Raw genomic sequence first — 54343 nt, 5'->3', positions numbered from 1 at the left:
GCGCATCGGCAAGCTGTTCCAGATGCACGCCAACAAGGAAATGCCGGTTGACGCCGCTACCGCTGGCCACATCTACGCAGCCATCGGCCTGAAGGACACCACCACGGGCGACACCCTGTGCGACTCCAACAACCAGATCGTCCTGGAATCCATGAGCTTCCCCGAGCCCGTGATCTCCGTGGCCATCGAGCCGAACACCAAGGGTGACCAGGAGAAGCTCTCCACGGCCATCCAGAAGCTCTCCGCTGAGGACCCCACCTTCCAGGTGTCCCTCAACGAAGACACCGGCCAGACCATCATCGCCGGCATGGGCGAGCTCCACCTGGACATCCTGGTGGACCGCATGCGCCGCGAATTCAAGGTCGAGGCCAACGTGGGCAAGCCGCAGGTTGCTTACCGCGAAACCATCAAGCGCGCAGTCGAGAAGCACGACTACACGCACAAGAAGCAGACCGGTGGTTCGGGCCAGTTCGCAAAGGTCCAGATTGCCATCGAGCCGCTGGACACCGCCGAGGGCGAGCTGTACGAGTTCGAGAACAAGGTCACCGGTGGCCGCGTTCCGCGCGAATACATCCCGTCTGTTGACGCGGGCATCCAGGACGCGCTGAACGACGGCGTCCTGGCCGGTTACCCGGTTGTCGGCATCAAGGCCACGCTGCTTGACGGCGCGTACCACGATGTTGACTCCTCGGAAATGGCGTTCAAGATCGCCGGCCGCATGGCTTTCAAGGAAGCCGCGCGCAAGGCGAACCCTGTCCTGCTTGAACCGCTGATGGATGTAGAGGTCCGCACCCCTGAGGAATACATGGGTGACGTTATCGGTGACCTCAACTCCCGCCGTGGCCAGATGCAGTCCATGGAAGATGCCGCCGGTGTCAAGGTTGTCCGTGCGCACGTGCCGCTGTCCGGCATGTTCGGTTACATCGGTGACCTGCGCTCCAAGACCCAGGGCCGCGCTGTGTACTCCATGACGTTCAACAGCTACGCCGAGGTCCCGAAGGCTGTTGCCGACGAGATCATCCAGAAGTCCCGCGGCGAGTAGTCCTTTCCGGACTTTCAAAGCGAACACCCCGGGTACGGCGGCCACCAAGGTCAACGAATCCGGTGCAGGAGGCCGGCCGGTCCAGGCCGGCCCCCTGCACGAACAGGCTCAGGGGACTAGTATTAGTTCCTGAATCTGCGATTTCACCAATCCAAAGCCCCCCAAGTAGACTTGCCTGAGTTCTACCGCGACAAGCGCGGCTGGAGGGCAAGCTATTTGTAAACGTTCTAGGAGGAACCTGTGGCAAAGGCAAAGTTCGAGCGGACTAAGCCGCACGTCAACATCGGCACCATTGGTCACGTTGACCACGGTAAGACGACGCTGACGGCCGCCATTTCCAAGGTGCTGTACGACAAGTACCCGGATCTCAACGAGAAGCGTGACTTCGCGTCGATCGACTCTGCACCCGAAGAGCGTCAGCGCGGTATTACCATCAACATCTCCCACGTGGAGTACCAGACCGAGAAGCGTCACTACGCACACGTTGACGCCCCCGGCCACGCTGACTACATCAAGAACATGATCACCGGTGCCGCTCAGATGGACGGCGCAATCCTCGTGGTTGCCGCTACCGACGGCCCGATGGCTCAGACCCGCGAGCACGTTCTGCTCGCCCGCCAGGTTGGTGTTCCCTACCTGCTGGTCGCGCTGAACAAGGCTGACATGGTCGATGACGAGGAACTCCTCGACCTCGTCGAAATGGAAGTTCGTGAGCTCCTGAGCTCGCAGGGCTTCGATGGCGACAACGCTCCGGTGGTCCGCGTTTCCGGCCTGAAGGCCCTGGAAGGCGACCCCGAGTGGGTCAAGTCCGTTGAGGACCTGATGGCTGCTGTCGACGAGTCCGTTCCGGACCCCGTACGTGACCGCGACAAGCCGTTCCTGATGCCGATCGAAGATGTCTTCACCATCACCGGTCGTGGCACCGTTGTTACGGGCCGCGCCGAGCGTGGAACCCTCGCCATCAACTCCGAGGTCGAGATCGTCGGCATCCGCCCGGTCCAGAAGACCACGGTTACCGGTATCGAGATGTTCCACAAGCAGCTCGACGAAGCATGGGCCGGCGAGAACTGTGGCCTGCTGCTCCGCGGTCTGAAGCGCGACGATGTCGAGCGTGGCCAGGTTGTCGTCAAGCCGGGTTCCATCACCCCGCACACCGACTTCGAGGCCAACGTCTACATCCTCTCCAAGGACGAAGGCGGACGTCACAACCCGTTCTACTCCAACTACCGCCCGCAGTTCTACTTCCGTACCACGGACGTAACCGGCGTTATCACCCTGCCCGAGGGCACGGAAATGGTTATGCCTGGCGACAACACTGAGATGACCGTTGCGCTCATCCAGCCCATCGCTATGGAAGAGGGCCTCGGCTTCGCAATCCGCGAAGGCGGCCGCACCGTTGGTTCGGGACGCGTTACCAAGATCATCAAGTAGTAACTTACTGATCTCTTAAGACGGCCCCGCTGCTTCACGCAGCGGGGCCGTTCTTTCGTTAAAGCGGCCCCTGATACTGTTGCAGCACTGAGAGGAGATCATCATGGGATGGCTTATTTTCCTGATCATCGCGGTTGTTGTGGTGGGCGGGGTTTTCTGGGTCAGAAGGAACTTCCGGCACGAGATCGACCGGGCCAAGCGGATCAACAGGGCTAACAAAAACCAGTAGCAGCGAGTCCGCCGAGTGCTTTGCCGGTAGCCCTTATAACTACTTTTCGGTACACCTAAACTCGCGGTATCCTCGTCTTAGTGACGCCGCAATGACGAGGACGTGTAATGGCTTTATCGACTATGACGGCGCGAACCGCCACCCCCGGGTTCTGGTCCCGCCTCCTGCTGCTGGGGCCTGCCTTCGTGGCAGCCATTGCATATGTGGACCCCGGAAACGTGGCAGCCAACCTGACAGCCGGTGCCAGCTTTGGGTACCTGCTGGTCTGGGTCCTCGTGGCCGCCAATGCGATGGCCGTCCTCATCCAGTACCAGTCCGCCAAGCTTGGGCTCGCTACCGGAATGAGCCTGCCGGAAATCCTGGGGCAGCGGCTGGGAACCCGCCGACGGCGAGCCTACTGGGTCCAGGCTGAGGTCGTTGCGGGGGCCACGGATCTGGCCGAGGTCATCGGTGGGGCCGTGGCGCTCAACCTGCTGTTCGGCCTGCCACTGCTTGCCGGCGGGGTCATCATTGGCCTGGCCTCCATGCTGCTGCTGGCCCTGCAGTCGCGGCGGAGCCAGAAGTCCTTCGAGTTTGCAATCCTCACCCTTCTTGGCGTGATCGCCGTGGGATTCGTCTCGGGCCTGTTCGTCGCTCCGCCGGACGCGGGCGGGGCCTTGGCCGGGCTGGTGCCCCGCTTCGAGGGCACCGATACAGTCCTGCTCGCCGCCAGCATGCTCGGGGCCACCGTCATGCCGCACGCAATCTACCTGCACTCAGCCCTTGCCCGCGACCGCCATGGCTTCTCGAAGGATCCTGCCACCAGGACGCAATTAATCCGGACCACCCGCGTGGACGTTGCCGGCGCCCTGGTGCTTGCCGGCGTCGTAAATATCGCCATGCTGCTCCTGGCCGCCACCAGCCTCCGGGGAGTGGAAGGCACTGACACCATTGCCGGTGCCCACGCGGCCGTCACGTCTGCACTCGGTCCGGTCATCGGCGTCGTCTTCGCTGTAGGCCTGCTGGCCTCGGGGCTCGCATCCACCTCCGTGGGGTGTTACGCAGGTGCCACCATCATGGGCGGCCTGCTGAAGATGAGGATTCCGCTGCTGGTCCGCCGGACCGTGACCCTGATCCCTGCGTTGCTGGTCCTGGGCGCGGGCATCGAACCCACGGTGGCTCTGGTCCTCAGCCAGGTCCTCCTGAGCTTCGGCATCCCGTTCGCGCTGATTCCGCTGATCCGGCTGACCGGAAGCCGCAAGGTGATGGGCATCCATGTCGATTCCAGGCCCCTCCGCATCGCCGGCTGGACCAGTGCAACCCTGATCGTGGGACTGAACTGCGTGCTGATCTTCCTGACCGTCACCGGACACGCCTGACCCGCAAGGCCGGCCGGGCTAGTCTCCCCGGCCGCCCCTTGCATGGGACAGCGCCTGGTACCAGTAAAAGGACCTTTTCGGCGTCCGCTGCAGCGTCTCAAAGTCCACGTGCACCAGGCCAAAACGCTGCGAATAGCCGGCGGCCCACTCAAAGTTGTCCATGAGCGTCCACACGAAATAGCCGCGCAGGTCCACGCCCTCCGCTATGCCGCCGGGGGCCGTGGCCTCCAGCGCCGCCCCCAGGTGTCCCGCCAGGTACTCCACCCGGTCGCTATCCTCGAGCGTCCCCGACACTCGGTCAGGTTCCGGGAAACTGGCGCCGCCCTCGGTGATGTACACCGGCGGCAGGGCCTGCCCGTACCGGTCCCGCATTTCCTGCAGCAGGATGCCCAGGTGTTCCGGCGCCACAGGCCAGCCGAAGCCCGTGCTGCCGTACTCCGGGTATCCCACCTCGTGGAAGGGCAGCTTGGCGAGCTCCTGGTGCATGTCCGCAGGCAGGGGTGTAATGCCAGGTCCCAAGGCCACCTTGACCGGGAAGTAGTAGTTGAGTCCGTAAAAATCCAGGGGCTGGTGGATGGTTTTGAGGTCCGCGTCGGAGATCCTGCCGATGGAACGCAGCCAGGGTTTCGCATACAACGGCAGCGACGGGTACCGGCCCAGCAGCACCGGGTCCGCGTAGATCCTGTTCATCAGCAGGTCGTAGAGGTGCGCCACCAGGCGGTCCCCGATCTTCCGGCTGGCGGGCCTGACGGGGGAGTGCAGGTTGGTCAGTCCGATGCCGCCTGCCACTCCCGCTGCCCGCAGGGCCTGTACCCCCAACCCATGCGCCAGGAGCTGGTGGTGGATGGCGGGAAGGGCATCGAAAAGAAGCCGGCGGCCGGGCGCATGCACGCCCAGCGCGTAGCCATTCAGGGTGACCGAGACCGGTTCGTTAAGCGTGACCCACTGGGCCACCCGGTCCCCGAACCGCTCACCGGCGGCCCTGGCATAGTCGCCGAACCGTTCGGCGGTGTCCCGGTTCAGCCAGCCGCCGCGGTGTTCCAGAGGCAAGGGGGTGTCCCAGTGGTAGAGCGTTGCCATGGGGGAGACGCCGGCTTCGAGCAGTTGGTCGATCAGGCGGTCGTAGAAGTCCAGGCCTTCGGCATTGAAGCCGCCCCGGCCGTCAGGTTGGATGCGCGGCCAGGACAGTGAGAACCGATAGGAATCGACGCCCAGTTCCTTCAACAGCGCCACGTCCTCGGGAAGCCTGTTGTAGTGGTCGCACGCAACTGCGGGGGAGTGCCCGTCCAGGATGGCCCCAGGCTTCTCCGCAAAGGCATCCCATCCGGACGGTCCGCGACCTCCGGCCTTGAGTGCGCCTTCAATTTGGAACGCCGCTGCCGCGACGCCAAGGATGAACGACGGCGGCACGCGCCCGGCCAGTTCCGTCACCGATTCGGTGCTTTCCAGGGTCATGCCCCTATCATCCAGCCGGTTCCTGCCCGCTGCAATGGTTCTGACCGGCGCCGATTCAGGGCCGATTCGCATCTGCCGCGTATTTCCGGCATACTAGATGAGTTGTTCAAGCGCTTCTTCGCGTCCCGATCCGGATAATGCCGGGTGCAGGGTCCAAGTGGAAGACCAAACATAACCCACCCCAATGGAATTTGCGGATTTGTATGCGTGTTCAGCGCGACACGCCCGACCGCGGGGGTCGGTTGCGCCGGCAGGTTGAGGAACCCGGATTTATCCGGATTCAGCTTGTGCGGCGGATGGTGGTTACGACCTCAAATGCTTCGGCAGCCATACAACGAGTAAGTGAACAGGGCAGCCCTAAACCGGGGAAGCACAGACTGAAAGAGAGTCAGGCGACATGGCGGGACAAAAAATCCGCATCCGGCTGAAGTCATACGACCACGAGGTCATTGACGTTTCAGCACGGAAGATCGTTGAGACGGTCACGCGCGCAGGCGCAACGGTAGTTGGCCCCGTGCCGCTGCCCACGGAGAAGAACGTGTACTGCGTTATCCGCTCTCCGCACAAGTACAAGGACAGCCGCGAGCACTTTGAAATGCGCACGCACAAGCGTCTTATCGACATCATCGATCCCACGCCGAAGGCTGTTGACTCGCTCATGCGTCTCGACCTGCCGGCTGACGTGAACATCGAAATCAAGCTGTAGGGAGGTGCTGAGAAACTATGACCGCAACCCGTAACGTAAAGGGCCTGCTGGGCACGAAGCTCGGCATGACCCAGGTCTGGGACGAGAACAACAAGCTCATCCCCGTCACTGTGGTCCAGGCAGACTCGAACGTCATCACCCAGCTGCGCAATGCAGAAGTTGATGGCTACGTCGCCGTTCAGATCGGCTACGGCCAGATCGATCCCCGCAAGGTCACCAAGCCGCTGGCTGGTCACTTTGAAAAGGCAGGCGTCACGCCTCGCCGCCACGTCGTCGAACTCCGTACCGCAGATGCTGCCGAGTACGAGCTGGGCCAGGAGCTCTCCGTAGAGCTCTTCGAGGCCGGCCAGAAGATCGACGTCGTCGGGACCACCAAGGGTAAGGGCTTCGCCGGTGTTATGAAGCGTCACGGCTTCCACGGCGTTGGAGCTTCCCACGGTGCCCACAAGAACCACCGTAAGCCCGGTTCAATCGGTGGCGCATCCACCCCGAGCCGCGTCTTCAAGGGCATGAGAATGGCCGGCCGCATGGGCGCCGTTCGTCACACCACGCTGAACCTCACCGTTCACGCGGTTGACGTCGAGAAGTCGCTGCTCCTGATCAAGGGTGCCGTTCCCGGTGCCCGCGGCCAGGTCGTCTTCGTACGTACCGCCGTGAAGGGAGCCTAGTTCAATGGCTAACACTGTCCAGGTTGACCTGCCTGCAGAGATCTTCGACGTTCAGACCAACGTGCCGCTGCTGCACCAGGTTGTCGTTGCCCAGCTCGCTGCTGCCCGCCAGGGAACCCACAAGACCAAGACCCGCGCTGAAGTTTCCGGTGCAGGACGCAAGCCGTTCAAGCAGAAGGGTACCGGCCGCGCCCGTCAGGGTTCCGTCCGTGCTCCGCACATGACCGGCGGTGGCATTGTCCACGGTCCCACCCCGCGTGACTACAGCCAGCGCACCCCCAAGAAGATGATTGCTGCTGCACTGCGCGGCGCACTGTCTGACCGGGCCCGCAATGGTCGCATCCACGTTGTCTCCGAGCTGGTTGCAGGAGACAAGCCGTCTTCCAAGACTGCCCTGGCAACGCTTCGCGGCGTTTCCGACCGCAAGAACCTGCTGGTCGTCATCGAGCGCGATAACGATGTTGCGGCACTGTCCGTGCGCAACCTCGCCGGCGTTCACGTTCTGTACGCAGACCAGCTGAACACCTACGACGTTCTCGTCTCTGATGACGTTGTCTTCACCAAGGCTGCCTACGACGCATTCGTTGCCGCTAAGGCAGCAAAGAACGAGGAGGATGCCAAGTGAGTGCAGCCACCATCAAGGATCCCCGCGACGTCGTGCTTGCACCCGTCGTGTCGGAAAAAAGCTACGGCCTGATCGACGAGGGCAAGTACACCTTCCTGGTGGACCCCCGTTCGAACAAGACCGAGATCAAGCTGGCGGTGGAGAAGATCTTCTCCGTCAAGGTCGAATCGATCAACACCATCAACCGTGCCGGTAAGCGCAAGCGCACCAAATTCGGATGGGGTACCCGCAAGAACACCAAGCGTGCGATTGTCACCCTCAAAGAAGGCACCATCGACATCTTCGGCGGTCCGCTCGCGTAGCGGAGACCACTTTAACGAGGAAATAAATTATGGGAATCCGTAAATACAAGCCGACTACCCCGGGCCGTCGTGGCTCGAGCGTAGCGGACTTTATCGAAATCACGCGGTCGACGCCGGAAAAGTCGTTGGTACGTCCGCTGCCCAAGAAGGGCGGCCGTAACAACACCGGTAAGATCACCACGCGTCACAAGGGTGGTGGACACAAGCGCCAGTACCGTCTGATCGACTTCCGTCGCCACGACAAGGACGGCGTGAACGCCCGCGTTGCCGAAATCGAGTACGATCCGAACCGCACGGCTCGCATCGCCCTCCTGCACTACGTTGATGGCACCAAGCGTTACATCATCGCTCCCAACAAGCTCTCCCAGGGTGACGTTGTTGAGGCAGGTGCCGGTGCTGACATCAAGCCCGGTAACAACCTGCCGCTGCTCAACATCCCGGTGGGTACCGTCATCCACGCAGTTGAACTGCGTCCGGGCGGCGGCGCCAAGATGGGCCGCTCCGCCGGTGCATCCATCCAGCTTGTTGCCAAGGAAGGCCGCTTCGCCCAGCTGCGTCTGCCCTCCGGTGAAATCCGCAACGTCGACGTGCGCTGCCGCGCAACCGTCGGCGAAGTTGGCAACGCCGAGCAGTCGAACATCAACTGGGGCAAGGCCGGCCGTATGCGGTGGAAGGGCGTCCGCCCGACCGTCCGTGGTGTCGCCATGAACCCGGTTGACCACCCGCACGGTGGTGGTGAAGGTAAGACTTCCGGTGGTCGTAACCCCGTGAACCCGAACGGTAAGCGTGAAGGCCGCACCCGCCGCCCCAACAAAGAGAGCGACAAGCTTATTGTGCGTCGCCGTCGTACTGGCAAGAACAAGCGATAGGAGCCTGGACACATGCCACGCAGCCTGAAAAAAGGTCCTTTCGTTGACCAGCACCTCTTTGTGAAGGTAGCCAGGGAAAACGAAAAGGGCACCAAGAACGTCATCAAGACCTGGTCCCGCCGTTCGATGATCATCCCCGACATGCTCGGACACACGATCGCCGTACACGACGGACGCAAGCACATCCCGGTGTTTGTCACTGAGTCGATGGTCGGGCACAAGCTCGGCGAATTCGCTCCCACGCGGACATTCCGCGGCCATGTCAAGGACGACCGTAAGGGCAAGCGCCGCTAGGCGCCTGCGTTTACGTCAAAGACGAGAGAAGGAAAGCAATGGAAGCCAAGGCAATTGCGCGCCACATCCGCGTAACGCCTATGAAGGCCCGGCGCGTCGTCAACCTTGTTCGTGGATTGCAAGCGAATGAGGCTCTGGCAATTCTGAAGTTTGCCCCGCAGGCAGCTTCGGAGCCGGTATTCAAGGTAGTTCAGTCGGCAGTCGCCAACGCCCGGGTCCTCGCGGACCGCGATGGTGTGGCGTTTGACGAAGGCGACCTCATCATCAGCGAAGCGTTTGTTGATGAAGGCCCGACCATGAAGCGGTTCCAGCCGCGTGCCCAGGGTCGTGCATTTCAGATCAAGAAGCGCACCAGCCACATCACCGTGGTAGTCGCTACCCCGGAGAAAGAGGAGGCTCGCTAAGTGGGACAGAAAGTAAACCCGCACGGGTTCCGACTCGGCATCACCACCGATCACGTATCGCACTGGTTCGCTGACAGCACCAAGGCCGGCCAGCGGTACAAGGACTTCGTTCGCGAAGACATCCGCATCCGCCAGCTCATGTCCACGGGCATGGAGCGCGCCGGTATCGCCAAGGTCGAAATCGAGCGCACCCGTGACCGCGTCCGCGTGGACATCCACACGGCCCGTCCCGGCATCGTCATCGGCCGCCGTGGAGCAGAAGCAGACCGCATCCGCGGCGAGCTCGAAAAGCTCACCGGCAAGCAGGTCCAGCTGAACATCCTCGAGGTCAAGAACCCCGAGATGGAAGCCCAGCTTGTGGCCCAGGGCGTTGCAGAGCAGCTGACTTCCCGCGTGGCTTTCCGCCGTGCGATGAAGAAGGCCATGCAGTCCGCACAGCGTGCAGGTGCCAAGGGCATCCGTATCGCCTGCTCGGGCCGCCTGGGTGGCGCTGAAATGTCCCGCTCGGAGTTCTACCGCGAAGGCCGTGTGCCCCTGCACACCCTCCGCGCGAACATCGACTACGGCTTCTACGAAGCCAAGACCACCTTCGGCCGCATCGGTGTGAAGGTCTGGATCTACAAGGGTGACGTCACCGCGAAGGAACTGGCTGCACAGGCTGCTGCCGCTCCGTCCCGCGGTGGACGTGGCGACCGTCCCGGCCGCCCGGGTGGCGCTGACCGCGGTGACCGCCGCCGTCGCAACGACCGCCCGGCCGCTGACGCAGCTCCTGCTGCCGAAGCACCGGCAGTTGAAGCAGCACCTGCTGCTGCAGAAGGAGGACAGGCTTAAATGCTTATCCCACGTCGAGTAAAGCACCGTAAGCAGCACCACCCGGGTCGTTCCGGCGCTGCTACGGGCGGCACCCAGGTCTCCTTCGGTGAGTACGGCATCCAGGCCCTGAGCCCGGCATACGTCACCAACCGTCAGATCGAGTCCGCTCGTATCGCCATGACCCGCCACATCAAGCGTGGCGGTAAGGTCTGGATCAACATCTACCCGGACCGTCCGCTGACCAAGAAGCCTGCCGAAACCCGCATGGGTTCCGGTAAGGGTTCGCCGGAATGGTGGGTCGCCAACGTCAAGCCGGGCCGGGTTCTGTTCGAACTCTCCGGTGTCAATGAAGAGGTAGCTCGCGAGGCCCTGCGCCTGGCAATCCACAAGCTGCCGTTGAAGGCACGCATTGTGCGTCGCGAGGGTGGTGAATAGAAATGGCAGTAGGATCCAAGGATCTGGCTCCCGCACAGCTGGACGGTTTCGACAACGAGCGTCTCGTTGAAGAACTCCGCAAGGCCAAGGAAGAGCTGTTCAACCTGCGTTTCCAGTCCGCCACCGGACAGCTGGAGAACCACGGTCGCCTGCGCGCGGTAAAGAAGGACATCGCACGCATCTACACCGTTCTCCGCGAACGCGAGCTGGGCATTCGTGCCGAGGTTGCCGCACCGGTTGTGGAAGCCAAGGAAGAGAAGAAGTCCAAGAAGGCTTCAACCAAGAAGGCCGACAAGGCTGAAAAGGCTGAGACCGAGGAGGACGCCAAGTGAGTGAAAAGGACCAGAACGTGACCGAAACTGCTACCGAAGCCAAGGCTGGGCAGCGCGGTTACCGCAAGACCCGTCGCGGCTACGTGGTCTCCGACAAGATGGAAAAGACCATCGTTGTCGAGGTTGAAGACCGCGTGAAGCACGCACTGTACGGCAAGGTCATCCGCCGCACCTCCAAGGTCAAGGCACACGACGAAGAGAACACCGCCGGCATCGGCGACCTCGTTGTCATCGCCGAGACCCGTCCGCTGTCCGCCACCAAGAACTGGCGGCTCGTGGAAATCCTCGAGAAGGCCAAGTAGCACCTGCTGCTTAGCTGAGGCCCCTGCTCCTTACGGAGTGGGGGCCTCCTCGTTTTAACACGAGCGTCAGGCCAGGCGCCTTTTCGCCTTAGCGGACGACGGCGTGACCTGGTTTGGCGCGGGAGTGGCACCCAGGGTGCGCCGAAAGGCTGTCCTGCGTGACGCCGTCGTACGCCCCGCCAACGCCCGCTCACTTTTGGCCGCTTTTCCTGCAACGCCCGCTCACTTTTTGGGCGCTTTTCCTGCAACGCCCGCTCACTCTCTTCAAGCAAGTGAGCGGGGGTTGTGTTGGGACGTGCCAAAGGTGAGCGGGGGTTGTGGTGGGACATGCCAAAGGTGAGCGGGGGTTGTGGTGGGACATGCCAAAGGTGAGCGGGGGCCGGCTTCGCGGGGGAGTGGCACCCCCGGGGGCGCCGAAAGGCTGCCCTGCGTGACGCCGTCGTACGTTGTTCCTGCTTGCGGCAGCAGGGACAGCGGTGATATGGGAACCGGCGGAAAACGTGCTAGGATATTGAGTTTGTATGGCGCCTTTCGCGCGCCATCATCAACCTCGTAAACAAGCGTGCCACAGCATAGTGCCCCTGTGCGCCCGGGATTCGTCCCGGACCGGGTGGGAGCAACTGCTTCTGGCACGGGCGTTTAGGCCTGGTCTGGCAAAATCCAGGCAGGTCAAGAGACACCCCGATCAACCGTTCCGCAAGGCTCATTCCGTAGCAAGATCACGGCCTGAGAACCGGCGCGACGCAAGGAGTAAATAGTGATTCAGCAGGAGTCGCGACTGAAGGTCGCCGACAACACGGGTGCTAAGGAAATCCTTACCATTCGCGTTCTCGGTGGATCCGGCCGTCGCTACGCAGGCATCGGTGACGTCATTGTCGCCACCGTCAAGGACGCAATCCCTGGCGGCAACGTAAAGAAGGGCGATGTGGTCAAGGCCGTCATCGTCCGTACCAAGAAGGAACGCCGCCGTGCGGATGGTTCCTACATCAAGTTTGACGAGAACGCAGCTGTGATCCTGAAGAACGACGGTGACCCCCGCGGTACCCGTATCTTCGGACCGGTTGGTCGTGAACTGCGTGACAAGAAGTTCATGAAGATCGTTTCTCTGGCTCCGGAGGTGCTCTAGTCCATGGCTGCAAAGATCAAGAAGGGTGACCTGGTTCAGGTCATCACTGGCGCCAAGGCTGAGCGCGGCGGCGACCGCGGCAAGCAGGGCAAGGTTCTGCGCGTATTCACCGACACCAACCGCGTGCTGGTTGAGGGCGTCAACCGCGTCACCAAGCACACCCGTGTTGGACAGTCGCAGCGCGGCACCAAGACCGGCGGCATCGAGGTTGTAGAGGCCCCGATCCACATTTCCAACGTGGCCCTGGTTGACCCGTCGACCAAGAAGCCGACCCGCGTGGGCTTCCGCCTCGACACTGTGGAGAAGAACGGTGTCAAGAAGACCGTCCGCATCCGCGTGTCCAAGAGCTCCGGGAAGGACATCTAATGACTGAGACTCTCGAGACTCCGGCAACGAAGATCGTTCCTCGTCTGAAGACCAAGTACGCCGAAACCATCAAGGGCCAGCTCCAGGATGAGTTCAAGTACCAGAACGTGAACCAGGTACCCCGCCTGGTGAAGGTTGTTGTGAACATGGGTGTTGGAGATGCCGCCAAGGACTCCAAGCTGATCGACGGCGCTGTCCGCGACCTCACCCAGATCACCGGCCAGAAGCCGCAGGTTACCAAGGCCCGCAAGTCGATCGCACAGTTCAAGCTGCGTGAAGGCATGCCCATCGGTGCACACGCAACCCTGCGTGGCGACCGCATGTGGGAATTCGTGGACCGCCTGGTCAGCCTGGCGCTGCCCCGTATCCGCGACTTCCGCGGCCTCAGCGGCAAGCAGTTCGATGGCAATGGCAACTACACCTTCGGTCTGACCGAGCAGGTTATGTTCCACGAAATCGACCAGGACAAGATCGACCGCGTCCGCGGTATGGACATCACGGTTGTGACCACCGCCAAGACCGACGACGAAGGCCGCGCGCTGCTCAAGGCGCTTGGTTTCCCGTTCAAAACCGAAGCTTAATTAACTACGTAAAAGGTCCGGCCGCTGCGCCCCGCAAGGGACGGAACGGCGGAAACCGTTACGAGGAAGGGCATGAGCCCACATGACAATGACAGATCCTGTCGCAGATATGCTTACGCGCCTGCGTAACGCAAACTCGGCATACCACGACTCCGTGTCTATGCCTTACAGCAAGCTCAAGGCACGCGTTGCCGACATCCTCAAGGCCGAAGGTTTCATCGCCGGCTGGAAGGAAGAGGACGCTGAGGTTGGCAAGAAGCTGACCCTCGAACTCAAGTTCGGTCCGAACCGCGAGCGTTCCATCGCCGGTGTTCGCCGCATCTCCAAGCCGGGTCTCCGCGTTTACGCGAAGTCCACCAACCTGCCTCACGTGCTGGGTGGCCTGGGTATCGCAATCCTGTCCACCTCTTCCGGCCTCCTGACTGACAAGCAGGCCGGCAAGAAGGGCGTGGGCGGCGAAGTCCTCGCGTACGTCTGGTAACGGGAAAGGAAGAGAATAATGTCACGTATTGGACGTCTCCCCATCACCGTTCCTGCCGGCGTTGAGGTCAAGGTTGACGGCTCTGTCGTCAGCGTCAAGGGTTCCAAGGGAGAGCTGACCCACACTGTGGCCAGCCCCATTGAGGTTGCCCTGGACGAGAACACCCTGACCGTCACCCGCCCGAACGACGAGCGCGCCTCCCGTTCACTCCACGGCCTGACCCGCACCCTGATCGCCAACATGATCCAGGGCGTCACCGCAGGCTACGAGAAGAAGCTTGAAATCGTCGGTACCGGTTACCGCGTTCAGGCCAAGGGATCTGACCTTGAGTTCGCTCTTGGCTACAGCCACCCGGTCAGCGTTTCGGCTCCGGCCGGCATCACCTTTGCAGTAGAGGGACCGACCAAGCTCTCTGTCTCAGGTATCAACAAGCAGCAGGTCGGCGAGGTTGCTGCCAACATTCGCAAGCTGCGGAAGCCGGACCCCTACAAGGGCAAGGGCATCCGTTACGCCGGCGAAGTCATCCGCCGCAAGGTCGGAAAGGCTGGTAAGTAACCATGGCCATCTCCATTAACAAGAAGCGTACGAACAAGAGCAAGGCTGCTGGTCGCAGCCGCCGCCAGCTTCGTATCCGCAAGCGCATTTCCGGTACGGCTGCCCGCCCCCGCCTGGTGGTCAACCGCTCCGCACGCCACGTATTTGTCCAGGTTGTCGATGACACCATTGGCCAGACCGTAGCAAGCGCGTCCACTCTGGAAGCTGACCTTCGTGCATTCGACGGTGACAAGACTGCCAAGGCCAAGCGCGTCGGCGAACTCGTTGCCGAACGTGCCAAGGCTGCCGGCGTCGAGGCTGTTGTCTTCGACCGTGGTGGTAACAAGTACCACGGCCGGATTGCCGCCGTCGCTGACGGTGCACGCGAAGGTGGGCTGTCACTGTGACCGAAGCAAACAAGGAAAAGGACACTGTGTCTGCAGATCAGAAGGCCCCCGAAGCCGCAGCTGCTGAGACCACTGCCCCCGCTGCCGACGACCGCCGTGGTGGCGCCCGTCGTGGCGAGCGTGGAGACCGTGGCCAGGGCCGCGGCGACCGCGGTGGCCGTGGTGGCCGCGACGGTGGCCGCGAAGCCGAAAAGAACCAGTTCGTAGAGCGCGTTGTCACCATCAACCGCGTTTCCAAGGTCGTCAAGGGTGGTCGTCGCTTCAGCTTCACCGCACTGGTCGTCGTTGGTGACGGTAACGGCATGGTCGGCGTGGGCTACGGCAAGGCCAAGGAAGTTCCCGCTGCTATCGCCAAGGGCGTTGAAGAGGCCAAGAAGTCCTTCTTCCGCGTTCCGCGCGTTGGCAACACCATCCCGCACCGCGTTCAGGGTGAAGCCGCCGCCGGCGTCGTCATGCTGCGTCCGGCTTCCGCCGGTACCGGTGTTATCGCCGGTGGTCCGGTCCGTGCAGTTCTGGAGTGCGTGGGCATCCACGACATCCTCTCCAAGTCGCTCGGTTCCTCCAACGCCATCAACATCGTTCACGCGACCGTTGATGCCCTGAAGCGCCTCGAAGAGCCGGCAGCAGTGGCAGCACGCCGCGGCCTGCCGCTGGACGAGGTAGCTCCCCAGGCACTGGTGAAGGCCCTTCTGGCTCCGAAGGCAGGTGTTTAGTCATGGCTAAGAACCTGGTCCCTTCCGACGCCCAGTTGGAAATCACTCAGATCAAGTCCGCCATTGGCGGCAAGCAGAACCAGCGCGACACCCTGCGGTCCCTCGGCCTGAAGCGGATCGGACACACCGTTGTCCGTACCGCCGACGCCGTGACCGTTGGAATGCTCAACACGGTTCCGCACCTGGTAAAGGTAGAGGAGGCGAAGTAAATGGCAGAGAACACTGCTGATAAGGCACAGGCTGCTGAGAAGCAGAACGCCCTGAAGGTTCACCACCTGCGTCCCGCCCCGGGTGCCAAGACCGCCAAGACCCGTGTTGGTCGTGGTGAGGCATCCAAGGGTAAGACCGCCGGCCGCGGTACCAAGGGTACGGCTGCCCGCTACCAGGTGAAGGCTGGCTTTGCCGGCGGCCAGCTGCCGCTGCACATGCGCCTGCCCAAGCTGCGTGGCTTCAAGAACCCGTTCCGGGTTGAGTTCCAGGTTGTAAACCTGGACAAGCTCAACGAGCTGTTCCCGGAAGGTGGCGCAGTCACCGTGGAGAACCTGGTCGAAAAGGGTGCCGTTCGCAAGAACCAGCCCGTCAAGGTGCTTGGCACCGGCGACATCAACGTCAAGGTTGACGTCACCGTCCACGCATTCTCGGCCAGCGCCGCTGAAAAGATCGCTGCAGCAGGCGGAAGCACCACCGCCCTGTAAGGGACGGCGCCAGCTGTTGAACTCCCGGTATCCGTGGGCTTTGGCCCCGGATGCCGGGAGTTTTTCATATCCGCCGGGCGAAATTTTCCGGCCATCCGGCGCATGCGCGCTGCCGCGGATTGTTCGCAGGGCGCATCCAACCGTTAGACTCGGTTGTCGGGATTTATCAAATTCCGCCACCCCACCCTTATTGACACCACAGGAGGACGCTTGCTTAGCGCATTTGGCCGGGCCTTTCGTACGCCTGATCTGCGACGCAAGTTGTTGTTCACGCTGGCAATCATCACTATCTTCCGCTTGGGTGCCTTCATCCCCTCGCCAGGTGTGAACTACCAGAATGTCCAGCAATGCTTGCAGAGCGGTAAGACCGCCGGCGGGTTGTACCAGCTCGTTAACCTCTTCAGCGGCGGCGCGTTGCTCCAGGTGTCCATCTTCGCCCTGGGCATCATGCCTTACATCACGGCGAGCATCATCGTGCAGCTGCTCCGGGTGGTCATTCCCCGGTTCCAGCAACTCTATGAAGAGGGCGCCTCGGGCCAGTCCAAGCTGACCCAGTACACCCGCTACCTCACCATCGCCCTTGGCCTGCTCAACGCCACCACCCTGGTGTCCCTGGCCCGCTCCGGGCAGTTGCTGCCCGGCTGCCAGCTGCCGGTGATCCCGGACTCCAGCATCATCACCACCATCCTGATCATCATCACGCTGACGGCCGGTACCGGCCTGATCATGTGGATGGGCGAGCTCGTCACGGAGAAGGGCGTGGGCAACGGCATGTCGCTGCTCATCTTCACCTCCATCGCTGCGCAGTTCCCCACCTCGCTGGGCGCCATCTGGACCTCCCAGGGTCCGGGGACCTTCTTCATCGTCCTCGCCGTGGGCCTGCTCACCGTTGCCCTGGTGGTCTTCGTGGAACAGTCGCAGCGCCGGATTCCCGTGCAGTACGCCAAACGCATGATCGGGCGCCGCACCGTGGGCGGCACCAGCACCTACATTCCCATCAAGGTGAACATGGCCGGCGTCATTCCGGTGATCTTCGCTTCCTCCATGCTCTACATTCCAGGGTTGATCGCACAGTTCAACCAGCCCCGGAACGGCGAGCCCATCCAGCCGTGGGTTGAGTGGATCAACAACAACCTGACCCGTGGCGACCACCCGATCTATATGGCGGTTTACTTCGTCCTGATCGTGTTCTTCACCTACTTCTACGTCGCGATTACCTTCAACCCTGAAGAAGTCTCCGACAACATGAAGAAGTACGGCGGCTTCATTCCAGGTATCCGCGCCGGCAGGCCGACCGCTGATTACCTGCAGTACGTGCTCTCACGGATCACCCTGCCCGGCGCCCTTTACCTGGGCTTCGTGGCACTGATTCCGCTGGTGGCACTGGTACTGATCAACGCAAACCAGAACTTCCCGTTCGGTGGCACCTCGATCCTGATCATGGTGGGCGTTGGTTTGGAGACCGTAAAGCAGATTGATGCGCAGCTACAACAACGTCACTACGAAGGGCTTTTGCGATGACGAGAATGCTGATTATTGGACCTCCCGGTTCCGGAAAAGGAACGCAGGCGGAGCGGATCTCAGAACGCCTCGGCGTTGTGGCCATCTCCACCGGTGACATCTTCCGGGCCAACGTGAAGGGTGAAACCCCGCTTGGCCTCGAGGCTAAGAAGTTCATGGACAACGGTGACTTTGTTCCGGACAGCGTGACCAACAAGATGGTCCGTGACCGCCTTGGCGAGTCCGACGTGAACAACGGATTCCTCCTGGACGGCTACCCGCGTACCACCGCGCAGGTGGATTACCTTGACGAGATCCTCGCCGACGGCGACGAGAAGCTCGACGTGGTCCTCCAGCTGACCGCCGACGACGAGGAACTGGTGCACCGCCTCCTGGGCCGGGCCAAGGAAACGGGCCGGAGCGACGACAACGAAGCCGTCATCCGCCACCGCCTGGACCTGTACCACGAGCAGACCGAAGCCGTGGTGTCGAAGTACGCCGAGCGCGGCATCCTCACTCAGGTCGACGGGATCGGTCCCATCGACGAAGTCACCAACCGCGTGATGCAGGCCATTAAGGCAGCACAGGCAGCCTGACCAAAGGCGGCCCCGGTTCTATCGAGGCTCCTCCCGGCATCCGGGAGGAGCCTCAGCCATTTGAAAGGAAACACCATGGCCTTCGGCCAGCCCCGCATCGAATTCAAGAACAACGCCCAGATGCGCACCATGCACGAGGCAGGCCTGGTCCTCAGCCGTGCACTGGACGCCGCCGTTGCCGCCGCGGTGCCGGGGGTCACCACCAAGCACCTTGATGACGTCTTCTCCGCTGTCCTCAATGAGGCAGGCGCGAAGTCAAACTTCCTGGGCTACCACGGTTTCCCGGCCACCATCTGCACCTCCGTGAATGAGGAAGTGGTGCACGGCATTCCCGGCAGCCGGGTCCTGCAGGACGGGGACATCATCTCCATTGACGGCGGGGCGATCGTCAACGGCTGGCACTCGGACTCCGCGCGCACGGTGATCGTGGGTACCGCGGACCCGGAGGACCAGCGGCTCTCCGACATCACGCACGCCGCAATGTGGCGCGGCATCGCCGCGCTGGCCACTGGCTCGCACGTGGGCGATATCGGCGCGGCGATCGATGACTTCGTTTCGTCCGTGCCCGGCAAGCCGCTGGGCATCCTGGAGGATTACGTGGGCCACGGCATCGGTTCCGAGATGCACATGGCTCCGGATGTCTTGAACTACCGCACCAACCACCGCGGCCCCAAGATCAAGCCGGGCCTTTGCCTCGCCATCGAGCCCATGCTGGTCCGCGGCGGCATCGAAACCGCTGTCCTGGAGGATGACTGGACCGTGGTGACCACGGACGGCAAGCGCTCCTGCCAGTGGGAGCATTCCGTGGCGGTGCACGAGAAGGGCATCTGGGTGCTTTCAGCGCCCGACGGCGGCGCGGAGCACCTGGCGCCCCTCGGCGTCACCCCGGTGCCGATCCCGTAAGGGAGGCGCGCGTTCGCCGGCGACACGGAAAAGCCCTGGCGACTCCTGAATACAGGGGTCGCCAGGGCTTTTCCGTGTCGAACTGGTTGCGAAGACTCCGCTACGACTTCAGCTTCGGCTTCACGTCGCGGTCGTAGATGCTCTGCAGGGTGTTCTTCAGGTCCGTCATGGTGGACTTCACGTCGCCCTGCTGGGTGAGGATCTTCGCGGCTGCCTTTGCCATCTCCTGGTCGGCTCCGGGCAGGAACACACGGGCGTTGTCCTGGACCTTGGTGACCGCGAGCTGGTCCACTGCAGTCTTGATCTGCGGTGTCTTGGCCAGGACAGCGCTCATGTCCGCCGACTTCCGGGTGGGCATGTAGCCGGTGGCGGCAGAGAACTCGACGGTGCTCTCCGGCTGGGTAACGAAATCGAGGAACATCCCGGCGGCGAGCTGTTCCTCCTTGCTGATTCCGCTGGGGATGCCCAGGCCTGCGCCACCCGTTGGGCAGACGTTGGTGGTGGCCTTGGGGCCGCCGGGCAGGAAGCCGACCCCCACGTTGAACTTGGCCGACTTCAGGATCCCCAGCAGCGAGCCGGTGGAGGCGATGGTGGCGGAAGTCAGGCCGGCCGAGAAGTCGTCCGCGGCTTCCTTGGAGGAAACGCCCGCCCACTTGTCCTTGTAGATCGAATCCTGGGCCCACTGCAGGGCGGCCACTGACTCGGCGGAATCACAGGTGATGTCCCATTCCTTGGACCAGCCGCCGCCCCAGCCCCACAGCATGTTCTGCAGCGTCCAGCCCGCGTAGCCGGCCAGGGCGGGGTAGATGTAGGCGTACTGGGCGCCGGAAGCGGCCTTCAGTTTCGGTGCCCACTGGCCGAATTCGTCCCAGGTCTTGGGTGCGCGGTCCGGAAGACCGGCAGCGGCAAAGTGGTCCTTGTTGTAGTAGAACAGCGGGGTTGAGCGGCCGTAGGGGAGCGCCCACTGCTTGCCGTCGTACTTGTAGTCGTTGACCAGCGACTGCTGGAAATCGTCCATCTTCATGTTCAGCTGCTTGGTGAGGCTGTCCACAGGGATGATGCTGCCATTGGTGTAGTAACGGAACCACCAGACGTCAGAGAGGACCACCACGCCCGGAAGGCCCGACTTGGCCGCCTGCGCTGTCTGGAACTTCTGCGCGATTTCCTCGTAGTTGGCGCCGGCTGTCACCAGGTTGACGGTGATGCCGGGGTTCTTGGCCTGGAATTTCTCGATCAGGCTCTTCTCAACATCCTGCGACTGGCCGGGGTGGCTGGACCAGAAGTCGATTTTGGCCGCCGGCTTCACACCGTTGAAGTCGATGTCGGCCGCCTGGGAGGTGGCCTGGCCGCCGCCGGTGGTTGAGGGTCCGCCGCACGCGGCCAGGGCAGCGGCAGAGGCGGTTACCCCTGCAAGGCCCAGAAAATGCCTCCGGTCCAGATGCAGTGTCATGACAGTTCCTTTCGGTTGTTGCCTTTGAGAATGTGAAAGTCGAAGGTTGGAAAGTACGACGGCGGCCGACAGCTCAACCGGTCACGCTCCCTTGGGTGAGGCCCGCCACGATGTAGCGCTGCAGGGCGGCGAAGATGATCAGGATGGGGACGATGACCAGGACCGCGCCGGCCATGAGGACGCCCCAGCCGGCGGCGTTGCTCTCGTTGTTCTGCAGCAGTGTCAGCCCCACGGGAAGTGTCATGGTTTCGGGTCGGTCTGTGATGATGAGCGGCCAGATGTAGTCATTCCACTCGGTCACGATCGTCACCAGCGCCACGGTGGCGATGGACGGCACCGAGACCGGGACCACGATCTGCCACAGACGGCGCCAGTGGCCCGCGCCGTCCATCTCGGCCGACTCGAGGATGGAGTTGGGCAGGGTGCGGAAGTGCTGGCGCAGCAGGAATGTGCCGAATGCAGTGCCCAAACCGGGAAGGATGATGCCCCACAGTGTGTTCTTGCCGCCCATCCCGGCGATCAGGATGAAGTTGGGCAGGATGGACACCTGCGGCGGCACCATGAGGGCCACCAGGATCAGCAGGAAGATGAAGTTCCGGAAGGGAAAACGGACAAAGACCAGGGCGTACGCCGTCAGGATCGCCAGGATCACCTTGATGGTGGCCCCGGCCAGGGTGACGATGGTGCTGTTCAGGAAGAACTGTCCAAAGGGAACCGTGGTCATGGCCGTCCGGTAGTTCTCCAGGTTGAGGCTCTCCGGCAGGATCCTCAGGTCCGTGGTGACGATTTCGCCGGACTGCTTAAAGGAGCTCAGCACCATCCACAGCAGTGGCAGGAAGACCACCAAGGTGGCGATGAGCAGGGGCAGGTACCCGCCTACCACCGTCTGGATCAGGTTGCGGCGCGAGAACGGGCGGTCGCGGCGGAGGTCCTGGGTGGGCCCGGGAACGGCAGGAGCGGCGGGATCCGGGTTGACCGGCGACAGGGAGGTCACGAGTAGTGCACCTTTCGTTCCACGAACCGCAGCTGGAGCACGGTGATGACCAGGAGGATGGCGAACAGCACCACGGAGATGGCCGCCGAGTAGCCGGCCCTGTTGTAGGCGCCGAACGCCTGGAGGTAGGCCTCGTAGATCAGCGTGCTGGTGCCGGTGCCCAGCGGGGTCATGATCCGGATGAGGTCGAAGGCCTGCAGCGAGCTGAGCATGGTGGTGATCAGGAGGAAGAACGTGGTGGGGGACAGCAGTGGCAGCGAGATGCTCATGAAGCGCCGGAATCCGTTGGCGCCGTCCAGGGAGGCGGCCTCCATGACTTCCTTGGGAAGGGACTGCAGCCCGGCCAGGTACACCACGGCGCAGTAGCCAAGGTTCTTCCAGACGTAGACCAGGATGACCATGACCAGCGAAAGCTGGGGATCATTGATCCACTGCGGGCTCTGCTGCCCGATGCCCCGCAGCAGCCAGGCCAGGACGCCGTAGCCGGGGTCGAAGATGAACAGCCACACCAGGCCCACGCCAACACCGGAGAGCACATAGGGGGCAAAGACGGCGGACCGGGCGAACGTGGTGCCGCGGACTTTGGCGTTGAGGGCCAGTGCGATCAGCAGGCCCAGCACCATGGACCCGCCAACCGTGACCAGGGTGAACACCGCCGTGGTGCCGAGGACCTTGGGCGCATCGTTGCTGTTGAAGAAGGTGACGTAGTTGGCAAGGCCCACCACGGTAGCGGTGGGGGAGCCCAAGGTCCAGTCCAGCGTGGAGTAGTACATGTTGCTGAACAGCGGACGGTAGGTGAAGACTGCGATCAGCACCAGGTTGGGCAACGCCATGGCAAGGAAAACGAAGAAGTCGCGGCGGCTCCTGGCGGTCCACCGCCTGCGGGGTATCTTGGCGGCACCGGCCGCGGGGTCAGCGGGCCTGGTGGAGGGCCGCGGGGAGAGTTGACGTGTCATGCGGATCTCTCACGGGTTTCGGAGCCAGCTTGTGGCCGGTCTCGCGGGTAAGGGGAATCAAGCCATTACTTCACCACATTGTCGGTGGGCGAAACCCCTGAAAAAGCCCTTCTCCTTTGATAGTTAACAAAGGCTTCCTTGCCCATTAACCCTGTGTTGTTTGCAGTCTCGCATAAAGTTTGCTTCTGCGGCAGGGGCGCGCCAGCGAAGGGGAGAATAGGGGCATGGGAACCATTACCGACGTCGCGGGCATCCGCGTGGGCCATGTCCAAAACGCCGGCGACGGCTGGCTGACGGGCGTAACCGTGGTCCTGCCCCGGCCGGGTACGGTGGGCTCGGTGGATGTCCAGGGCGGCGGACCCGCCACCCACGAAACGGATGCCCTGGATCCCACCACCCTGGTCAGCCGCGTGGACGCCGTGGTCCTCACCGGGGGCAGCGCGTACGGGCTGACGTCAGCGGCAGGAGCCCAGCGCTGGTGCGAGGAAAACGGCCGCGGCTTCGCCGTCCCCGGGGGAGTGGTGCCCATTGTTCCCGCCGCCGCCATCTTCGACCTTGGCAGGGGAGGCGACTTCTCCGCACGCCCGACGCCGGACATGGGCTACGCGGCAACGGCCGCCGCAGCAGCGCAAAAGGAGGGGCACGACGTCGAACGCGGCAACGTGGGCGCCGGCACCGGCGCGCTCATCGGCAGGGGACAGTTCAAGGGCGGCGTAGGAACAGCTTCAGTCACGCTGGACAACGGAGTGGTTGTCGGAGCCCTCGCCATCGTCAACGCGCTCGGCCTGCCCCTTGGGTCAGCTGCGCCGGACCCAGACGGCAGTGCTCATCCGCAGCCTCTGAACACCACGCTTGTCGTCGTCGCAACTAACGCCGTTCTGGATGTGGCCGAGTGCAAGCGGACGGCCTCTGCTTCCCATGCCGGAATCGCGAGAGCTCTCAATCCTTCGCACACCCTTGCCGACGGCGACACTGTTTTCTGTTTGGCTACGCAGGCCGTGGCGCTTGACCGATCGGACGAAGCTGCCCGGCAGCTGAGCCTTATGACGCTGCAGAGTGCGGCAGCCGACGTCGTACGTTTGGCCATCCTTGACGGCGTGGCCAGCGCTGAAACCGTCACCACCCCCGCGGGTGAATATGGTGCGTACCGCTCCGCTAGGCTACTATGGCCGATTTAACTTTTACCGGCTGACGGGGTAGTGTTGTTTGTTGGTTGTCTGGACTGCCACGCCCTTTTGGGCCTGGGGACGGCAATCGATCCAACAAAAACGTTCGTGGTCATGCCCGGTGCAATCCGGCGGGGCTGCGGCAACAACAGTTAGCGGAGGGTATGGCCAAGAAGGACGGGGTCATTGAGATCGAAGGCGTTGTGACCGAGGCGCTACCTAACGCGATGTTTCGCGTTGAGCTCACCAACAAGCACATCGTTCTGGCACACATCTCTGGAAAGATGCGTCAGCACTACATCCGAATCCTCCCTGAGGACCGCGTAGTGGTGGAGCTGAGCCCGTACGACCTCACCCGTGGTCGTATCGTCTACCGCTACAAGTAAATTGCTGGGCGGCGTCAGGACAAACTGGCTGCCGCTCCAGTTGACCCAACTGCTACACGCAAAGGAATGCCATGAAGGTCAAGCCGAGCGTCAAGCAGATCTGCGAAAAGTGCAAAGTGATCCGCCGTAATGGCCGGGTCATGGTGATCTGCGAGAACCCGCGCCACAAGCAGCGCCAGGGCTAATTTCCTTCCCTGAAGGAAATCCTGGGTTGCTAACCCACGCAAGTAAATAAAGGCAGCACAAGCTGATCTGGAACATTGAGCTCGAAAGAGTCCGGACAGCTAACCCCCGGTCGGAGGCTGGGGCCGCACGGATTGTGCGGGTGTACTGCCTACGACCTCCGGTTTATCAAGGAGTACTGCCACTATGGCTCGTCTCGCTGGCGTAGACATTCCCCGCGAAAAGCGGCTGGAAATTGCGCTTACTTACATCTACGGCGTGGGCAAGACCCGTGCACACGAAACCCTGGCTGCCACGGGCATCAGCGCTGACGTTCGCGTCAAGGACCTGACTGACGCCCAGCTGGTTGAGCTGCGTGACTACATTGAAGGCAACTACAAGGTTGAGGGTGACCTTCGCCGCGAAGTAGCAGCAGATATCCGCCGCAAGGTTGAAATCGGCAGCTACGAAGGCCTGCGCCACCGCAAGGGCCTGCCCGTACGCGGTCAGCGTACGAAGACCAACGCACGTACCCGCAAGGGCCCGAAGCGTACCGTCGCCGGCAAGAAGAAGGCCCGCTAATCCCCACTTGCCCCCTAAAATCGCTGACGCGATTTCAGGGAACCCTGCAAGTGTGGGCCCAAGTAACGGCTTTCCCCAATAACTTTCTGTAGGAGAAAAAATGCCCCCGAAGACTCGTGGCGCGGTTCGCAAGCCGCGTAAGAAGGACAAGAAAAATATCGCGCTTGGCCAGGCGCACATCAAGAGCACCTTTAACAACACCATCGTGTCCATCACGGACCCGACCGGCGCTGTTATTTCCTGGGCTTCCTCCGGTGAGGTTGGCTTCAAGGGCTCGCGTAAGTCCACCCCGTTCGCTGCGCAGATGGCTGCCGAAGCCGCTGCCAAGCGTGCGCAGGAGCACGGCATGCGCAAGGTAGACGTTTTCGTCAAGGGACCGGGTTCCGGACGCGAGACCGCCATCCGTTCGCTGCAGGCCGCAGGCCTCGAGGTTGGCTCCATCCAGGACGTCACCCCCGCAGCCCACAACGGCTGCCGCCCGCCGAAGCGCCGCCGCGTCTAATTCTTTTCCGCAGCAGGAGCTTGCCCGGACCAGCGATGGTCCGGGCAAGCCCAGCGCGTTAAGTCTTCAGACCGAATTTCCACCACCTGTGTTGCGTCATATAGCGGATGCTCGCCGAAAGGAAACCTAAGTGCTCATTGCACAGCGCCCCACCCTCTCCGAAGAGGTCGTCTCCGAAAACCGTTCGCGTTTCATCATTGAACCGCTGGAACCGGGCTTCGGCTACACCCTCGGAAACTCCCTCCGCCGTACCCTGCTCTCCTCCATCCCCGGTGCTGCCGTAACCAGCATCCGGATCGATGGTGTGCTGCACGAGTTCACCACGGTTCCGGGTGTCAAGGAAGATGTCACCGAGATCATCCTTAACATCAAGAGCCTGTCGGTTTCCTCCGAGCACGACGAGCCTGTCGTGGCTTACCTGCGCAAGCAGGGCCCCGGAGTCGTCACCGCCGCGGACATCGCTCCGCCGGCCGGCGTCGAATTCCACAACCCGGATCTGCACATCGCCACGCTGAACTCGAAGGGCAAGTTCGAACTCGAACTGACCATCGAGCGCGGCCGCGGCTACGTTTCGGCAGCTCAGAACAAGTCCGGCGACGCAGAGATCGGCCGCATCCCGGTCGACTCCATCTACTCGCCGGTGCTGAAGGTTACTTTCCGCGTGGAAGCAACCCGTGTTGAGCAGCGCACCGACTTCGACAAGCTGATTGTCGACGTCGAGACCAAGCAGGCCATCGCCCCGCGCGATGCCGTTGCTTCCGCAGGCACCACCCTGGTGGAACTGTTCGGTCTGGCCCGTGAGCTGAACACCGCAGCTGAAGGTATCGAGATCGGCCCGTCGCCCACCGACGCTGCCCTGGCAGCCGACATGGCACTGCCGATCGAGGATCTGGACCTCACCGTCCGGTCCTACAACTGCCTCAAGCGTGAGGGCATCCACACCGTGGGTGAACTCGTTGCCCGCTCCGAGGCTGACCTGATGGACATCCGCAACTTCGGTGCCAAGTCCATTGACGAGGTCAAGGCAAAGCTGGTTGAACTGGGCCTGTCCCTCAAGGACTCGCCTCCCGGTTTTGACCTCGCAGCACGCGCCGCAGCAATCGAAGAGGACGACGCCGCGTTCGGCGACGACGAACTCTAAACCAGACCTTGGCCGGCGGGCAGCACCATGGTGTGCCGCCCACGGCTTCCACATGAGGAGAAACAATTATGCCTACCCCCACTAAGGGTCCGCGCCTCGGCGGCGGCCCGGCTCACGAGCGCCTCATGCTCGCGAACCTGGCAGCATCCCTGTTCGAGCACAAGCGGATCACCACCACGGTGACCAAGGCCAAGCGCCTGAAGCCGTACGCAGAGCGCCTGGTCACCTTCGCCAAGCGTGGCGACCTCGCTTCCCGCCGCCGCGTGCTCGGCCTGATCAGCAACAAGGGCGTCGTCCACGAGCTGTTTACCGACATCGCGCAGGCTGTGGAGAACCGCGAAGGCGGCTACACCCGCATCACCAAGATCGGCAACCGCAAGGGCGACAACGCTCCCATGGCTGTCATCGAACTGGTCCTCGAGCCGGTTTCCGCCAAGCAGGCCGTCGTAGCCGAGGCTACCCAGGCTGCCGCCAAGGCTGCTCCGGCCGCCGAGGAAGCTCCCGTTGAAGAGGCTCCGGCCGCTGAGGAAGCTGCTTCAACCGAAGAGGCACCTGCTGCTGAGGAAGCTGCAACCGAAGAGGCACCTGCTGCTGAGGAAGCTGCCGAGGCTCCCGCAGCCGAAGAGAAGGACGCGAAGTAATTCGCTGATTCCCTTCGCATAGACTTAGGTCTGTGAACCACCAAAAACCCGCGGCCCCCGTTCCAGGGGGCGGCGGGTTTTTGCGTATCCGGCTTGATCTTTCCTACGACGGCGGTCCGTTCAGCGGGTGGGCCGTGCAGCCGGGCCTGCGGACTGTCCAGGGCGTGCTGGAGGAAGCCATTGAGCTTTTGGTCCGCCGCCCGGTCCGGGTCACCGTTGCAGGCCGGACCGACGCCGGCGTCCACGCCCGCGGGCAGGTGGTCCACCTGGACCTTACCGAAGCCGAGTGGCAGGGAATGCCACGCGGGCACGAACTGGATCCCGCCGTCGCCATGATGCGCAGGCTCCGCGGCGCACTGAACCGTGCCCTGGGCGACCTCCCCGGCGCCGTGGAGGTGCACTCCATTGCCTTGGCACCGGAGGGCTTCGACGCACGTTTTTCGGCGCTGTGGCGGCGCTACAGCTACCGGATCGCCGACGGCCCGGCGCTGTGGCACCCGCTGGAGCGGTACTTCACGTTATGGCACAAAAACCCGCAGGACGTTGACCTGCTCAACGAGGGCGCCTCGCAGCTGCTGGGCCTGCAGAACTTCCTGTCGTTCTGCAAGCCACGCGAGGGCGCCACCACCATCCGCGAGCTGCAGCGCTTCGAGTTCCGGCGCGGCGGGGACGGCGTCATCGTGGCCACCGTCCAGGCTGATGCGTTCTGCCACAACATGGTGCGGGCACTGATCGGCTCCGCCCTGTACGTGGGGGAGGGCGCTGTGCAGCCGGGCTGGCTGCACGAGCGGCTGCTGCTGCAGAAGCGGGACGCCAAGTCTGTCCTTGCGGCTCCGCATCCCCTGGTGCTGGAGGAAGTGGCCTACCCGTCGGACAGCGAGTTGCTGGCGCGCGCCGAGCAGACAAGGGCCGTCCGGGAATACTGATTAGAAGGCCGGGGGCGGGCCTTCTGCCGGCAGCGTCACCGTGAAGGTGCTGCCCCGGCCCTCGCCGCTCTCGCACATGATGCTGCCACCGTGCCGCTCCACAATCATGCGGGTGATGGAAAGCCCCAGCCCCGCCCCGGGAATGGCCGCCTTCTGGGCGGATTCGGCGCGGAAGAAGCGGTTGAAAGCCCTGGCGGCGTCCTCGCGGGACATACCCATGCCGGTGTCCGTGACGCTCAACCGCACCCACTGCCGGTCTGCCTGCGCGCTGATGCTGACGGTGCCGCCGTCGGGACTGTATTTGATGGCGTTGGACACCAGGTTGTCCAGCACCTGCCCGATCCGCAGCGGGTCCGCGTAGGCCCACAGGGGTGACGGAACATCGGCGGCGATCTCCACATGGGACCGCAGGGCCGAAGCCTGGGCGGAACTCAGGCTGGTCTCCACCAGGCTGGCCAGGTCGGTCCGCTTTGGGTGCACGTTCAGGGTAGTGGAGGCGGAAGCGGTCAGGTCGGCCACCAGGTCCAGCATCCGTTCAGCGTTGCGCTGCACCACCAACAGGCGCTTGGACACATGCTCGGGCAGCTCATCGGGGTCTTCCAGCACCAAATCTACATTGCCCAGGATCGAGTTGAGCGGGGTCTTGAATTCGTGCGAGACATTGGAGATGAGTTCCTGGTTGGCCGCCAGGGACTCCACCCAACCGGTGACGTCGCTGTAGACCACCACGGCACCGGTGAGCCGGCCGTCCTCGCTGACCAGCGGGCGGGCGGCGGTGGACACGGCACGCTGCTCCGGTCCCTCGCCCGCCCACACGAGGTAATCGGCGAACGACTCACCGGCCATGGCCCGGCTGATGGGCCTGCGGTCCCGCGGTAGCAAGGTGCGGCGGTCCTGCCCGAAGATCAGCTGGTGCCCCTGCCCGGGAATGGCTTCGTCGGCTCCCGTGGCGCGTCGGAAGTTGCGCTGCCGGCTGTTGGACACCAGGAAGTGGCCGGCACGGTCGACGGCGGCAATACCGACGTCGGTGGCGTCCAGTACGGTTTCCAGCAGCTTCTCGCGTTCCCGGCTCGCGGCCAGCAGGTCCCGGAGTTCGCGGTCCTTGTCCGCCAGTTCGGCCTGCTGCTGCCGGAGGCTCACGCTGGCAAAGCGGATGGCCAGGGACACGGCGAGCATCATGACAGGAAAGAGAACGACGATGGTGAAGTCGGAGGCGGTTACAGCTGGGAAGTCGGCAGCGGCTGACGGAAGCATGATCAGCAACGGCCCCAGGAAGCTGAGCACCAGGCTGCTGCGTGCCAGCATGCCGGAGGCGGAGAGCCAAATGACCGGGAAGACCACCAGCACCGCAAGGCCAGGCAAGAGGGGCGCCGCGCCATTGCGGAGGAAACCGATGGCGGCGAAATCTAGGACGGGAATCAGCAGGTAGGGGCGGTGTGCCAGCCGTTCCCAGGGGACCAGGAAGCAGCCAAGGAACAGGATTGCGTGCAGGACTATTCCGGCCACATACAGGGGGCTGTGCGTCAGGGAAGGCCAGGCGAACGGTGTGGACACGGCAATGGCAGCCACAAGGAAGGTAAGGGGGAGCTGACACAATGCCACTTGGGCACGGGGTCCCAACCGGCGGAAGATGCGGCCGGGTCCACGCTGGAACAACGGCTCAGCCATGTTTCTGACTCGTACCCCTTCGCATTTGGAAAGCAGTTGCCGCCAAGGTCTATCAATTCCCCCCAGTTACCTTGGGCAATCACCCTTTCCCATGGATATTGCACATGTCTTGTCATAATAATTGACTTTTCAATTTTGGGCGCCGATCTGGGTGTCATCAGTCGGGCTTACTAGTAGCGTATAAATGGTTGGAGCGGGATTGGCATTGGCGCTGGGCCAATGGGGGGGCCATCTTCGCCTGGCGCAGGGATAGCAATGGACGATCTTGGTGTAGCTGTAGTAATCGAGGATGACGCCGACGTGCGTAACCTCCTGGAAGGTGTTTTGACCCAGGCGGGCTTCGAGGTGCATTCAGCGGTGGATGGGCGGACCGGGGTTGACGTAGTCCGCAGCAAGCAGGCAAATGTCGTGACGCTCGATATTGGCCTGCCGGATATTGACGGGTTTGAGGTTTTGCGGCGGATCCGGAATTTCAGCAACGCATATGTGGTGATGCTGACCGGCCGCACGGAGGAACCGGACCTGCTGTCGGCGCTCAATGCGGGGGCGGACGACTACATTGCCAAACCCTTCAGGCCCAGGGAACTGCGGGCGCGGGTGGCGGCAATGATGCGCAGGCCCCGGCATGAGGCGGACGGGCAGAACCCGTCCACGTCCTGGGGCCAGGCCCCGGCTCCTTCCTCCCACACAGAGCCCGGAGTCCTGCAGCACAACGGGCTCCTGCTGAACCACAGGACGCGCACCGTGGAAATCAAAGGCCAGCCGCTGGGACTAACCCGAAGTGAGTTCGACCTCCTCCACGTGCTGCTGAAGGGCGGCGGTGCCGTGTGCACCAGGGCTGACCTGGTGCGGGCGGTCCGGGGTGAGTTTTACGACCGGGAGACATATATCAGCGAAGCGGACGAGCGCGCCGTGGAGGTCCACGTGGGAAACCTGCGGCGCAAGCTCAAGGAGGACCAGCTGTCGCCGCGCTGGCTGCAGACGGTCCGCGGGGTGGGCTACCGGTTGGCGCCGCGGCGTCCGGACGACGCCTAGCAGCGATCCTCAGGGTGCTGACTCTCGGAACTGAGGGGTCAGCCCTTTTCCAGGATGTAGGTTGCCTGCAGCTCGGAGACTGTGCGTGCCCCGTCCAGGGCTACGCCGGCCATCATGGCTTGGCCCTGGGCAAAATCGCCCTGCCGGATCAGCCCTTCCAGGAGTTCGGCGAGCCTGGCCAGCCTGACGCCGCCCACCATGGCGGAGCTGATCTTGAGGCTGATGACGGCGTCCAGGGCGGAGTCTTCATCCTGGCTGTCCACAGCTGTTCCCAGCCGGGTTAACCGGAGGTCCCACATGGCGGCATAGTCGCGGGCGAAGCGCTGGGCCAGTCCGGTACCGGCCAGTTCCTCTTCAAGCTCGTCCAGGACAGCAGTATCAATCAGTGGCAAAAGATTCGCCGCCTCGAGTGAAGGTCCCACACTGGGAGCGGGAACGGCAGGAGCAGGTAGAGCGACCCCGGGCAGCGGGGAGTCCGCAGCGGGGCTCTTTCCGCTGGAACCGGGATCGGTACTGTGCATTCTTCAAGGCTACTTCCTGGAAATCCGTCGTTGGCCTATTTGTCATCATTCTGTGTAAACCTTGAGGCAAACTTGCCGTCGCCCTGCGTAGGCGCTACTGCCCGCTGAGGGTCATCACCGCATTGATCACGGCCGGTCCCAAAATGGCGATGAAGAGGACCGGGAAGATAAAGAACAGCAGCGGGAAAAGGATCATGACGGGCAGCTTCATGGCCTTTTCCTCGGCCCGCTGGCGCCGCTTGACCCGCATGACCTTGGCTTGGACGCGCAGTACCCGGCTGATGGCGATGCCGTAAGTATCGGCCTGCACCACCGCCTGCACAAAGCTGCGCAGCTCCGGAATATTGGTCCGCTCGGCCAGGGCGATATAGGACTCCCTGCGGCTGCGTCCCACCTGCATGTCCTGCAGGGTGCGGACCAGTTCCTCTGCGAGCGGGCCCTTGCCGTTCTCGCCGGCGCGGGCCATGGCACCTTCGAAACCAAGCCCGGCTTCCACGGAGATGAGCATCTGGTCCAGGGTGTTGGCCAGCTCCAGCTGCATCGCCTTTTGCCGCTCCTGGCCCTTGCTGTAGAGGAGGAGGTCAGGGATGAAGTATCCAAGGACCACGACGAAGAGCCCGGCGAGTTTCATTATCGGTGAGCTGCCGATGGAGGTCAGATAGAGGCCAATCGCAGCCCCCGCCACGCCAAGGCCGACCTTCGATCCCAGCATCTTTCCCAGCGGCATGGAGGCGGGCCGGCCGGCGAGGGACAGGAGCCGGTCCAGGAACGCGACATAGGCCGGGGGAGTGAGGCGCCGCCCCAGGGCCTCGAGCCGCGCCGGCGCTCCGGTTGGTGCCGCAGCAACCGCCGGTGCGCCGCGGGACAGCAACTCGGTGACTGCCACGCGCCCCTGCTTGTCCACGGTCAGGACGGACCACGCCAGCGCCGCCACCGGGACACAGACCAGCAGGACGGAGAGGAGAACTATCAGGTTCATGGTGTCCTCAGAACTTCAGGTCGATGATCTTGCGCATCCACAGCGCGCCGATGGTCATCAGGACAAACGAAGAGCCGATCATCACCCAGCCCAGGGGATGGGTGAACATCGAGTTCATGTAGCTCGGGCTCACGGCGAGCAGCATGGCCACGATGCCGAACGGCATGGCGATGAGGATGTAGGCGGAGAACTTGCCTTCCGCGGCAAGGGCCTTGATGTGCCCCTTGATCTCCGCGCGCTCGCGGATGGTCTCGTTGACCTGGTCCAGCACCTCGGCCAAGTTGCCGCCGACTTCGCGGTTGATCTGGATGGCCTGGGAGATCCAGATGAAGTCCTCGTTCTTCATCCTGTCGGCGGTGTCGTTGAGCGCAGCAAGAAGGTCGCGGCCCAGGCTGGTTTCGGTGATCACCCGCCGCATCTCCTCCGACGTCGGCTTCTGGGACTCAGCCGCCGCCGCGTCGATGGCGCGCAGGATACTGTGGCCGGCCCGGAGGCCGCCGGAGAGCAGCTGCAGCGTGTCGCCCAGCTGCCCGTCGAAGGCGGTGCGGCGCTTGCCGGCCAGGAAGCCGAGGACCAGTTTGCCCACGAACGGAGCCAGCAGGGCAAGCAGCAGTCCCACCAGGGGACCCACGGTCACGGTGCCCACCAGCATGCCGACACAGGCGCCGATGCCCACCAGCAGGAAGAATTCGGCTTGGCTGAGGCGCAGGCCTGCATTCTCCAGTTCCGCGCGGGAAAACAGTTTGACGTTCCGGCCCGCGAGTAACCGTTCGAAGGACCTGACACCGGACAGCGCCAGGCGGGAGAGGGAGGAAGGCGGCTCGGGCTCAAACGGACGACGGCGGTCCAGCGGCACCGAGGGTGCGCTCGGCAGGAGCACGGCCACCCCGAGCAGGACGATGGCTGCCAGGAGGATGACGCTTCCGATAGCGATGATCATGGCTCAGTCCCTACTTCGCGCCCGGGCCCAGCGGGGTGGCGAACACTGCCGGCGACACGTGGATGCCCAGGTCCTCGAACCGGTCGATGAACCGCGGCCGAATGCCCGTCGCCACCGGCCGGCCCAGGAACCGTCCCTGCGCGTCCACGCCTGCGGAGTAGTCAAAGACGAAGGCATCCTGGAGCGTAACGATGTCGCCTTCCATGCCCTGCACCTCGGTGACGTGGGTGATGCGGCGGGAGCCGTCGCGGAGCCTCGAGATCTGGACGATGAGGTTCACGGCGGAGGCGATCTGCTCGCGGATGGCGCGCAGCGGAAGGTCCATGCCGGCCATCAGCACCAGGGTTTCGAGGCGGGCCACGGCGTCGCGGGGGGAGTTGGAGTGAACGGTGGAGAGGGAGCCGTCGTGGCCGGTGTTCATGGCCTGCAGCATGTCCAGGGACTCGCCGCCACGGACCTCGCCCACCACGATCCGGTCGGGGCGCATACGGAGGGAGTTGCGGAGAAGCTCACGGATGGTCACCGCGCCCTTGCCCTCAGTGTTCGGTGGGCGGCTCTCCAGCCGGACCACGTGGTCCTGCTGGATCTGCAGTTCAACGGCGTCCTCGATGGTGACAATGCGTTCGTCGTGGGGCAGGAATGAGGACAGGACGTTGAGCAGCGTGGTCTTGCCGGTGCCGGTACCGCCGGAGACGATGATGTTCAGCTTGGCTTTGACGCAGGCGTTCAATAGTTCGGCCATTTCGGGTGTCAGGGTGCCGAAGTCGATCAGGTTGCGGACCGTCAGCGGGGTCTTGCTGAACTTTCGGATGGTCAGCGAGGAACCGCCCACGGCCAGCGGCGGGATGACGGCGTTCACACGGGAGCCGTCCTCAAGGCGCGCGTCCACCAGCGGGGAGGACTCGTCGATGCGGCGGCCCACCTTGGAGACGATACGTTCGATGACCTTGCGCAGGTGCTCCTCGGAGCTGAACCGGGACTCGGTGAGCGTGAGCTTGCCTTTGCGTTCCACGTAGATCTGGTCCATGCGGTTGACCATGATTTCGGTGACAGCGGGATCCTCCAGCAGGCGCTGGAGGGGGCCGTAGCCCAGCACGTCGTCGGCAACGTCGCGGACCAGGCGGGTGCGCTCCTCAGGTGTCAGCGGCACCTGCTCGGCGTCCACGATGCGGGTGAGCTCTTCCTTGGCAGTGCTCCTCAGTTCCTGCTCGGTGACGGCGGCATCGTTGAAGCGGGTTCCCATGCGCTCGAACAGGGCGGTGGCCGCCCTGTCCTTCATGGCTGCGAAGACGTCCACCTTGGGTGCCGTGGGCACCTGCTGCGCGCCGGCGTCGTGCGTTGCATGTACGACGGCGGCATGCGCCGGAAGGTGCCGCTCCGTGCTTTCCGCCGGGGTCGGCGAAGGCGCCGGCACCGGGCGCGGCGGCTCGAGCAGCGCGGTGCCCCCCGACACCTGGTTGCGGCTCTGTGCCGCGCTGATGCGTTCGGAGAGTTTCATCAGATAACCACCCTTCGGTGAAGCTTCCGCTGAGCCTGGGCGCGCCAGGCCGGGTTGAAGCGCTCCACGAGCTGGCGGAGGCTTTTGACGGCGGGGTCCTTTTTCGATTCCTGGAGGACGGGGATGCCGCGGTTGGTTGACAGTGCCACGGCACGGGAGCGGGGGACGCTGACGTCCACGGGCGCGCCGATGGTGGATTCAACGTCCTGGACGTTGAGGCCGGCTTTGGCGTCGGCCATGTTCAGGACCACGTGGCGGGATTCGGGCATGATGTCCAGCTGGCGGAGGACCTCCAGCCCGGAGCGGAGGCCGCGCAGGCTGGGGATGTCCATGGCGCTGACCCACACAACGTCGGTGCACTGCTCCATGGCGGCGAGCCCGATTTCCGGCATGCCGGGGGCGGTGTCAATCACCACATACTGGAACTCCTGCGCCAGCTGTTCCACCAGGTGGCTGACCTGTTCCGGAGTGATATGGTCCGCGTCCACCGGGTTGGGCGGGGCGCACAGCGCGTAGATGCCCGCCGGGTGCACCGTGAGGAAGGCCTTGAGGACCAACGGGTCCTGGGCGGCGGCCGGGGTGACGGCGTCCGTGACCGTGTGCTGCGGGTTGAGATAGAGGCCGGAGGCGACGTCCCCGAACTGCAGGTCCAGGTCCACGATCACCACGCTCATGGGCGCGATCTGGCCCAGGCCGATGGCGATGTTGGTGGCCAGCGTGGTTTTGCCCACGCCGCCCTTTGGGGAGAAGATGCCGATGACCAGGCCCCTGCCGTTTTCCGCCTGCTGCTGCTCGGGGCCGCGGTGGCGGGTGGCGAAGGACTGGCAGGCGCGTTCCAGCAGCACCCTGATTTCAGCTGCGTCGGCCTGCGGGCTGAGGATGTCACGGATGCCCGCGCGCATGGCGTGCAGCAGGAAGTCCGGGTCCACGTCGCTGACGAGGACCAGGCTCAGGCCGGGGAGCTGGACGTCGAAGACCTTGGCGAACCTCAACGCCTCTTCATAGGGGACGTCCGGGCCGATGATGAGGACCTCGGGCTGCTCCTGGTTGAGGAGGCCGAACAGTTCCGCCGGGCCTGCCGGGAGGATGTCACTGGCGATGGTCTGGACGCTGCCGCGCAGGCCGTGGGCGACGGCGGCGCGCAGCTTCTGGTCGAACTCGGCGTTGGGGGAGAGAAGGACGAAACGGCTCATTTGTACACGTTGTCCTTCCTGGCGATGAAGCCGCCGTTGTCCTGGGCGTCGAGGGGTTCCTTGGTGAGCCAGAGGCTGCCGTTGAGGTTGGTGTAGATGATCTTGCTTGCGTCCACGTCGCTAACCGCCACGGTCACCATGAAGGAACCTTGGGGAAGGGTGGTGTCCTGCGGGTTTGTCCCGTCCGTAGGCTTTGCAGTTGGTTGCGTGGCACGCTGGACGGCAGTGACGAGGACCTTGCGGAGAGAAAGCTGGGTGGTGGCTTCGCCGGGTTTACTCTTATCTGCGCCACCAGGGAAGCTGAATCCAATGGCAACATGGTCGCCGGCTTCGAGGCGGCCGCCAACCACCATCTTTGGCTCCAGCTCGAAGGTCACTTCCTGCAGCCCTGCCGGAACCTTGGCGGCGCTGCTGCTCTTCGCATCGGATGGTGCAACGAGACGTTCTGCGAGGAGCTGTTCGCCGGGGACCAGGTCCACCGCGGCAACGGTTCCGCCCTTACCATCCAAGGACGTGAGGGCGGTGGCGGCTACTCCCGCCGCTGGAACGTCCTCAATGACCAGTGAGGCTGTCATGTCGTTCACCGGCGTTCCGGCGGGGATGGCCTTTTGGACCACCAGCACTTTCTTGGGGTTGGTGCTGGCCATGGCCCGTGCGTCGGCGCCGTTCGCGTAGACGATGATGAGAAGGGCTCCCACAAGCGCCAGGGCGACGGCGGCCGTGCCGGCGAGCATGCGAGACTTCACGTTTTTCTCCTGATGGGGGTAGTGCTAGAGGCCGAGGCGGACGATGGTGGCGCCATAGGGGTCGACGGGGCCAAGGGTGTACCCGTCGGCGAGGGAAACGTAGGTGACAAACTTGCCGATGACGCCGCGGCAGTTGCCGGTGCATTGCGTTGCCGTGGTCACGCCGGTGGTCGTGGACTTGGCGCTTTGGAATTCATAGGGAAGCCCTGTGCCGCCGCTGAATCGCCATCCCGTGATGTCAAAGGCTGCAAAGGAGACCAGGCTGTAGATCGCTCCCGATCCAGTGCCGGTGATTTTGTTGAAGACGGGAAGCAGCACGATGACCTTCTTGCCGGCTGTGATGTCTGCACCCCAGCCGTTAAGCGTGGCATCGCAGTTGCCAGGCGCGTTGTTGCCCGGGTCGCTGCCGCCCTCGCTCACTGCCAGGTCGATGGTGCCGCCGCATTTTCCGGCGTCCTGGACCAGCCATCCGTAGCCGCCGGACACCGCCGCTCCTGAGGGCCCGTAATTGCAGGAAGCATTGGCATTCTGGCCATGGTCCTGGAGAAGCTGCAGGCCGCCGTCGACATAGCCCTTGACCTGACAGATGGAAAAGGCAAGCGGGAAAGCAGTGCGTCCTGCTTTGGGGCTGCCCCAAACAGCCGACGCCTTCGCACCAACCTCTTTGGAGGGGATGCCCAGCACTCCGGCAAAGAAGAGGGAGACCGAATTGTCCGGAGCTCCCTTTTCCTTGGATGTGGTGGTGACCGAAACAGTCCTGGCCGTTGTGTCTAACTGGATGTTGTTGACGTTACTCATGCCGTCCAGCGCGTTTTGGTTCGCCAGGCTGCCCGCGAGCGAGGACGTCGTCGAACACAAGGCGTCTGCTGGGTTGCGGGCGCACTTCTGGGCGACTGCGATTGCGGAGGCGTCCGCGCCATTTTGGAGTTGGGCGCGTTCCGAGTAGATCACGCCGACGTCGACGGCGATGGCCACGAAGCCAAGGAGGGTGACCAGCAGAATGGCGACGATGACGCTGATGGCGCCGCGCTCGCCATGCTCAGTGGCGCGGTTGTTCCTACTCAGCCGCCGCACAGCATTACCCCTTTGCCTGTCATCGGGAACGGGCCGGCGATACCGGTGATGGTGGACAGCGTGTACTTGATGGTCAGCGTTACCTGGTTCCCCGTGCTGCAGGTGGTGCTGCTGAGCGTGATGTCTGAGACGGGGATAGTGCTGACCGATGCCGCCGCGTTCTGCGCTGCTTTCTTGGCGGCGGTTGGATCATTGTTGATCGCCATGACCCGTACCCCGTCGCGGGCTGCGTTGGTCAGGGTGATCTGGGCGTTGTACGCCCGGCCAAATTCGATGGTTCCCAGCACAAGCATCAAGAGGAGGGGCAGCAGGATCGCGAATTCGACGGCGGCCGCGCCGCGCTCCGAATCACGTTTCACCTGCTGCACCTCCTCTTGGATTGCTTGTTTCAGCCGGGCAGAGCGCCGCCGTTTCGATATGGGGTCCGGAACGGCGGTCGCGGTTCACTACGGGGAAGGAACGGCGGTAGTGCTCGGGTGTGCGATATCAGTCGTGACGCCGGTGAAGAGGGTGCCGAGCTGGCCTCCGAGGGTGCTGACGGCGACGATGATGACGACCGCGATGAGGGCGACCATGATGCCGTATTCAACGGCGGTTGCGCCCTTTTCGCTGCGGAAGCGGGTCATGATGTTGGTGTAGAGAGAAAGCATCTGAGACTCCTGTGCGAGACGGATTGGCTGGCCCTGCACCAGCACTGAATCGAAGTTAGCAACGCTTGATCCGGAGTTGACCCGATCTTGCAACATCCTGCGCAAAGGCTTTACGCCTTGTACGTTTCCTGCGCTTTCACTGCGTCTTTTCTATGCCTACCCTGAGTCCGGACCAGCGGTTTAGTCGAGGTAGGTGTACCCGCCATCCGGATCCGCGGAGGTGGACATGCCTGGGAAGATGCTCTTGTCCATGAACGGGCGGCACACCCCGTCGCGTGCGGCCACCAGGAGATCCCAGTCCCGCAGGTCTGCCGCATGCTGTGGGTTGTACCTTTGGTTGGCTTCCCGATAGCAGGAGTTGACGAAGCGGCCGCCGTCCTTGCCCTGGTATGTGATGGCAATGTTGTCGGGCCGAGCCAACGCATTCCTGATTCCTGGCAGGTGGGAGGGGTCAACCGCGACTGTCCCACCTTGCACGGGGTAGGAGTCCGAAAACCCGGGGTGCGGTGTGAGCTGCAATGAGGTGCCCGGAAGGACTTTCTGTTCGATGTGGAAGTGAGCTAGTTCCACCCCGCACCAGTTACCTTTTTCGACCCGGCCCAAGCAGGCCGTCGCAAAGCGTATTCGGCGACTCCCAAAGCGCGTAAAGCCCGAAAGTTGCCTCCCAAACAGAGGTTGGTTGGAAGGACAGGGTTTGGGTCTCTGACGTGCTAAGTATTGTCAACCTGTAAGCCGCCTCAACTTGTACCTCTGTAAATTTGGAGCTGCCAAAGTCCACTGGACGGGTCTTTACTCGCGAGGGCGCGTAGTCATAGGCCAGGTGGAAGGTCCGGCCCTTGCTGTCGAGGATATGGAAGGTACCCGAGGATCCCTGCAGAGACAGTGGGGCCTGGGACACCGAGGAAGTTTCAGCAGAACGAGGCTTTTCGGGCGGGCGAGTCCGTTCGAGCATCCCCTGGGCTAGGCAGCCGGTTAACGCGCTGGCTGCAAAGAGTGCCACAAAGAATCCGACAACTTTCATCTCGATCTCCAAAGAAATTCAGGCGGTCGATGGACCCGGCATTTTCAGCCGCTTTTTTTGCCCAGCTGGGATTGGGTGATCTTTAACCAAAGGACCCCCTCGGTTCTGGGTGCCGAGGGGGTCCGGTCTTTTGGGCGCGCGGAGCGCTTCCAGGGAAAGTAACCTATGGAATCCCCAGCGCGGTACTCAGTGCGGCGGCCAGGGTCTGGTAATGCATATTCAGGGCTTGGCCGAAGGTAGTGACACCGAGTACCAAAGCCATGGCAAGGAATGCGACCAGTACTCCGTATTCGGTAGCAATGGCTCCGTGTTGACCTGTTGTCAGCACCCGCAGAGTCTGTGCCCGTAGCTTCAAAACGTCTTGGATTCGTTGCAGCATGCCCGACTCCTAGGAAAAAACTGCCATGATCTGCAGGACGGCCGGGCCGAGCAGAATAATGAAGAGCGTTGGAAGGATGAAGAAGATCAGCGGGAAAAGCATCTTTACCGGCATCTTCATGGCGTGTTCTTCCGCAAGTTGGCGGCGTTTGATGCGCATGTCTTTCGCTTGAGCCTTCAGGACGCCGGCGATGGCAATGCCGTAGGTGTCAGCCTGGACCACGGCCCGGACAAACGTTCTCACCGCAGGGACATCCACGCGTTCCGACAGGGCCAGATAGGCTTCTTTACGGGACCGACCTACCTGAATGTCCTGGAGGGTCCGGATGAGTTCGTCGGCCAGAGGGCCTCTGCCGTTCTCTCCGGCCCTTCCCATGGCAGTTTCAAATCCGAGTCCGGCTTGAACCGAAATCAGCATCTGATCGAGCGCGTTCGGCAGCTCCAGACGGATGGCTTCACGACGCTTCTGTGCGAAGTTTCGGAGGAGGATGTCGGGCAGGAAGTAGGCCAGTGCCACTATCACCAGGGCGATCGCAAACCTGCCTGCTGAGGGTGCTCCAAGGAAGACCAGAAATCCCAGGAGTGCGCCCCCGAAGGCCAGCATAGGCTTGACCATCAGGAGCCGGGCAAGCGGCCATTGCTTTGGCCGCCCTGCCCCTGACAGTTGCTTGTCAAGCCACGCTTCGTATCCTCGGGGCGTGATGCGTCGTGACAAATCGGCAAGCTGTTGGGTGACGTTCAGAGACTGGGAGGCTTGGCTGGGGCGACCGCCGAGGTTGGCTTTGATTCGTCGCAAACCTGCCCGGTCTCCGGTAAAGGACAGCCAGACCATCCCGGAGATGGGTACGACTATGGCCAGTATTGCGGCTAATGCGATGGGTTGCATTGTTCACCCCTAGTACTTCGGCTTGATGATGCGGCTGAGCCAGAGGCCGCCGATGGAGAGGAGAGCGACAGCGGCGGCCAGCATAACGAAGCCGATGAACGTCGTTGTGAAAACCCGTGAATAGGTTGGGTTGAATGTCACCAGCCCGATGAACATCAGGATTGGTAGCGCCATGAGAACCAATGCGGAGATGCGGCCCTCGGCGCTGAGGGCGCGGACCTGGCCCTTCACCTGATTGCGGTCCCGGATGGTTTCGCCTACGTGGTCCAGTACCTCGGCCAAATCGCCGCCCACTTCGCGATGGATTTCGATGGCCTGGGCGATCCAGTAGAAGTCTTCGCTTGCAGTCCTACGAGACACGTCAGCCATAGACTCACCCAGGTCCCGACCAATTCTTGTCTCATTGACGATCCTGCTGAGTTCTTCTGCCATGGGCCCTTGGTTTTCCTGCGCGGCAGCGTCAATCGCCCTGAGTAGGCTATGGCCGGCACGGAGCCCACCTGAAAACATCTGAAGTGTGTCCGGAACTTCGGCGTCAAAAGCCTTACGACGCCTCGCAATCAGTAAGTTCAGGACGAGATAAAGGAGGAACGGTGTAAGGATAAGGGCAAGGATGCTCATGCCCAGACCACCCAGGAAGAACGCGGCCACAGCTGCAACCAATGTGATGGCTCCAGCCATCAGTAAATAGTCGCCAGGCTCCTTGTTGAGGCCTGCCTGCTCCAGTTTTTCCCTGCTGAAAATGCTTGTAGGGCGCTTCTTCAACCCCCGGTTGAGGGCGCCCACGGCCTGGTTAGTCAGCCGAGTGAGGCTCGAAGAATGGTCGGCCATGTCCGGACGTCGCCGCGACAACGGAACGCCTGACTTTCCTCTCCAAACAAAGGTGAAAAGCAAGCCCAAGGAAACGTAGACCAGAAAGAGTCCCGCCATGAACAGTGTTACGGGAACCTCGCCGGCCATGACTACCTGCCCCTGACTGGGTCAGCACCGAAAATGTGTGGCGAAACGCGGATGCCGAGTTCGTGGAAGCGGTCGGTGAAGCGAGGCCGAACACCGGTTGGGATGGGCTTCCCCAGGAACCTGCCGCTGGCATCAATGCCGGCTGCATAGTCAAAGACGAAAGCGTCCTGGAGCGTGACGATGTCCCCTTCCATGCCTTGGACTTCGGTTATATGGGTTACTCGCCGGGTGCCATCGCGGAGTCTTGAGATGTGGACGATGAGATTTACCGCGGATGCAACTTGCTCCCTGACCGCCCGCAGCGGCAGATCCATGCCCGCCATCAGAACCAACGTCTCCAGACGCGCAATGGCATCGCGCGGTGAATTGGCGTGGACAGTGGAGAGGGAACCGTCGTGACCAGTGTTCATAGCCTGGAGCATGTCGAGGCACTCCCCGCCACGCACTTCGCCAACCACTATGCGGTCAGGGCGCATGCGCAGTGAGTTCCTCACCAGGTCCCTGATGGCGATTTCCCCCTTGCCCTCAATATTTGCCGGCCGGCTCTCCAAACGGACAACGTGGTCCTGCTGGAGTTGCAGCTCAACGGCGTCCTCAATGGTTACGATGCGGTCAGAGGCGGGAATGAATGACGAAAGGGCGTTGAGCAACGTCGTTTTGCCCGTGCCTGTGCCGCCCGAAACGATGATGTTCATCCTTGCCAGGACGCATGCTTGTAGAAGTTCAGCCATTTCCGGAGAAAGGCTGCCGAACGCGATCAGCTTGTCAACGGTGAGCGCATCTCCGCCAAACTTCCTGATGGTCAGGGCTGGTCCGTTAACAGCCAAGGGAGGAATGATCGCATTGACACGGGAACCGTCAGCCAACCGGGCATCCACGAGAGGAGACGATTCGTCTATGCGCCGGCCCACCTTCGAAACAATGCGTTCGATAACGCGGCGCAGGGCTTCGTCCGAGGCGAACTTGGTATCGGTGAGCGTCAATTTCCCGGCGCGTTCAATGTAGACCTGGTCGAAGCGGTTGACCATTACTTCTGTGATTGACGGATCGTCCAGGAAGCGTTGGATGGGTCCGTGTCCAAGAACATCATCGATGATCTCCCGGATCAGCCGCTGTCGTTCTGCCGACGTTAGCGGAACCTGTTCCTCGTCTACTACACTCTTCAACTCGTCCTTCACGTACTGGTGAAGTTCGCTTTCCTCAAGCGATGAATCTGTAATGCGGGCGCCCAGGCGCTCGTACAGCGCCTGGCTTGCGCGTTCCTTCAGGGAACCGAGAGCGCTGCTTGCCACTGCTGCTGTTGGTGCCAGTTCAACGACTACAGACGCCTCCGCCGCCTTGGCCTCGTGGATTCGTCCCAACGTTGCCGGCTCTGGAATGGCGGCCTGGGGCGCGAACGGATTCGCCTGCTCCGCTTCCGTCAATGACGGTTCCGGCTCCGTACCCCTTATCTTTTCGAGCCTGCGTGAAAGGTTCACTGAACTACCGCCCTTCGGTGCAACTTCTTATGTGGTCTTGCTTCCCAATTCGGTTTGAACCGCTCCACGAGCTGCCGGAGACCCTTGGCTGCCGGATCCCTGCTTCCGTCCTGGAGAACGGGGACGCCCTTGTTCGTGGAAAATGGAAGCGACTTTGACCGGGGAAGCACCACGTCAACCGGTGCGCCGATCGTTGCTTCAACATCCTGGAGCGTCAGGCCGCTCCTGCGGTCGGCCATGTTGAGGACAACGTGACGGCCTTCCGGGAGAAGGTTGAGCTCAGAGAGGATCTGGTTTCCGGTACGCAAGCCGCGGATACTAGGCACGTCCATCCCGCAGATCCAAACTGCGTCGGAAGCCAGTTCCAGAGTGGCGAGCACGTGTTCGCCTAGCCCTGGTGCAGTGTCCACGACGACGTACTGGAACTCCTGCCGTAGCTGGGACAGGAGGTGGCTGACATTTTCTCCGCTGATCCTGTCCATCTCAACTGGATTCTTCGGTGCACAAAGTGCATAGATCCCAGCAGGATGAACTGTCAGATAGGTCTTCAGGACCATTGAGTCTTGGCTTGCAGCGCCTACCACCGCGTCCGTGATGGTGTGCTCAGGTTCAAGCATCAGACCACTCGCCACGTCTCCGAACTGCAAATCGAGGTCTACAATCACCACTCCCATTGGGGCGATCTTGCCGAGCCCGACCGCGATGTTTGTGGCTACTGTTGTCTTCCCTACCCCGCCTTTTGGAGATATGACCGCTATGATCCGGCCACCGGCGGCGTGCTCGTGGTGCTCGGAGCTGCTGGGGGCCAGACCCCGCCTACGGCCAGCGGAAGCCAGGCTGGCGCGCTCAACGATGATCCGGATATGATCCACGTCTGCTGACGGATCGAGCAGGTCACGAATGCCGGCCCTCATGGCTTGTATGGCGACGTCTGATGATTCGCCGGCCACCAGGATCATACTGATCTCCGGGTACTGCAGGTCCATTACTGCTGCGAACTTCATAGCATCGTCGGCGGGCAGGCCCGGACCAAGGATGAAGACCTCCGGCGGCTCCCCGAGGAGCTGTCCCAGGACTTCTTCCGGCCCTTGTGGGAGATAGTCGGCTTGAAAGAACTGGAGGGAACCCGGCATACCGGCCGTGGCCATGCGGACCCTTCGTTCGAAATCGGTGTTCGGCGTGATAAGTACGAAGCGGCTCATCGGAAAACCTTCGTCTTGTCCACCACACCTGTGTTGCCTTCAGTGGCGCCTGTAGGCTCCTTCGACATGTAGATCTTGCCGAATTCAGCTGCGTAAACCAGGCGTTCCGCGTCAACGGAATTACGGGCGACTGTGATCAGGTAGTTTCCGTCGCTTTGGGCATTGCTACCAGAGTTGAGGGACCCATCGGACTTTTGCGTTGAGTCCTGTTGGGCAGGGCTGCCGTTACTTAACTGGGCAGCTGTGACCAGTACCTTGTGGAACGTAAGTTGAGTACCTGCGGATTGGGTCGCGGTCTGGCCGGCCCCATTAGTGGATGTCTCGGTGAGAGAGACGAAGATACCGACTGTGTCACCTGCCGCGATCTTGCCGCCCACGACGCGCTCGATGGGAAGTTTCAGCGAGATCTCTTGCATACCGTCAGGAACGGCAACTCTTGATGGCCCGAGGAACGATTCTTTTTCCACGAGCCGGCTGGAAAGAAGCTGTTCCCCAGGAACGAGCGCAACAGCTGTCACTTTCGCCCCGAGATCTTTGAGGTCTGTAACGCTGTCCGGGGCAAGCGCTGACTTAGGAATGGGCTTCTTGGCAACCGACCCCCCGAGGTCGCTGGCGGGCGTTCCCGCGGGAACTGCCGTCTGGACTACGAAAACTTCGGAAGTTTCGGTTCCAGCCATGGCACGTGCGTCGGCGCTTTGGACGTATGTAATAAGAAGGAATGTGCCGGTTATCGCGATGGCTAGCGCGGCGATGCCTCCCAGTAGGCGTGCTTTCACTTTCTTCCCCTTTGGGTCTATCTACTTGATCAGTGTTGGGACAATGACGTTGCCATTGGGCGTTGTTGTGTACTCAGAGAAGATGCTTGGATCTGCGCTGTAACCGACGAAGGTTCCGTAGAGGCCTTTTTCACTGCCGGTGAAGACATTGGTCGGGTCGTACTTCGCCTGGCCGCTGAGGTTCCATGCCTGCAGCTTGAAGCCAGCCCACTTCTCGATGTAGTACTGCACCGAACTGCCGTTACACGTGCCGAACTGAGCGGCGGGCATTCCGGCGCAGGTGTACTTGTAGACGGGTAACGCGACGGTCGAATTCGCCAGCGTTGGATTTATTGATGGGTTGAAGAGGTCGATGCAGCCGTTTGGCACTGCGGCGCCTGCGCTCGTCATGCTCCACTGCCCGACTTCAGCCGTGACGGTGCAGCCTGTGCCGCCGTCGGGTGCAAGCCAAGCGAAACCACCAGGGATGATCTGGTTTGAGGGGTTGAGCCCGTTGCAGTCCAGGGCCCCGCCCTGAATGAAGACTTTGTGCGCGACCCCGTCGTCCTTGAACTCACAGGAAGCGAACGTCAGGGGGAGCACGGTCACACCCTTTTTGGGGTAATACCACTTTGCAGTTGCCGTGGCTCCTACCTTCGCAGGTGGTGCGTTGAGTGCGCTGGCGAACATCTTGGTCAGGTAGCCGGCGTTGCTGGTGCCATCTTTTGTGGATGTGGTTACAGAGACCTGGCCCGCGACCGAAAGGTCCACGGACTCCACCGTGGACTTACCGTCGTTTGAGTTGCTGTTGGCCAGCGTCGTGGCAAGAGCCGATACCTCGACTTGAGTGCAGCCACCCGATTTGAAGCAAAGGCCTGCTCCTGCAAGCGCGCCGGCATCCGCCGCGTTCTGCAGCTGAGCCCGTTCGGCATAGATTTGGCCCGTGTCGACAGCCAGGGCACCGGCACCGATGAGGACAACCATCATCACCGCAACGAGCACGCCGGCAGCTCCCCGCTCTTTCTCGCCGGGTTTCACGTTCCGTTGCATTGCATTGCTCCAACCCCGGTGACGGTGACAGAACTTCCGAACAATCCGGTTAGTGTCGAAGAGGTGTAGGTGATTGTTACCTTTGCCGTGGTGTTCGGCGCGCAGTCTGTCGGGCTGAAGGTGTATGCGAAAGCCGCAGAGTTGACACCTGGGGCACCCGCGACTGCTGCGGCCTTAGCGTCCGTCTGGCTGTTCTTAACAGCCATGGTCCTGGCGGCTTCACGGGCGGCCTGGGTAACGGATATCTGCGCGTTGTAGGCGTTTGCGAACTCCACGATGCCTACGACTAGGGCCAGAAGGATAGGAGTCACCAGCGCAAACTCCACGGCCACCGCGCCACGGCTCTTTTCTTTCGAGTTTTCTTTGCGGATCTTTTTCAACGGATCCCCCGAGGTCGAATGCGATTTCGGGTGTGCCGCCATTGGCGGCACACCCGAAAGATTGGTTGGGCTACCAGCCGCCGACGGTGGTGCCCAGGCTGGTGAACCAGGTGTTCAGCGCGGAGCCGAAGGCGGTGACGCCGACGATGATGATGAGTGCAATGAACGCCACGAGCAGCGAGTACTCCGTTGCAGTTGCGCCCCTCTCCGAGGAGACGCGATCCTTCAGGCCCGCTACGAGGGCGAGCACGGAGACCATGAGTGAAGTCATTTCTGTTCCTAATTCTTTGTTCTGGCACGGTCGCTGATGCGCCGGCTGATCGCCCCAGGCGACCAATGGCTGGCAGCTTCAAACTGCTGCTCGCTGCCAGGAGTGCGCCGCGTCCGCTCGGTGGCAGGGCTGCGGCGCACTCGGGAGGCTACGACCTACCAGGTGCCGACCTTGGTGCCCAGGCTGGTGAACCAGGTGTTGAGGGCTCCGCCGAAGGCAGTGACGCCGACGATGATGATCAGGGCGATGAAGGCGACCAGCAGCGAGTATTCTGTCGCCGTTGCACCCTTTTCGGAGGAGAAGCGATCCTTGACGCCGGCAACGAATGCCATCATCGAGACCATAAGAGAAGTCATTGTATTTTCCTTAATTCGGTGAAATTTGAAGTGATGTGCATTTCAACGAATTCCCAGCTGCCCCCATAAATCCTTAGCGGCTGGACTTCGCTAAGAAGAGATTGTCACTTGACGCTATTGGGCAACAATGCGTAGTGGTACTCGTCTTTTTTGAGGCACGGTGAACCGGCGTACTCGATTACCCGGAAAGGTACTTAGGGAGCGGGGCGGGTGGTCACCCGACTACTTGGAAGCGCTCGCCCGAGAGGCATTGGGGGCGCTTTGGAGGCGGTGCTTCCTGCTAGGGGAAGAGCAGCGCCGTGAGGGCCAGGGCGCCCAGCATGGCCGGACCGTGGGGCACTTCCTTAGCCATATTCCGGCGTTTTCCAGCGAGCAGCACAGCGGTGCCCACCCCGTTGACGATGAAGCCCAGCAGGCCGCCATAAAGAAGGTGGCTCCAACCTAGGTACCCCAGGTAAAGCCCGACGGGTGCTGCCAGCTTCACATCCCCCATGCCAATGCCGCCGGGTGAAATTAACGCCAAAATCAGATAGGCAACGAATAAAATGACGGCGCCGACCGCGGCGCGGACCAGGTAGTCAGTTTGCTGACTAAATAGCGCCGATGCCGCTAAAAGTAAAAAACCGCCCAATAGCAGAATCAACACGAGCGGGTTCGGCAATAGATGGAGGTTAATGTCCACCCGGGCCAATTGCATACCGATCACTGCAAGGAGTATCAGGGCCGGGAGGATTGCCGGCGTATTCCCAAGTCGAAGTGCGAAGGCGGCGCACGCTACGCCCGTCGCTGCCGCCGTCGTGATCCTGACGTGGCGTGGCGGGACGCCGCCCAACCGGGGGACAAAGCGGGAGATCAGGATCTCAGCCGCGGGGGAGAAGAGGCACCCCAGCACGCCAACGACCAAGGCCATGATCCAGTCGGTAGGGCCCCAGCCCCCTCCAAATGCCACTGTGCCCCCTGTGCGGTAAGGCCGGCGGGCGCTGAGTCGGCCGCCGGCTACCCCATTTTGACCCTGAACCGCCTGACGCGCTAATCTTGTAAGTCGTTGTGCGTGTCCTATTCCGATGGTGCGTGCCCGCTCGAGAATCCGGTTGCAGGATAACTACTCGAACGTGCACATTCGGAACCTCAGGATGACTGGTTACATGGAGCCCTCACCTCTGTTCCGGTAGCGCGCAGACAGTAGGTGCACGAGCTAGTGCCACCTAAACAAGAACGCCAGAACAAGAACGAGGCAAACACCGTGCGTACGTACACCCCGAAGCCCGGCGATATCAACCGCCAGTGGCACGTCATTGACGCCACCGACGTTGTCCTTGGTCGTCTTGCAAGCCAGACCGCAATCCTGCTGCGCGGCAAGCACAAGGCCACTTTCGCGTCCCACATGGACATGGGCGACTTCGTCATCATCATCAACGCTGAGAAGGTCGCCCTGACCGGTTCCAAGCTGGAGCAGAAGCGCGCATACCGCCACTCCGGCTACCCGGGCGGCCTGACCTCCGTTAACTACGCGGAACTGCTGGAAACCAACCCGGTCCGCGCCGTTGAGAAGGCCATCAAGGGCATGCTCCCCAAGAACTCCCTGGCTGCCCAGCAGCTCGGCAAGCTGAAGGTGTACCGCGGTGCTGAGCACCCCCACGCCGCCCAGCAGCCCAAGACTTTCGAAATCACCCAGGTCGCCCAGTAGTCCTGGCCACCAAACAACTTACTTAATACAAGGAGAATCGTGGCTCAGAACGAAGAACTGACCACCGAGGCCCCCGAGGCCGAGGAAAACCTGACCAGCTACACCTCTGAGAGCTCCGCTGCTGAAGCTGCTCCCAAGAAGGAACGCCCGGCACTGACCGTTGCCGGCGCAGCTGTTGGCCGCCGCAAGGAAGCCGTTGCACGCGTTCGCGTTGTGCCCGGCACCGGCAAGTGGACTATCAACGGCCGCGAGCTGGCGAACTACTTCCCGAACAAGCTGCACCAGCAGGACGTCAACGAGCCCTTCAAGATCCTTGATCTCGAAGGCGCCTACGACGTCATCGCCCGCATCCACGGTGGTGGCATCTCCGGCCAGGCCGGCGCCCTGCGCCTCGGCATCGCCCGTTCGCTGAACGAGATCGACGTCGAGAACAACCGCCCGACCCTCAAGAAGGCCGGTTACCTGTCCCGCGACGCCCGTGTCATCGAGCGTAAGAAGGCCGGTCTCAAGAAGGCCCGCAAGGCTCAGCAGTACTCCAAGCGCTAAATCCGCTTGCACAAAAGCCCGTCCCGCTTTCTAGCGGTGCGGGCTTTTTGCTGTCCGAATTCTCTCCGCAGAGGCCCAGAGGCCGGACTCACGGTCCTGCCAGGAGCACGCAGATCAAGCCATTCGCTGGGATGGCGTCTTTGTTCACTGGATGGGTTTCGACAGGTCATAGATGCGTTGACCATCAACCGTCTCAGACGCAAAATGCCCTCTTACCCAGGCTGAAATTTCACTGACGGTACCGTCCTTGGCCTGGGTGTCGAGGAATTCGTCCTGTGGCAGGAAATAGCAAATCTCTCCATTCCCAACATGGTCTTTGAAAGCCTGAAGTGTGGGTGACGGGTCTGAGCCGGCGAATCCACCAAGTGGCATGACGGGACGATCAGCACCCAATTGGAGCCGCGCAGCTGTCTGCGAGGCTGTGGTGGCGGCGGACCAGAGGCACGTATGGGAGGCTGCCAGTTTGTCGAGGATGGCAGCTTGGGGCACCTGACCAAACGCAACGTCGTAAGCCCAGGCCGGGTTTCCATGCTTCATGTCATCCAAAAAGCGGTTGATGCTGGCAGGGTTTTTAGTCAGCTGCCCTGAAACTGGATTGGAGCCATTCTGCGGGAGCGTTGTATTGAGGGCTGAAGTGAGAAGGGGCCCCGCCAGCATTGCGGTCAGCGCGACGGTTGCCGCGGCAACCTCCAACCAGCGAGCAGGGGGCCGTACAACGGACAGTGCCGCTCCCAATGCGCCCACAAGGAGCACGGCGTTGCCCAGCCACCCTGGCCACCCCGTCACGCTGCTCAGGATGAGCCAGCCGCACACCGCAGTTGCCAGGATCGCGACCGCTGCTGCAGCCCTGATCACCAAACGCCTGCGGTGCCGCACGTATACGCCGCTGGCAACACCGAGTGTAAGTGCCATAGGCGCTGAAAGCCCTTCGGTGTAGTACGTGTGGATCTGGTTCCCCATGAAGCTCAGCACCAGATAGGTGCCGAGGAACCATGTGACGGCTATGAATGCCAGTGCCTTTGGCCCCCGTTCGTGCGGCAGCAGCCTCCACGCAACAATGATCAGCAGTGCGCCGATGATTGCCGCGGGGAGCATCCAGCCAATTTCCTGGCCATAGTTCGCATTTAGAAGCCGGCTAAGCCCGGCGTCCGAATCAACTTGCCTGAACTGTTGAGGAATGAGATTCGCTGCAGCATCGTCCTCGTTCCCCACGATGCGGTCCACCCCGTTATAGGCCAGCGTCAACTCAAGCACGCTGTTGGAATGCGAGCCCCCGACGTAAGGGCGCGCATTCCCAGGTATCAGGTCAACCACGGTCATCCACAGACCGCCCGTGAGAACCATGACGACGCCTGAAATGCTGGCATGCTTCAGTTTTTGGTACCAGCTCGAGTCACCCCACAGCAGATAGGCGACACCGAGGCTGGGCAATACCAAGAGCCCCTGAAGCTGTTTGGTCATGAAGGCCAGCCCCACGGCTACGCCTGCCACTACGAGATGCTTCAGCCGATTCGATTCGATAGCGTGTTGCATCGCGTAGACCGACGCGAGCATCAGCAAGAGCATGAGAGGGTCAGGGTTGTTGTACCGCGACATCAGGACCACGATGGGCGTCGAGAAGAAGACAGCGGCGGCGAAAAGCGCTGATGCCGGCGGGAAGTTTCGACGAACGATAACGTAAATGAGCAGCGTAGATGCGATCCCCATGATTGCTTGGGGCGCCAGCATCGCGAGGGGAGTGAATCCAAATATCCTGGTGGACATCTCCATGACCCATAAGCTGAGCGGGGGCTTGTCCACGGTGATGGAGTTGCCCCAGTCCGATGAGCCAAAAAATGCTGAAAACAAACTCTGCGTTCCTGATTGAACCGCTGCGCTGTAAAAGTAGTTGGCCCAGCCATTGATTCCCAGGTTCCAGAAGTGGAGGAGCCCGTTCAGGGTAAGGATGATGAGCAGAATCGGGCGCTCCCACAAGGGATCCTGGGGGCGCCCCCTGACCAGGCCACGAATAAGCCGGATGGCCGCATTTTTGGAGTCCGCTGCGAATGCTGGAGATAGAGAAGCCGTCAACGTTCTCCCCTTAGAAGTCCGGCTGAACAGAATTTGCCTGCTTCGGTGCCGCCGAGCGGGCCGGAGTCATGCTAATCGGTGGGGTGCTCACCGGAAGGACTGTCGAACAGGCCGGAAGGCAACAAGTCCGGAACGTTCGTGACTGCGCCGAGCCCTGAACACCCAAAGGCGCAGGAGCACGAACCGCAGCAAGGTGGCGACAACGTTGGCGGCGGTCAGCACAAGAAGCTCGGTACTCGGGACCGGGTCCGGATTCACCAGATGCAGGACCGTCAGTGCCGAGGACGTTATGGCCCACGCCAGAAGGAAGACGACGAGGCCTTGGAACTGTTGGGTAAACAGTTTGGCCGGACCGCTGATGCCGAAGGTGAACCGCCTGTTCGCGGCGGTGTTGCCCACGGCCGTCAGCAGCAAGGCGAGAAAATTGGCTTGCTGTGCGCCGAAGGGTGCTTGGAGAATCAGGTACAACAGAGCGAAAGCGAGCGTGGAGACAAGGCCAACAAGGCCGAACCTCACAACCTGGCCAAAAAAGCTGGGCCGGCCAGGCGGGACTATCGGGCCCCGCCCGAGTTCGGCATAGATCGCTTGTACTGGAATGGAGCCCTTCACCAGGGAACCAGCGACGCGGACCATCCCTCGGAGGTCGTCCAGGGCAGTCTGCTTTATGTTGACCCGGCTGTCGGGGTCATCAATCCAGTCAACGGGAATTTCATGGATCCTTAGCCCGGATCGCTCAGCGATAATCAGCAACTCCGTATCGAAGAACCAGCCATTGTCCTCCACATGCGGAAGTAACCGCTTGGCCACCTCGGCCCTTATTGCCTTGAAGCCACACTGCGCGTCGGAGAAGCGGACCTGCATGGTGCGGCGGAGCAGGAAGTTGTAAGACCGGGAAATGAATTCCCGCTTTGGGCCGCGGCTGACGCGTGAGCTCTGGCCCAGTCTTGTGCCGATCGAAATGTCCGAGTGCCCGGACAGCAGCGGGGCCACGAGCGGGGGGAGAGCTGCAAGATCCGTGGATAGGTCCACGTCCAGGTAGGCCAGGACTTTTGCTTCAGACGCGCTCCATGCATCGCGAAGTGCGTAACCGCGCCCTTTGATTTCAAGACGGCGGTATTCGACATTGGGCAGCTGCTCGCTGAGGCGGGCAGCGATCGCAGGAGTCCTGTCGGTGCTCGCATTGTCGGCAATGGTGATCTTCCATGTCGACGACATTTCCTGTGAGAGATATTCGGAGAGTCTTGAGATGCTGCGTTCGAGTACGGCTTCCTCATTGAAAACCGGTACCACAATTTCGAGCGCCAAGCCCCCATAGCTAGGTGTCATGCATGGATCGTAGGAGGGCTCATGTGCCGGGAGCGAGGCTTTTGGGGAAAGACAGGTACTCGTCCTTGAAATCCAAGTAGTGGGTGCCTGGCGGTGTTTGGAAGGGGGAGTAACTACTTGGGCCCGGCAGGGACGTGCCGGAAGGAGTTCCCGACTGTCTCCGTCCAAGATCGCAGCTTTCGTTCCAGCGGCTTCTCCACGAGTTCGTGAAGGACTCCGCAAGCCGCGACCGACAGGAAGATCACGACGGCGGCAAGGGCCCAAACTTCCGGAGTCGACGCAAACTCGGTCCAGGGTCGCAGCGAGCGGAGGATCACCTCATGAATCAGATACAGGGCAAATGACCATTGACCCAGCCTGGTGAAGCAGCGGCGTCCAAATATGCTGGTTCTACCGTCAATGTCCCGCTTGGCGCACGCCGCTATCAAGCAGATGAAGCCAGGAAGCATGACGACATTGGCGAGTGTTGCTGGAACAGGACCCCTATTTCCGTTCACAAAATAGGACGCAGTGAAGAGCCCAGCGGTCAGGACGGCCACCAAGCCCAGCGACTGTTCAACAGCTAATTTTGGCCGCCACCCCGATTTCATGAGCCGTGCAACAAACATGCCGAGCACAAATTCGCCCAGCCGAAAGAGCGGCATGCCTACCAGCAAATAGTCCGCCGTCGGTATGGACGTGACCGCCGCCAGGAGCGCAAACAGTGCAACGGTGCCCACCGGCACGGCTACAAAAGCCGGGTACCTCCGGCTGGTGCGTTTGAAATGGGTGAACAGCAACGGAAACACGAGGTAAAAGAATGCCTCGCATGACAGGGACCACGACACGCCATTGAACGAGTTGAGGAACGGGCTGGCGGGTATCCACGCCTGGGTAAGGGTTGCGACAGACAGGGTGCCCAGCACAGAGATCCCGGATGACGTCGGTAGTTGCGGGGCCCAGAGCGCCAAGAACATCGTCAGTAGATGAAGTGGCCAAATTCTGGCGATTCGGCGGAGGTAAAACTTCCCGGGTTTCATGTCGCCGTTTTGGGACCACGTGAGCACGAATCCCGAAAGCACGAAGAAAAAGCTGACGGCGGTAAAACCATAACCAAACATGGAAAGGCCGTCTCCGATTTGCGGAAAGTAGATCCTTAAGTGGTAGAGGACCACCGCCAGCGCTGCAAAGAATCGAAGACCAGTGAGGCTGGTCAAGTTTCGTTCAGATGCCAGCATCGTTCAGCCCCCAATTATGTTGCTTGATCCAGCGTTGCCGAGAGCATATCCAAGAAGCCGGCTTTGGGGGCTCAAGATACGGTCAACCTTCTCGGCTGCCCGCTCAGGATCTGAGCCCCCCGCCCCCATCCTCTACACTTGACCGGTGCCTAGATTATTTGGAACTGATGGTGTCCGCGGGCTTGCCAACGGCCTGCTGACGGCAGAACTGGCCCTGCAACTGGCCCAGGCGGCCGCCGTCGTGCTTGGCCACGACCGCAACTCCAACGGCTCCCGCCCCCGTGCCGTACTGGCCCGGGACCCGCGTGCCAGTGGCGAATTCATTGCCGCCGCCGTTGAAGCCGGGCTGTCCAGCTCGGGCATCGATGTCTACGACGCCGGGG

68 protein-coding genes (2 of these 68 running past the window's edge) are annotated in these 54343 nt (G+C 62.1%); 39 read left to right on the top strand and 29 right to left on the bottom strand.

The features are described 5' to 3' along the window. The 4 genes from fusA to ACIGJD_RS14235 form a co-directional block, all read left to right on the top strand. Nucleotides 1-1042: the 3' portion of an elongation factor G gene (fusA, locus tag ACIGJD_RS14250; RefSeq protein ID WP_483686724.1), read on the top strand. Its footprint begins 1073 nt before the window's first position; 1042 of the gene's 2115 nt are visible here — the last part of the coding sequence; the start codon falls outside the window, past its left edge; the stop codon is at nucleotides 1040-1042. 240 nt (nucleotides 1043-1282) lie between these two features. Further along, nucleotides 1283-2473 carry an elongation factor Tu gene (gene tuf, locus ACIGJD_RS14245; protein ID WP_141159762.1) on the top strand — a complete coding sequence of 397 codons (1191 nt, stop codon included), beginning with the start codon at nucleotides 1283-1285 and terminating at the stop codon, nucleotides 2471-2473. Between the two features lie 103 nt (nucleotides 2474-2576). Next, nucleotides 2577-2702 (top strand): hypothetical protein, encoded by a 126-nt coding sequence (locus tag ACIGJD_RS14240; RefSeq protein WP_268815694.1) that lies wholly within the window; start codon nucleotides 2577-2579, stop codon nucleotides 2700-2702. A gap of 107 nt (nucleotides 2703-2809) precedes the next feature. Next, nucleotides 2810-4060 carry an Nramp family divalent metal transporter gene (locus ACIGJD_RS14235; protein WP_483686723.1) on the top strand — a complete coding sequence of 417 codons (1251 nt, stop codon included), beginning with the start codon at nucleotides 2810-2812 and terminating at the stop codon, nucleotides 4058-4060. A gap of 18 nt (nucleotides 4061-4078) precedes the next feature. Here the strand turns inward: ACIGJD_RS14235 and ACIGJD_RS14230 are convergent, their stop codons facing one another. Further along, complete coding sequence (locus tag ACIGJD_RS14230) at nucleotides 4079-5515, bottom strand: GH1 family beta-glucosidase (RefSeq protein ID WP_483686722.1); 1437 nt, start codon at nucleotides 5513-5515, stop codon at nucleotides 4079-4081. Nucleotides 5516-5912: 397 nt separating this feature from the next. On the opposite strand from ACIGJD_RS14230, the gene rpsJ reads away from it, so the two are divergent. The 23 genes from rpsJ to map all read left to right on the top strand — a co-directional run bounded on the left by rpsJ (nucleotide 5913) and on the right by map (nucleotide 19167). After that, on the top strand, nucleotides 5913-6221 hold the full coding sequence (gene rpsJ, locus ACIGJD_RS14225) for a 30S ribosomal protein S10 (protein ID WP_003803825.1): 309 nt from the start codon (nucleotides 5913-5915) through the stop codon (nucleotides 6219-6221). A gap of 17 nt (nucleotides 6222-6238) precedes the next feature. After that, nucleotides 6239-6889 (top strand): 50S ribosomal protein L3, encoded by a 651-nt coding sequence (gene rplC, locus ACIGJD_RS14220; protein WP_141159765.1) that lies wholly within the window; start codon nucleotides 6239-6241, stop codon nucleotides 6887-6889. Nucleotides 6890-6893: 4 nt separating this feature from the next. Continuing rightward, nucleotides 6894-7514, top strand: a complete 621-nt coding sequence (rplD, locus tag ACIGJD_RS14215) for a 50S ribosomal protein L4 (protein WP_141942676.1) — start codon at nucleotides 6894-6896, stop codon at nucleotides 7512-7514. Continuing rightward, nucleotides 7511-7816, top strand: coding sequence for a 50S ribosomal protein L23 (rplW, locus tag ACIGJD_RS14210; RefSeq protein ID WP_011692807.1), 306 nt, complete (start codon nucleotides 7511-7513; stop codon nucleotides 7814-7816). Before rplD ends, rplW begins: the two co-directional genes overlap by 4 nt. A 29-nt stretch (nucleotides 7817-7845) precedes the next feature. Then, complete coding sequence (rplB, locus tag ACIGJD_RS14205; RefSeq protein ID WP_026264302.1) at nucleotides 7846-8685, top strand: 50S ribosomal protein L2; 840 nt, start codon at nucleotides 7846-7848, stop codon at nucleotides 8683-8685. A gap of 12 nt (nucleotides 8686-8697) precedes the next feature. Further along, nucleotides 8698-8979, top strand: coding sequence for a 30S ribosomal protein S19 (gene rpsS / locus ACIGJD_RS14200; protein ID WP_003803803.1), 282 nt, complete (start codon nucleotides 8698-8700; stop codon nucleotides 8977-8979). Between the two features lie 38 nt (nucleotides 8980-9017). Beyond that, a complete protein-coding gene (rplV, locus tag ACIGJD_RS14195; RefSeq protein WP_050054313.1) occupies nucleotides 9018-9383 on the top strand; it encodes a 50S ribosomal protein L22 in 366 nt (121 codons plus the stop codon). Next, nucleotides 9384-10214, top strand: coding sequence for a 30S ribosomal protein S3 (rpsC, locus tag ACIGJD_RS14190; protein ID WP_142133088.1), 831 nt, complete (start codon nucleotides 9384-9386; stop codon nucleotides 10212-10214). Continuing rightward, nucleotides 10215-10631 carry a 50S ribosomal protein L16 gene (rplP, locus tag ACIGJD_RS14185; protein ID WP_043454603.1) on the top strand — a complete coding sequence of 139 codons (417 nt, stop codon included), beginning with the start codon at nucleotides 10215-10217 and terminating at the stop codon, nucleotides 10629-10631. A gap of 2 nt (nucleotides 10632-10633) precedes the next feature. After that, on the top strand, nucleotides 10634-10963 hold the full coding sequence (rpmC, locus tag ACIGJD_RS14180) for a 50S ribosomal protein L29 (protein ID WP_018769136.1): 330 nt from the start codon (nucleotides 10634-10636) through the stop codon (nucleotides 10961-10963). After that, nucleotides 10960-11265, top strand: a complete 306-nt coding sequence (rpsQ, locus tag ACIGJD_RS14175) for a 30S ribosomal protein S17 (RefSeq protein WP_043454607.1) — start codon at nucleotides 10960-10962, stop codon at nucleotides 11263-11265. Before rpmC ends, rpsQ begins: the two co-directional genes overlap by 4 nt. 757 nt (nucleotides 11266-12022) lie before the next feature. After that, nucleotides 12023-12391 (top strand): 50S ribosomal protein L14, encoded by a 369-nt coding sequence (gene rplN, locus ACIGJD_RS14170; protein ID WP_003803789.1) that lies wholly within the window; start codon nucleotides 12023-12025, stop codon nucleotides 12389-12391. 3 nt (nucleotides 12392-12394) lie between these two features. After that, nucleotides 12395-12757, top strand: coding sequence for a 50S ribosomal protein L24 (rplX, locus tag ACIGJD_RS14165; protein WP_110541324.1), 363 nt, complete (start codon nucleotides 12395-12397; stop codon nucleotides 12755-12757). Then, on the top strand, nucleotides 12757-13338 hold the full coding sequence (gene rplE / locus ACIGJD_RS14160; protein ID WP_142133089.1) for a 50S ribosomal protein L5: 582 nt from the start codon (nucleotides 12757-12759) through the stop codon (nucleotides 13336-13338). The genes rplX and rplE overlap by 1 nt, the downstream gene beginning before the upstream one ends. A gap of 82 nt (nucleotides 13339-13420) precedes the next feature. Then, a complete protein-coding gene (gene rpsH / locus ACIGJD_RS14155; RefSeq protein WP_018769139.1) occupies nucleotides 13421-13819 on the top strand; it encodes a 30S ribosomal protein S8 in 399 nt (132 codons plus the stop codon). 18 nt (nucleotides 13820-13837) lie between these two features. After that, complete coding sequence (rplF, locus tag ACIGJD_RS14150) at nucleotides 13838-14374, top strand: 50S ribosomal protein L6 (RefSeq protein ID WP_142133090.1); 537 nt, start codon at nucleotides 13838-13840, stop codon at nucleotides 14372-14374. A gap of 2 nt (nucleotides 14375-14376) precedes the next feature. Further along, nucleotides 14377-14760: a 50S ribosomal protein L18 gene (rplR, locus tag ACIGJD_RS14145; RefSeq protein WP_141159771.1), complete on the top strand. Its 384-nt coding sequence runs from the start codon at nucleotides 14377-14379 to the stop codon at nucleotides 14758-14760. Beyond that, nucleotides 14757-15473, top strand: a complete 717-nt coding sequence (gene rpsE, locus ACIGJD_RS14140) for a 30S ribosomal protein S5 (RefSeq protein ID WP_142133091.1) — start codon at nucleotides 14757-14759, stop codon at nucleotides 15471-15473. The genes rplR and rpsE overlap by 4 nt, the downstream gene beginning before the upstream one ends. 2 nt (nucleotides 15474-15475) lie before the next feature. Continuing rightward, nucleotides 15476-15682, top strand: coding sequence for a 50S ribosomal protein L30 (gene rpmD / locus ACIGJD_RS14135; protein WP_009358731.1), 207 nt, complete (start codon nucleotides 15476-15478; stop codon nucleotides 15680-15682). After that, nucleotides 15683-16168: a 50S ribosomal protein L15 gene (gene rplO / locus ACIGJD_RS14130; protein WP_483686721.1), complete on the top strand. Its 486-nt coding sequence runs from the start codon at nucleotides 15683-15685 to the stop codon at nucleotides 16166-16168. It begins immediately after the preceding gene. A 210-nt stretch (nucleotides 16169-16378) separates the two neighbouring features. After that, nucleotides 16379-17689 (top strand): preprotein translocase subunit SecY, encoded by a 1311-nt coding sequence (secY, locus tag ACIGJD_RS14125; protein WP_142133092.1) that lies wholly within the window; start codon nucleotides 16379-16381, stop codon nucleotides 17687-17689. A gap of 5 nt (nucleotides 17690-17694) precedes the next feature. Continuing rightward, nucleotides 17695-18264: an adenylate kinase gene (locus tag ACIGJD_RS14120; protein ID WP_286398204.1), complete on the top strand. Its 570-nt coding sequence runs from the start codon at nucleotides 17695-17697 to the stop codon at nucleotides 18262-18264. Nucleotides 18265-18339: 75 nt separating this feature from the next. Then, complete coding sequence (map, locus tag ACIGJD_RS14115; protein WP_483686720.1) at nucleotides 18340-19167, top strand: type I methionyl aminopeptidase; 828 nt, start codon at nucleotides 18340-18342, stop codon at nucleotides 19165-19167. A 100-nt stretch (nucleotides 19168-19267) separates the two neighbouring features. On the opposite strand, the gene ACIGJD_RS14110 is transcribed toward map, so the two are convergent. The 3 genes from ACIGJD_RS14110 to ACIGJD_RS14100 all read right to left on the bottom strand — a co-directional run bounded on the left by ACIGJD_RS14110 (nucleotide 19268) and on the right by ACIGJD_RS14100 (nucleotide 22567). Continuing rightward, complete coding sequence (locus tag ACIGJD_RS14110; RefSeq protein ID WP_483686719.1) at nucleotides 19268-20617, bottom strand: ABC transporter substrate-binding protein; 1350 nt, start codon at nucleotides 20615-20617, stop codon at nucleotides 19268-19270. Nucleotides 20618-20690: 73 nt separating this feature from the next. Next, the gene (locus tag ACIGJD_RS14105; protein ID WP_483686718.1) at nucleotides 20691-21611 is read right to left on the bottom strand and encodes a carbohydrate ABC transporter permease; all 921 of its coding nucleotides are present in this window, start codon (nucleotides 21609-21611) and stop codon (nucleotides 20691-20693) included. Then, nucleotides 21608-22567, bottom strand: a complete 960-nt coding sequence (locus ACIGJD_RS14100) for a carbohydrate ABC transporter permease (RefSeq protein ID WP_483686717.1) — start codon at nucleotides 22565-22567, stop codon at nucleotides 21608-21610. Before ACIGJD_RS14100 ends, ACIGJD_RS14105 begins: the two co-directional genes overlap by 4 nt. Nucleotides 22568-22791: 224 nt before the next feature. On the opposite strand from ACIGJD_RS14100, the gene ACIGJD_RS14095 reads away from it, so the two are divergent. The 8 genes from ACIGJD_RS14095 to truA all read left to right on the top strand — a co-directional run bounded on the left by ACIGJD_RS14095 (nucleotide 22792) and on the right by truA (nucleotide 28073). Continuing rightward, a complete protein-coding gene (locus ACIGJD_RS14095; RefSeq protein ID WP_483686716.1) occupies nucleotides 22792-23745 on the top strand; it encodes a P1 family peptidase in 954 nt (317 codons plus the stop codon). A 152-nt stretch (nucleotides 23746-23897) separates the two neighbouring features. After that, entirely contained in the window at nucleotides 23898-24119 is a 222-nt protein-coding gene (gene infA, locus ACIGJD_RS14090; protein WP_009358723.1) for a translation initiation factor IF-1, read from the top strand. 71 nt (nucleotides 24120-24190) lie between these two features. Then, on the top strand, nucleotides 24191-24304 hold the full coding sequence (gene rpmJ, locus ACIGJD_RS14085; protein WP_009358722.1) for a 50S ribosomal protein L36: 114 nt from the start codon (nucleotides 24191-24193) through the stop codon (nucleotides 24302-24304). A gap of 184 nt (nucleotides 24305-24488) precedes the next feature. Then, a complete protein-coding gene (rpsM, locus tag ACIGJD_RS14080) occupies nucleotides 24489-24863 on the top strand; it encodes a 30S ribosomal protein S13 (protein WP_003803743.1) in 375 nt (124 codons plus the stop codon). A 100-nt stretch (nucleotides 24864-24963) separates the two neighbouring features. Further along, nucleotides 24964-25365: a 30S ribosomal protein S11 gene (gene rpsK, locus ACIGJD_RS14075; protein ID WP_009358720.1), complete on the top strand. Its 402-nt coding sequence runs from the start codon at nucleotides 24964-24966 to the stop codon at nucleotides 25363-25365. Between the two features lie 130 nt (nucleotides 25366-25495). Then, a complete protein-coding gene (locus ACIGJD_RS14070; protein WP_013601812.1) occupies nucleotides 25496-26506 on the top strand; it encodes a DNA-directed RNA polymerase subunit alpha in 1011 nt (336 codons plus the stop codon). A gap of 68 nt (nucleotides 26507-26574) precedes the next feature. Next, nucleotides 26575-27147: a 50S ribosomal protein L17 gene (gene rplQ, locus ACIGJD_RS14065; RefSeq protein ID WP_483686715.1), complete on the top strand. Its 573-nt coding sequence runs from the start codon at nucleotides 26575-26577 to the stop codon at nucleotides 27145-27147. A gap of 32 nt (nucleotides 27148-27179) precedes the next feature. Then, nucleotides 27180-28073 (top strand): tRNA pseudouridine(38-40) synthase TruA, encoded by an 894-nt coding sequence (gene truA, locus ACIGJD_RS14060; RefSeq protein WP_483686714.1) that lies wholly within the window; start codon nucleotides 27180-27182, stop codon nucleotides 28071-28073. Here truA and ACIGJD_RS14055 read toward each other — a convergent pair whose 3' ends face one another. Continuing rightward, nucleotides 28074-29741, bottom strand: coding sequence for an ATP-binding protein (locus ACIGJD_RS14055; protein ID WP_483686713.1), 1668 nt, complete (start codon nucleotides 29739-29741; stop codon nucleotides 28074-28076). A gap of 255 nt (nucleotides 29742-29996) precedes the next feature. Here ACIGJD_RS14055 and ACIGJD_RS14050 point away from each other — a divergent pair, with 255 nt between their 5' ends. Next, the gene (locus tag ACIGJD_RS14050) at nucleotides 29997-30776 is read left to right on the top strand and encodes a response regulator transcription factor (protein ID WP_483686712.1); all 780 of its coding nucleotides are present in this window, start codon (nucleotides 29997-29999) and stop codon (nucleotides 30774-30776) included. A 38-nt stretch (nucleotides 30777-30814) separates the two neighbouring features. Here the strand turns inward: ACIGJD_RS14050 and ACIGJD_RS14045 are convergent, their stop codons facing one another. The 21 genes from ACIGJD_RS14045 to ACIGJD_RS13945 all read right to left on the bottom strand — a co-directional run bounded on the left by ACIGJD_RS14045 (nucleotide 30815) and on the right by ACIGJD_RS13945 (nucleotide 47811). Further along, nucleotides 30815-31297, bottom strand: coding sequence for an Hpt domain-containing protein (locus ACIGJD_RS14045; RefSeq protein WP_483686711.1), 483 nt, complete (start codon nucleotides 31295-31297; stop codon nucleotides 30815-30817). A 94-nt stretch (nucleotides 31298-31391) separates the two neighbouring features. Beyond that, the gene (locus tag ACIGJD_RS14040; protein WP_483686710.1) at nucleotides 31392-32276 is read right to left on the bottom strand and encodes a type II secretion system F family protein; all 885 of its coding nucleotides are present in this window, start codon (nucleotides 32274-32276) and stop codon (nucleotides 31392-31394) included. Between the two features lie 7 nt (nucleotides 32277-32283). Continuing rightward, entirely contained in the window at nucleotides 32284-33216 is a 933-nt protein-coding gene (locus ACIGJD_RS14035; protein ID WP_483686709.1) for a type II secretion system F family protein, read from the bottom strand. Nucleotides 33217-33226: 10 nt separating this feature from the next. Further along, entirely contained in the window at nucleotides 33227-34714 is a 1488-nt protein-coding gene (locus ACIGJD_RS14030) for a TadA family conjugal transfer-associated ATPase (RefSeq protein ID WP_483686708.1), read from the bottom strand. Then, nucleotides 34714-35907, bottom strand: a complete 1194-nt coding sequence (locus tag ACIGJD_RS14025; RefSeq protein WP_483686707.1) for a CpaE/TadZ family protein — start codon at nucleotides 35905-35907, stop codon at nucleotides 34714-34716. The genes ACIGJD_RS14030 and ACIGJD_RS14025 overlap by 1 nt, the downstream gene beginning before the upstream one ends. Next, complete coding sequence (cpaB, locus tag ACIGJD_RS14020) at nucleotides 35904-36653, bottom strand: Flp pilus assembly protein CpaB (RefSeq protein WP_483686706.1); 750 nt, start codon at nucleotides 36651-36653, stop codon at nucleotides 35904-35906. The genes ACIGJD_RS14025 and cpaB (ACIGJD_RS14020) overlap by 4 nt, the downstream gene beginning before the upstream one ends. A 24-nt stretch (nucleotides 36654-36677) precedes the next feature. Then, entirely contained in the window at nucleotides 36678-37727 is a 1050-nt protein-coding gene (locus ACIGJD_RS14015; RefSeq protein ID WP_483686705.1) for a pilus assembly protein TadG-related protein, read from the bottom strand. Further along, nucleotides 37715-38086 carry a TadE/TadG family type IV pilus assembly protein gene (locus ACIGJD_RS14010; protein ID WP_483686704.1) on the bottom strand — a complete coding sequence of 124 codons (372 nt, stop codon included), beginning with the start codon at nucleotides 38084-38086 and terminating at the stop codon, nucleotides 37715-37717. Before ACIGJD_RS14010 ends, ACIGJD_RS14015 begins: the two co-directional genes overlap by 13 nt. A gap of 87 nt (nucleotides 38087-38173) precedes the next feature. After that, the gene (locus ACIGJD_RS14005) at nucleotides 38174-38377 is read right to left on the bottom strand and encodes a Flp family type IVb pilin (protein ID WP_286398173.1); all 204 of its coding nucleotides are present in this window, start codon (nucleotides 38375-38377) and stop codon (nucleotides 38174-38176) included. Nucleotides 38378-38557: 180 nt separating this feature from the next. Then, nucleotides 38558-38797, bottom strand: a complete 240-nt coding sequence (locus ACIGJD_RS14000) for a hypothetical protein (protein ID WP_483686703.1) — start codon at nucleotides 38795-38797, stop codon at nucleotides 38558-38560. 764 nt (nucleotides 38798-39561) lie between these two features. Beyond that, on the bottom strand, nucleotides 39562-39777 hold the full coding sequence (locus ACIGJD_RS13995) for a Flp family type IVb pilin (RefSeq protein ID WP_483686702.1): 216 nt from the start codon (nucleotides 39775-39777) through the stop codon (nucleotides 39562-39564). Nucleotides 39778-39786: 9 nt separating this feature from the next. Next, nucleotides 39787-40662 (bottom strand): type II secretion system F family protein, encoded by an 876-nt coding sequence (locus ACIGJD_RS13990; protein WP_483686701.1) that lies wholly within the window; start codon nucleotides 40660-40662, stop codon nucleotides 39787-39789. 9 nt (nucleotides 40663-40671) lie between these two features. After that, nucleotides 40672-41622: a type II secretion system F family protein gene (locus ACIGJD_RS13985; RefSeq protein ID WP_483686700.1), complete on the bottom strand. Its 951-nt coding sequence runs from the start codon at nucleotides 41620-41622 to the stop codon at nucleotides 40672-40674. 2 nt (nucleotides 41623-41624) lie between these two features. Then, nucleotides 41625-43100: a TadA family conjugal transfer-associated ATPase gene (locus ACIGJD_RS13980; RefSeq protein WP_483686699.1), complete on the bottom strand. Its 1476-nt coding sequence runs from the start codon at nucleotides 43098-43100 to the stop codon at nucleotides 41625-41627. Beyond that, on the bottom strand, nucleotides 43097-44302 hold the full coding sequence (locus ACIGJD_RS13975) for a CpaE/TadZ family protein (RefSeq protein ID WP_483686698.1): 1206 nt from the start codon (nucleotides 44300-44302) through the stop codon (nucleotides 43097-43099). The genes ACIGJD_RS13980 and ACIGJD_RS13975 overlap by 4 nt, the downstream gene beginning before the upstream one ends. Then, nucleotides 44299-45078 (bottom strand): Flp pilus assembly protein CpaB, encoded by a 780-nt coding sequence (cpaB, locus tag ACIGJD_RS13970; protein WP_483686697.1) that lies wholly within the window; start codon nucleotides 45076-45078, stop codon nucleotides 44299-44301. Before cpaB (ACIGJD_RS13970) ends, ACIGJD_RS13975 begins: the two co-directional genes overlap by 4 nt. 21 nt (nucleotides 45079-45099) lie before the next feature. After that, the gene (locus ACIGJD_RS13965; protein ID WP_483686696.1) at nucleotides 45100-46107 is read right to left on the bottom strand and encodes a pilus assembly protein TadG-related protein; all 1008 of its coding nucleotides are present in this window, start codon (nucleotides 46105-46107) and stop codon (nucleotides 45100-45102) included. Next, nucleotides 46092-46529 (bottom strand): TadE/TadG family type IV pilus assembly protein, encoded by a 438-nt coding sequence (locus tag ACIGJD_RS13960; protein ID WP_483686695.1) that lies wholly within the window; start codon nucleotides 46527-46529, stop codon nucleotides 46092-46094. The genes ACIGJD_RS13965 and ACIGJD_RS13960 overlap by 16 nt, the downstream gene beginning before the upstream one ends. Before the next feature lie 28 nt (nucleotides 46530-46557). Beyond that, nucleotides 46558-46758, bottom strand: coding sequence for a Flp family type IVb pilin (locus ACIGJD_RS13955; protein ID WP_483686694.1), 201 nt, complete (start codon nucleotides 46756-46758; stop codon nucleotides 46558-46560). Between the two features lie 155 nt (nucleotides 46759-46913). Then, nucleotides 46914-47114 carry a Flp family type IVb pilin gene (locus tag ACIGJD_RS13950; RefSeq protein WP_026264290.1) on the bottom strand — a complete coding sequence of 67 codons (201 nt, stop codon included), beginning with the start codon at nucleotides 47112-47114 and terminating at the stop codon, nucleotides 46914-46916. A gap of 280 nt (nucleotides 47115-47394) precedes the next feature. Further along, complete coding sequence (locus tag ACIGJD_RS13945) at nucleotides 47395-47811, bottom strand: prepilin peptidase (RefSeq protein ID WP_483689507.1); 417 nt, start codon at nucleotides 47809-47811, stop codon at nucleotides 47395-47397. A 546-nt stretch (nucleotides 47812-48357) separates the two neighbouring features. On the opposite strand from ACIGJD_RS13945, the gene rplM reads away from it, so the two are divergent. Both rplM and rpsI read left to right on the top strand, forming a co-directional pair. Next, a complete protein-coding gene (gene rplM, locus ACIGJD_RS13940; RefSeq protein WP_483689506.1) occupies nucleotides 48358-48801 on the top strand; it encodes a 50S ribosomal protein L13 in 444 nt (147 codons plus the stop codon). Nucleotides 48802-48840: 39 nt separating this feature from the next. Beyond that, the gene (gene rpsI, locus ACIGJD_RS13935; protein WP_141942595.1) at nucleotides 48841-49347 is read left to right on the top strand and encodes a 30S ribosomal protein S9; all 507 of its coding nucleotides are present in this window, start codon (nucleotides 48841-48843) and stop codon (nucleotides 49345-49347) included. A gap of 144 nt (nucleotides 49348-49491) precedes the next feature. On the opposite strand, the gene ACIGJD_RS13930 is transcribed toward rpsI, so the two are convergent. The 3 genes from ACIGJD_RS13930 to ACIGJD_RS13920 form a co-directional block, all read right to left on the bottom strand. Then, the gene (locus ACIGJD_RS13930) at nucleotides 49492-51321 is read right to left on the bottom strand and encodes an ArnT family glycosyltransferase (protein ID WP_483686693.1); all 1830 of its coding nucleotides are present in this window, start codon (nucleotides 51319-51321) and stop codon (nucleotides 49492-49494) included. A gap of 183 nt (nucleotides 51322-51504) precedes the next feature. Then, complete coding sequence (locus ACIGJD_RS13925; protein WP_483686692.1) at nucleotides 51505-52743, bottom strand: bifunctional glycosyltransferase family 2/GtrA family protein; 1239 nt, start codon at nucleotides 52741-52743, stop codon at nucleotides 51505-51507. Between the two features lie 113 nt (nucleotides 52744-52856). Beyond that, a complete protein-coding gene (locus ACIGJD_RS13920; RefSeq protein WP_483686691.1) occupies nucleotides 52857-53960 on the bottom strand; it encodes an acyltransferase family protein in 1104 nt (367 codons plus the stop codon). Nucleotides 53961-54105: 145 nt separating this feature from the next. On the opposite strand from ACIGJD_RS13920, the gene glmM reads away from it, so the two are divergent. Next, nucleotides 54106-54343 carry the 5' end (the start) of a phosphoglucosamine mutase gene (glmM, locus tag ACIGJD_RS13915; RefSeq protein WP_483686690.1) on the top strand. It continues 1124 nt past the right edge of the window, so 238 of the gene's 1362 nt are visible here — the first part of the coding sequence; its start codon is at nucleotides 54106-54108; its stop codon lies off the right edge, out of view.

The sequence above is a fragment of the Arthrobacter sp. E1SS-5 genome (genome assembly GCF_057073715.1).
This window is presented reverse-complemented; position numbering and strand designations above follow the sequence as displayed.

Coding starts and splice junctions, on each gene's coding strand:
- ACIGJD_RS14055 (WP_483686713.1), bottom strand. CDS start 29,741: ATGGCTGAGCCGTTGTTCCAGCGTGGACCCGGCCGCATCTTCCGCCGG.
- rplP (WP_043454603.1), top strand. CDS start 10,215: ATGCTTATCCCACGTCGAGTAAAGCACCGTAAGCAGCACCACCCGGGT.
- ACIGJD_RS14040 (WP_483686710.1), bottom strand. CDS start 32,276: ATGAACCTGATAGTTCTCCTCTCCGTCCTGCTGGTCTGTGTCCCGGTG.
- rplE (WP_142133089.1), top strand. CDS start 12,757: ATGACTGAGACTCTCGAGACTCCGGCAACGAAGATCGTTCCTCGTCTG.
- ACIGJD_RS14235 (WP_483686723.1), top strand. CDS start 2,810: ATGGCTTTATCGACTATGACGGCGCGAACCGCCACCCCCGGGTTCTGG.
- ACIGJD_RS13965 (WP_483686696.1), bottom strand. CDS start 46,107: ATGCAACGGAACGTGAAACCCGGCGAGAAAGAGCGGGGAGCTGCCGGC.
- infA (WP_009358723.1), top strand. CDS start 23,898: ATGGCCAAGAAGGACGGGGTCATTGAGATCGAAGGCGTTGTGACCGAG.
- ACIGJD_RS14100 (WP_483686717.1), bottom strand. CDS start 22,567: ATGACACGTCAACTCTCCCCGCGGCCCTCCACCAGGCCCGCTGACCCC.
- rplR (WP_141159771.1), top strand. CDS start 14,377: ATGGCCATCTCCATTAACAAGAAGCGTACGAACAAGAGCAAGGCTGCT.
- ACIGJD_RS14030 (WP_483686708.1), bottom strand. CDS start 34,714: ATGAAACTCTCCGAACGCATCAGCGCGGCACAGAGCCGCAACCAGGTG.
- rplV (WP_050054313.1), top strand. CDS start 9,018: ATGGAAGCCAAGGCAATTGCGCGCCACATCCGCGTAACGCCTATGAAG.
- map (WP_483686720.1), top strand. CDS start 18,340: ATGGCCTTCGGCCAGCCCCGCATCGAATTCAAGAACAACGCCCAGATG.
- rpsJ (WP_003803825.1), top strand. CDS start 5,913: ATGGCGGGACAAAAAATCCGCATCCGGCTGAAGTCATACGACCACGAG.
- rplO (WP_483686721.1), top strand. CDS start 15,683: ATGGCAGAGAACACTGCTGATAAGGCACAGGCTGCTGAGAAGCAGAAC.
- rpmC (WP_018769136.1), top strand. CDS start 10,634: ATGGCAGTAGGATCCAAGGATCTGGCTCCCGCACAGCTGGACGGTTTC.
- ACIGJD_RS14045 (WP_483686711.1), bottom strand. CDS start 31,297: ATGCACAGTACCGATCCCGGTTCCAGCGGAAAGAGCCCCGCTGCGGAC.
- rplC (WP_141159765.1), top strand. CDS start 6,239: ATGACCGCAACCCGTAACGTAAAGGGCCTGCTGGGCACGAAGCTCGGC.
- ACIGJD_RS14120 (WP_286398204.1), top strand. CDS start 17,695: ATGCTGATTATTGGACCTCCCGGTTCCGGAAAAGGAACGCAGGCGGAG.
- rpsH (WP_018769139.1), top strand. CDS start 13,421: ATGACAATGACAGATCCTGTCGCAGATATGCTTACGCGCCTGCGTAAC.
- ACIGJD_RS14095 (WP_483686716.1), top strand. CDS start 22,792: ATGGGAACCATTACCGACGTCGCGGGCATCCGCGTGGGCCATGTCCAA.
- ACIGJD_RS13920 (WP_483686691.1), bottom strand. CDS start 53,960: ATGCTGGCATCTGAACGAAACTTGACCAGCCTCACTGGTCTTCGATTC.
- ACIGJD_RS13955 (WP_483686694.1), bottom strand. CDS start 46,758: ATGACTTCACTCATGGTCTCCGTGCTCGCCCTCGTAGCGGGCCTGAAG.
- ACIGJD_RS13945 (WP_483689507.1), bottom strand. CDS start 47,811: ATGCAATTGGCCCGGGTGGACATTAACCTCCATCTATTGCCGAACCCG.
- ACIGJD_RS13985 (WP_483686700.1), bottom strand. CDS start 41,622: ATGGCCGGCGAGGTTCCCGTAACACTGTTCATGGCGGGACTCTTTCTG.
- ACIGJD_RS14110 (WP_483686719.1), bottom strand. CDS start 20,617: ATGACACTGCATCTGGACCGGAGGCATTTTCTGGGCCTTGCAGGGGTA.
- ACIGJD_RS13960 (WP_483686695.1), bottom strand. CDS start 46,529: ATGGCGGCACACCCGAAATCGCATTCGACCTCGGGGGATCCGTTGAAA.
- rplD (WP_141942676.1), top strand. CDS start 6,894: ATGGCTAACACTGTCCAGGTTGACCTGCCTGCAGAGATCTTCGACGTT.
- ACIGJD_RS14240 (WP_268815694.1), top strand. CDS start 2,577: ATGGGATGGCTTATTTTCCTGATCATCGCGGTTGTTGTGGTGGGCGGG.
- ACIGJD_RS13925 (WP_483686692.1), bottom strand. CDS start 52,743: ATGACACCTAGCTATGGGGGCTTGGCGCTCGAAATTGTGGTACCGGTT.
- rpsM (WP_003803743.1), top strand. CDS start 24,489: ATGGCTCGTCTCGCTGGCGTAGACATTCCCCGCGAAAAGCGGCTGGAA.
- ACIGJD_RS14025 (WP_483686707.1), bottom strand. CDS start 35,907: ATGAGCCGTTTCGTCCTTCTCTCCCCCAACGCCGAGTTCGACCAGAAG.
- rpsS (WP_003803803.1), top strand. CDS start 8,698: ATGCCACGCAGCCTGAAAAAAGGTCCTTTCGTTGACCAGCACCTCTTT.
- rplF (WP_142133090.1), top strand. CDS start 13,838: ATGTCACGTATTGGACGTCTCCCCATCACCGTTCCTGCCGGCGTTGAG.
- ACIGJD_RS13995 (WP_483686702.1), bottom strand. CDS start 39,777: ATGCTGCAACGAATCCAAGACGTTTTGAAGCTACGGGCACAGACTCTG.
- rplQ (WP_483686715.1), top strand. CDS start 26,575: ATGCCTACCCCCACTAAGGGTCCGCGCCTCGGCGGCGGCCCGGCTCAC.
- rplB (WP_026264302.1), top strand. CDS start 7,846: ATGGGAATCCGTAAATACAAGCCGACTACCCCGGGCCGTCGTGGCTCG.
- ACIGJD_RS13975 (WP_483686698.1), bottom strand. CDS start 44,302: ATGAGCCGCTTCGTACTTATCACGCCGAACACCGATTTCGAACGAAGG.
- ACIGJD_RS14035 (WP_483686709.1), bottom strand. CDS start 33,216: ATGATCATCGCTATCGGAAGCGTCATCCTCCTGGCAGCCATCGTCCTG.
- rpmJ (WP_009358722.1), top strand. CDS start 24,191: ATGAAGGTCAAGCCGAGCGTCAAGCAGATCTGCGAAAAGTGCAAAGTG.
- ACIGJD_RS14230 (WP_483686722.1), bottom strand. CDS start 5,515: ATGACCCTGGAAAGCACCGAATCGGTGACGGAACTGGCCGGGCGCGTG.
- rpmD (WP_009358731.1), top strand. CDS start 15,476: ATGGCTAAGAACCTGGTCCCTTCCGACGCCCAGTTGGAAATCACTCAG.
- rpsK (WP_009358720.1), top strand. CDS start 24,964: ATGCCCCCGAAGACTCGTGGCGCGGTTCGCAAGCCGCGTAAGAAGGAC.
- ACIGJD_RS14005 (WP_286398173.1), bottom strand. CDS start 38,377: ATGCTTTCTCTCTACACCAACATCATGACCCGCTTCCGCAGCGAAAAG.
- ACIGJD_RS14050 (WP_483686712.1), top strand. CDS start 29,997: ATGGACGATCTTGGTGTAGCTGTAGTAATCGAGGATGACGCCGACGTG.
- ACIGJD_RS13990 (WP_483686701.1), bottom strand. CDS start 40,662: ATGCAACCCATCGCATTAGCCGCAATACTGGCCATAGTCGTACCCATC.
- rplX (WP_110541324.1), top strand. CDS start 12,395: ATGGCTGCAAAGATCAAGAAGGGTGACCTGGTTCAGGTCATCACTGGC.
- ACIGJD_RS13950 (WP_026264290.1), bottom strand. CDS start 47,114: ATGACTTCTCTTATGGTCTCGATGATGGCATTCGTTGCCGGCGTCAAG.